The 57,671-nt window shown below is 57.4% G+C and carries 49 protein-coding genes, 2 tRNA genes and 1 pseudogene (2 of these 52 running past the window's edge); 18 read left to right on the forward strand and 34 right to left on the reverse strand.

The window, feature by feature from the left end; all coding sequences use genetic code 11:
• The 3 genes from RLW55_RS04060 to RLW55_RS04070 form a co-directional block, all read left to right on the forward strand.
• Window positions 1–253, forward strand: the final stretch of a protein-coding gene (locus RLW55_RS04060; protein WP_423415658.1) for a dihydrolipoyl dehydrogenase family protein. 1,208 nt of this gene lie to the left of the window's left edge; only the last 253 of its 1,461 coding nucleotides appear in the window; the start codon falls outside the window, past its left edge; its stop codon occupies window positions 251–253.
• 29 nt (window positions 254–282) lie between these two features.
• The gene (locus tag RLW55_RS04065) at window positions 283–1,797 is read left to right on the forward strand and encodes a sensor histidine kinase (protein WP_409561756.1); all 1,515 of its coding nucleotides are present in this window, start codon (window positions 283–285) and stop codon (window positions 1,795–1,797) included.
• A 160-nt stretch (window positions 1,798–1,957) separates the two neighbouring features.
• Window positions 1,958–2,034 (forward strand) — tRNA-Arg (locus tag RLW55_RS04070).
• A gap of 985 nt (window positions 2,035–3,019) precedes the next feature.
• On the opposite strand, the gene RLW55_RS04075 is transcribed toward RLW55_RS04070, so the two are convergent.
• Window positions 3,020–4,534 carry a hypothetical protein gene (locus RLW55_RS04075; RefSeq protein ID WP_423415659.1) on the reverse strand — a complete coding sequence of 505 codons (1,515 nt, stop codon included), beginning with the start codon at window positions 4,532–4,534 and terminating at the stop codon, window positions 3,020–3,022.
• Between the two features lie 91 nt (window positions 4,535–4,625).
• Between RLW55_RS04075 and RLW55_RS04080 the strand changes: the two genes are divergently transcribed.
• The 3 genes from RLW55_RS04080 (at window position 4,626) to RLW55_RS04090 (ending at window position 10,241) form a co-directional block, all read left to right on the forward strand.
• Window positions 4,626–5,945, forward strand: coding sequence for a hypothetical protein (locus RLW55_RS04080; protein ID WP_423415660.1), 1,320 nt, complete (start codon window positions 4,626–4,628; stop codon window positions 5,943–5,945).
• 468 nt (window positions 5,946–6,413) lie between these two features.
• Window positions 6,414–7,073 (forward strand): GcrA family cell cycle regulator, encoded by a 660-nt coding sequence (locus tag RLW55_RS04085; RefSeq protein ID WP_423415661.1) that lies wholly within the window; start codon window positions 6,414–6,416, stop codon window positions 7,071–7,073.
• A gap of 84 nt (window positions 7,074–7,157) precedes the next feature.
• The gene (locus RLW55_RS04090) at window positions 7,158–10,241 is read left to right on the forward strand and encodes a hypothetical protein (RefSeq protein ID WP_423415662.1); all 3,084 of its coding nucleotides are present in this window, start codon (window positions 7,158–7,160) and stop codon (window positions 10,239–10,241) included.
• Between the two features lie 65 nt (window positions 10,242–10,306).
• On the opposite strand, the gene RLW55_RS04095 is transcribed toward RLW55_RS04090, so the two are convergent.
• The 7 genes and pseudogenes from RLW55_RS04095 to RLW55_RS04125 form a co-directional block, all read right to left on the reverse strand.
• Window positions 10,307–10,576 (reverse strand): hypothetical protein, encoded by a 270-nt coding sequence (locus RLW55_RS04095; RefSeq protein WP_423415663.1) that lies wholly within the window; start codon window positions 10,574–10,576, stop codon window positions 10,307–10,309.
• Window positions 10,577–10,747: 171 nt separating this feature from the next.
• Complete coding sequence (locus tag RLW55_RS04100; RefSeq protein WP_423415664.1) at window positions 10,748–11,914, reverse strand: hypothetical protein; 1,167 nt, start codon at window positions 11,912–11,914, stop codon at window positions 10,748–10,750.
• A 573-nt stretch (window positions 11,915–12,487) separates the two neighbouring features.
• On the reverse strand, window positions 12,488–13,507 hold the full coding sequence (locus tag RLW55_RS04105; RefSeq protein ID WP_423416376.1) for a DUF3631 domain-containing protein: 1,020 nt from the start codon (window positions 13,505–13,507) through the stop codon (window positions 12,488–12,490).
• Window positions 13,508–14,107: 600 nt separating this feature from the next.
• Window positions 14,108–14,674 (reverse strand): annotated as a pseudogene (locus RLW55_RS04110) (DNA-primase RepB domain-containing protein); the annotation flags it as partial.
• A gap of 669 nt (window positions 14,675–15,343) precedes the next feature.
• Window positions 15,344–15,607, reverse strand: coding sequence for a helix-turn-helix transcriptional regulator (locus RLW55_RS04115; protein ID WP_423415665.1), 264 nt, complete (start codon window positions 15,605–15,607; stop codon window positions 15,344–15,346).
• A 248-nt stretch (window positions 15,608–15,855) separates the two neighbouring features.
• Complete coding sequence (locus RLW55_RS04120; protein ID WP_423415666.1) at window positions 15,856–16,596, reverse strand: hypothetical protein; 741 nt, start codon at window positions 16,594–16,596, stop codon at window positions 15,856–15,858.
• A gap of 3 nt (window positions 16,597–16,599) precedes the next feature.
• Entirely contained in the window at window positions 16,600–18,108 is a 1,509-nt protein-coding gene (locus RLW55_RS04125) for a site-specific integrase (RefSeq protein WP_423415667.1), read from the reverse strand.
• A gap of 118 nt (window positions 18,109–18,226) precedes the next feature.
• Here RLW55_RS04125 and RLW55_RS04130 point away from each other — a divergent pair.
• Window positions 18,227–18,303, forward strand: a tRNA-OTHER gene (locus RLW55_RS04130).
• 66 nt (window positions 18,304–18,369) lie between these two features.
• Here RLW55_RS04130 and RLW55_RS04135 read toward each other — a convergent pair.
• The 16 genes from RLW55_RS04135 to RLW55_RS04210 all read right to left on the reverse strand — a co-directional run bounded on the left by RLW55_RS04135 (window position 18,370) and on the right by RLW55_RS04210 (window position 33,923).
• Window positions 18,370–19,236, reverse strand: coding sequence for an urease accessory protein UreD (locus RLW55_RS04135; RefSeq protein WP_423415668.1), 867 nt, complete (start codon window positions 19,234–19,236; stop codon window positions 18,370–18,372).
• Complete coding sequence (gene ureG / locus RLW55_RS04140; RefSeq protein ID WP_423415669.1) at window positions 19,233–19,880, reverse strand: urease accessory protein UreG; 648 nt, start codon at window positions 19,878–19,880, stop codon at window positions 19,233–19,235. The genes RLW55_RS04135 and ureG overlap by 4 nt, the downstream gene beginning before the upstream one ends.
• 4 nt (window positions 19,881–19,884) lie before the next feature.
• The gene (ureC, locus tag RLW55_RS04145; protein WP_423415670.1) at window positions 19,885–21,597 is read right to left on the reverse strand and encodes an urease subunit alpha; all 1,713 of its coding nucleotides are present in this window, start codon (window positions 21,595–21,597) and stop codon (window positions 19,885–19,887) included.
• Window positions 21,598–21,614: 17 nt separating this feature from the next.
• Window positions 21,615–22,313 (reverse strand): urease subunit gamma, encoded by a 699-nt coding sequence (locus RLW55_RS04150; protein WP_423415671.1) that lies wholly within the window; start codon window positions 22,311–22,313, stop codon window positions 21,615–21,617.
• 21 nt (window positions 22,314–22,334) lie between these two features.
• Window positions 22,335–23,012 carry an urease accessory protein UreF gene (locus RLW55_RS04155; protein ID WP_423415672.1) on the reverse strand — a complete coding sequence of 226 codons (678 nt, stop codon included), beginning with the start codon at window positions 23,010–23,012 and terminating at the stop codon, window positions 22,335–22,337.
• Entirely contained in the window at window positions 23,009–23,461 is a 453-nt protein-coding gene (gene ureE, locus RLW55_RS04160) for an urease accessory protein UreE (protein WP_423415673.1), read from the reverse strand. Before ureE ends, RLW55_RS04155 begins: the two co-directional genes overlap by 4 nt.
• Before the next feature lie 292 nt (window positions 23,462–23,753).
• Entirely contained in the window at window positions 23,754–24,065 is a 312-nt protein-coding gene (locus RLW55_RS04165; RefSeq protein ID WP_423415674.1) for a hypothetical protein, read from the reverse strand.
• 5 nt (window positions 24,066–24,070) lie between these two features.
• Window positions 24,071–24,769, reverse strand: coding sequence for a tetratricopeptide repeat protein (locus RLW55_RS04170; RefSeq protein ID WP_423415675.1), 699 nt, complete (start codon window positions 24,767–24,769; stop codon window positions 24,071–24,073).
• Between the two features lie 5 nt (window positions 24,770–24,774).
• The gene (locus tag RLW55_RS04175) at window positions 24,775–25,869 is read right to left on the reverse strand and encodes a ring-hydroxylating oxygenase subunit alpha (RefSeq protein WP_423415676.1); all 1,095 of its coding nucleotides are present in this window, start codon (window positions 25,867–25,869) and stop codon (window positions 24,775–24,777) included.
• 81 nt (window positions 25,870–25,950) lie between these two features.
• On the reverse strand, window positions 25,951–28,350 hold the full coding sequence (locus RLW55_RS04180; RefSeq protein WP_423415677.1) for a N,N-dimethylformamidase beta subunit family domain-containing protein: 2,400 nt from the start codon (window positions 28,348–28,350) through the stop codon (window positions 25,951–25,953).
• Between the two features lie 130 nt (window positions 28,351–28,480).
• Window positions 28,481–28,921, reverse strand: coding sequence for a N,N-dimethylformamidase, small subunit (locus RLW55_RS04185; RefSeq protein ID WP_423415678.1), 441 nt, complete (start codon window positions 28,919–28,921; stop codon window positions 28,481–28,483).
• Between the two features lie 96 nt (window positions 28,922–29,017).
• Complete coding sequence (gene urtE, locus RLW55_RS04190) at window positions 29,018–29,722, reverse strand: urea ABC transporter ATP-binding subunit UrtE (RefSeq protein WP_423415679.1); 705 nt, start codon at window positions 29,720–29,722, stop codon at window positions 29,018–29,020.
• On the reverse strand, window positions 29,719–30,465 hold the full coding sequence (gene urtD / locus RLW55_RS04195; protein WP_423415680.1) for an urea ABC transporter ATP-binding protein UrtD: 747 nt from the start codon (window positions 30,463–30,465) through the stop codon (window positions 29,719–29,721). Before urtD ends, urtE begins: the two co-directional genes overlap by 4 nt.
• Entirely contained in the window at window positions 30,462–31,571 is a 1,110-nt protein-coding gene (gene urtC, locus RLW55_RS04200) for an urea ABC transporter permease subunit UrtC (protein WP_423415681.1), read from the reverse strand. The genes urtD and urtC overlap by 4 nt, the downstream gene beginning before the upstream one ends.
• 43 nt (window positions 31,572–31,614) lie before the next feature.
• The gene (urtB, locus tag RLW55_RS04205) at window positions 31,615–32,490 is read right to left on the reverse strand and encodes an urea ABC transporter permease subunit UrtB (protein WP_423416377.1); all 876 of its coding nucleotides are present in this window, start codon (window positions 32,488–32,490) and stop codon (window positions 31,615–31,617) included.
• Between the two features lie 125 nt (window positions 32,491–32,615).
• On the reverse strand, window positions 32,616–33,923 hold the full coding sequence (locus RLW55_RS04210) for a transporter substrate-binding domain-containing protein (RefSeq protein ID WP_423415682.1): 1,308 nt from the start codon (window positions 33,921–33,923) through the stop codon (window positions 32,616–32,618).
• Between the two features lie 495 nt (window positions 33,924–34,418).
• Between RLW55_RS04210 and RLW55_RS04215 the strand changes: the two genes are divergently transcribed.
• From RLW55_RS04215 to RLW55_RS04225, 3 genes are all read left to right on the forward strand, one after another.
• Window positions 34,419–35,078 carry a LuxR C-terminal-related transcriptional regulator gene (locus tag RLW55_RS04215; protein WP_423415683.1) on the forward strand — a complete coding sequence of 220 codons (660 nt, stop codon included), beginning with the start codon at window positions 34,419–34,421 and terminating at the stop codon, window positions 35,076–35,078.
• Window positions 35,071–36,627, forward strand: coding sequence for a hybrid sensor histidine kinase/response regulator (locus RLW55_RS04220; RefSeq protein WP_423415684.1), 1,557 nt, complete (start codon window positions 35,071–35,073; stop codon window positions 36,625–36,627). The genes RLW55_RS04215 and RLW55_RS04220 overlap by 8 nt, the downstream gene beginning before the upstream one ends.
• A gap of 65 nt (window positions 36,628–36,692) precedes the next feature.
• Window positions 36,693–37,955 carry an ABC transporter substrate-binding protein gene (locus tag RLW55_RS04225; RefSeq protein WP_423415685.1) on the forward strand — a complete coding sequence of 421 codons (1,263 nt, stop codon included), beginning with the start codon at window positions 36,693–36,695 and terminating at the stop codon, window positions 37,953–37,955.
• Between the two features lie 249 nt (window positions 37,956–38,204).
• Here the strand turns inward: RLW55_RS04225 and RLW55_RS04230 are convergent, their stop codons facing one another.
• Together RLW55_RS04230 and RLW55_RS04235 are read right to left on the reverse strand one after the other, a co-directional pair.
• A complete protein-coding gene (locus tag RLW55_RS04230; RefSeq protein WP_423415686.1) occupies window positions 38,205–39,323 on the reverse strand; it encodes a porin in 1,119 nt (372 codons plus the stop codon).
• A gap of 1,107 nt (window positions 39,324–40,430) precedes the next feature.
• Window positions 40,431–40,649 (reverse strand): hypothetical protein, encoded by a 219-nt coding sequence (locus tag RLW55_RS04235; protein ID WP_423415687.1) that lies wholly within the window; start codon window positions 40,647–40,649, stop codon window positions 40,431–40,433.
• A 114-nt stretch (window positions 40,650–40,763) separates the two neighbouring features.
• On the opposite strand from RLW55_RS04235, the gene RLW55_RS04240 reads away from it, so the two are divergent.
• Window positions 40,764–40,964 carry a hypothetical protein gene (locus RLW55_RS04240; RefSeq protein ID WP_414464523.1) on the forward strand — a complete coding sequence of 67 codons (201 nt, stop codon included), beginning with the start codon at window positions 40,764–40,766 and terminating at the stop codon, window positions 40,962–40,964.
• 213 nt (window positions 40,965–41,177) lie between these two features.
• Here RLW55_RS04240 and RLW55_RS04245 read toward each other — a convergent pair whose 3' ends face one another.
• On the reverse strand, window positions 41,178–41,381 hold the full coding sequence (locus RLW55_RS04245; RefSeq protein WP_423416378.1) for a CGNR zinc finger domain-containing protein: 204 nt from the start codon (window positions 41,379–41,381) through the stop codon (window positions 41,178–41,180).
• Window positions 41,382–42,155: 774 nt separating this feature from the next.
• Between RLW55_RS04245 and RLW55_RS04250 the strand changes: the two genes are divergently transcribed.
• Window positions 42,156–43,493, forward strand: a complete 1,338-nt coding sequence (locus RLW55_RS04250) for a PepSY-associated TM helix domain-containing protein (RefSeq protein WP_423415688.1) — start codon at window positions 42,156–42,158, stop codon at window positions 43,491–43,493.
• On the opposite strand, the gene RLW55_RS04255 is transcribed toward RLW55_RS04250, so the two are convergent.
• The 4 genes from RLW55_RS04255 to RLW55_RS04270 form a co-directional block, all read right to left on the reverse strand.
• Window positions 43,481–44,668 (reverse strand): alpha/beta fold hydrolase, encoded by a 1,188-nt coding sequence (locus tag RLW55_RS04255; protein WP_423415689.1) that lies wholly within the window; start codon window positions 44,666–44,668, stop codon window positions 43,481–43,483. The genes RLW55_RS04250 and RLW55_RS04255 overlap by 13 nt on opposite strands.
• 154 nt (window positions 44,669–44,822) lie before the next feature.
• Window positions 44,823–46,949: a PQQ-dependent dehydrogenase, methanol/ethanol family gene (locus tag RLW55_RS04260; protein ID WP_423415690.1), complete on the reverse strand. Its 2,127-nt coding sequence runs from the start codon at window positions 46,947–46,949 to the stop codon at window positions 44,823–44,825.
• A gap of 104 nt (window positions 46,950–47,053) precedes the next feature.
• Window positions 47,054–47,770 carry a c-type cytochrome gene (locus tag RLW55_RS04265; protein WP_423415691.1) on the reverse strand — a complete coding sequence of 239 codons (717 nt, stop codon included), beginning with the start codon at window positions 47,768–47,770 and terminating at the stop codon, window positions 47,054–47,056.
• A gap of 817 nt (window positions 47,771–48,587) precedes the next feature.
• Window positions 48,588–49,109, reverse strand: coding sequence for a nucleoside deaminase (locus RLW55_RS04270; protein ID WP_423415692.1), 522 nt, complete (start codon window positions 49,107–49,109; stop codon window positions 48,588–48,590).
• A gap of 240 nt (window positions 49,110–49,349) precedes the next feature.
• On the opposite strand from RLW55_RS04270, the gene RLW55_RS04275 reads away from it, so the two are divergent.
• Window positions 49,350–50,591: a Zn-dependent hydrolase gene (locus tag RLW55_RS04275; RefSeq protein WP_423415693.1), complete on the forward strand. Its 1,242-nt coding sequence runs from the start codon at window positions 49,350–49,352 to the stop codon at window positions 50,589–50,591.
• Window positions 50,592–50,598: 7 nt separating this feature from the next.
• On the opposite strand, the gene RLW55_RS04280 is transcribed toward RLW55_RS04275, so the two are convergent.
• Window positions 50,599–50,931 (reverse strand): c-type cytochrome, encoded by a 333-nt coding sequence (locus tag RLW55_RS04280; RefSeq protein ID WP_423415694.1) that lies wholly within the window; start codon window positions 50,929–50,931, stop codon window positions 50,599–50,601.
• A 10-nt stretch (window positions 50,932–50,941) separates the two neighbouring features.
• Window positions 50,942–52,180: a molybdopterin-dependent oxidoreductase gene (locus RLW55_RS04285; protein WP_423415695.1), complete on the reverse strand. Its 1,239-nt coding sequence runs from the start codon at window positions 52,178–52,180 to the stop codon at window positions 50,942–50,944.
• Window positions 52,181–52,490: 310 nt separating this feature from the next.
• Here RLW55_RS04285 and ahpC point away from each other — a divergent pair, with 310 nt between their 5' ends.
• From ahpC to RLW55_RS04305, 4 genes are all read left to right on the forward strand, one after another.
• A complete protein-coding gene (gene ahpC / locus RLW55_RS04290) occupies window positions 52,491–53,054 on the forward strand; it encodes an alkyl hydroperoxide reductase subunit C (RefSeq protein ID WP_409561728.1) in 564 nt (187 codons plus the stop codon).
• 99 nt (window positions 53,055–53,153) lie between these two features.
• Window positions 53,154–54,734 (forward strand): alkyl hydroperoxide reductase subunit F, encoded by a 1,581-nt coding sequence (gene ahpF / locus RLW55_RS04295; protein ID WP_423415696.1) that lies wholly within the window; start codon window positions 53,154–53,156, stop codon window positions 54,732–54,734.
• A gap of 24 nt (window positions 54,735–54,758) precedes the next feature.
• On the forward strand, window positions 54,759–55,721 hold the full coding sequence (locus RLW55_RS04300; RefSeq protein WP_423415697.1) for a LysR substrate-binding domain-containing protein: 963 nt from the start codon (window positions 54,759–54,761) through the stop codon (window positions 55,719–55,721).
• Window positions 55,722–55,854: 133 nt separating this feature from the next.
• Window positions 55,855–56,067 (forward strand): hypothetical protein, encoded by a 213-nt coding sequence (locus RLW55_RS04305; protein WP_013950449.1) that lies wholly within the window; start codon window positions 55,855–55,857, stop codon window positions 56,065–56,067.
• A gap of 61 nt (window positions 56,068–56,128) precedes the next feature.
• Here RLW55_RS04305 and RLW55_RS04310 read toward each other — a convergent pair whose 3' ends face one another.
• Window positions 56,129–56,623 (reverse strand): tat pathway signal sequence, encoded by a 495-nt coding sequence (locus tag RLW55_RS04310; protein WP_409561725.1) that lies wholly within the window; start codon window positions 56,621–56,623, stop codon window positions 56,129–56,131.
• A gap of 501 nt (window positions 56,624–57,124) precedes the next feature.
• On the opposite strand from RLW55_RS04310, the gene RLW55_RS04315 reads away from it, so the two are divergent.
• Window positions 57,125–57,671 carry the 5' end (the start) of an ATP-binding protein gene (locus tag RLW55_RS04315; RefSeq protein ID WP_423415698.1) on the forward strand. 1,814 nt of this gene lie beyond the right edge of the window, so the window shows 547 of its 2,361 coding nt (coding positions 1–547); it begins with the start codon at window positions 57,125–57,127; the stop codon falls past the right edge of the window.

Genomic DNA, 57,671 nt, shown 5'->3' on the forward strand with positions numbered 1-57,671 from the left:
CATTAAAGTTATCACGACGAAGCGCGGCCAAATTCTCGGCGCGGCCGTCGTCGGCGCCGAAGCCGGAGAAATCATTCAGATGTGGTCGCTCGCCATTTCCCAGCGCCTCAACATCAAAGCGATGACGCAATGGATCTCGCCCTATCCGACGTTTTCCGAGATCAGCAAAAAAGCGGCGATCCGTTACTTTGCAACAGTGCCGAGTAACCCCTTTTTGCGTAAAGTCATCGCGTTGCTCGCGAAGCTCGGTTAATGATCTCCGCGTAGGAGATGCTCGGTCCAGTGCAGCGCGCAATTTTCAACGGCGACGATAAAAACAACAAGGACGCCAAGGGAGCGGCTTCCGTCTTCATGGCGCCGTGGCGTGCCGTGGCGCGCTTCTGGGAAAGCCGTGGCCTCCCGACCAAACTCATTCTGCTGACGGCCATCTTCGTTTTGGTCGCCGAAGCCCTGATCTTCTTGCCATCGATATCGAGCTATCGCGTGACCTGGCTGCAGGAACGCCTGACGGCCGCCCAGCTTGCAGCACTGGCATCGGATGCGTTCCCAGGAGGTCAAATCCCTTCGGCTCTGCGCGCCGACCTTCTCCGAACTGCACAAGTGAAGGCGATCGCCTCGCGCACCGTCAACGAACGCCGTCTTGTCTATCCGCCCGACGGCGACCTTTCGATCGACTACGTTTATTACCTGCCGCCCGAATCCAATTCCTTCTGGCAAAGCCTGTCGACGCACATCGAGCAGGCGCGCGACGCCGTGACGACCCTGCTATCGAACGATCGCACCATCCGCGTCATCGGCCACAGCGGCCCCGACAACAATAGCCTGATCGAGATCGTCATTCCCGAAGCGCCGCTGAAAGCCGCGATGATCCGCTACGGCATGAACATCCTGTGGCTCTCGATTATCCTTTCGCTGCTGACGGCCGTCGTCGTCTATTTCGCGCTGAGCCGCCTGTTCGTGAAGCCGCTGACGCAGATCACGACCAACATGCTGCACTTTTCGGAGAACCCCGAAGACCAAAGCCGCATCATGCCCGACACCGGCCGCCGCGATGAAATCGGGGTTGCCGAGCGCGAACTCGCAAGCATGCAGCGCCAGCTTTCGAGCTTGCTCGTACAAAAGAACCGCCTCGCGCAACTCGGCATGGCCGTCTCGAAGATCAACCACGATCTCCGCAATATGCTGGCAAACGCGCAGCTGATCTCCGATCGCCTCGTCGCCATTCCCGATCCGACCGTGCAGCGCTTCGTGCCGAAGCTGATCGCCTCGCTCGACCGCGCCATTCAGTTCTGCAATTCGTCGCTCAAGTTCGGCGGCGTATCGGAGGCCGCGCCCCGGCGCGAACTGATGCCGCTGAAACCGCTCATCGACGAGGTAGCCGACAGCCAGGGTCTGCCGCGGGAAGGCACCGTCGCTTTCACGACCGACATCGACCCTGCACTCCTGATTGATGCGGACCACGAGCACCTGTTCCGCGTCCTCTCGAACCTCATCCGCAACGCTGTGCAGGCCATCGAGAGTATCGATGGCAAAACGGATGGCGAGGTGCGCGTCATCGCCCACCGCGAGAGCCGCAAGGTCATTATCGATGTGATGGATAACGGCGCAGGCGTGCCGCAGAAGGCACGCGAGAACCTTTTCAAGGCCTTTCAGGCTTCGACGAAGAAGGGCGGCACCGGCCTCGGGCTCGCCATCGCGGCGGAGCTTGTACAGGCCCACGGCGGCAGCCTGACGCTCGTCGACAGCGAAATCGGCGCCCGCTTTCGCATCGAGTTGCCGGACCGACCTGTCGACTGAGCAAGCCGGAGATCAGCCCTTCACGCGCAAGCGCGGCGAGACGTCACGATGCTTGTGAAAGAGGGGTCTTGCGCTCGCCGCCGTGAGCCACTAGAGAGGGTTCCTTCGTCGCCCGGCCTTACGGCCGGATGGGCATCCGGCCCCAATCGCAACGAAAAAAGCGCCCGTAGCTCAGCTGGATAGAGCACCAGACTACGAATCTGGGGGTCAGAGGTTCGAATCCTTTCGGGCGCGCCAGCAAAATCAATGACTTAGTTGATTTTCTGATTTGGTCGATTTTCGACTAGCAACCAATTAGCAACAGCGCGATGGAAAATTTCGGGCTCGGCGCCGAGTGGCTGCCGATGCGATTTGCTCGTGCGCTTGGCTTGTCCGTCTATCGGTATTTACGCCGCCATCGGATGGCGCCGGATCGCCGACGTTGCGTGTAGGCTCTGCGGTGTTGAGGCGTTTCGGGGCCGGTGCACTGTTTGATCGCCACACGCATTGGCATCGGCCTTCGCCCGTTGAAAAATCAGCCGTCGAGTTTTCCGAGGCCACTCTTTTGCGCTCCGTTCCGCCCTCTCGCTGCGCATCCCGTTGCGATCAATGCATTCCATTCGGCGGCGATAGCACGCGCAAGACCGTGAGCCTGCCCAAGCCCTGGCGGGATTTTTCCAGTTTCATCCACAACCGGCCTTTTCGTGCATGACGGGGGTGGGGGCCCGAATGCGACCGCGCGTCTTTTGCGCATGATGGCGGACAAAAATTTTGAAAAATTTCTTAGACGATTATTTTTCGTGGTCCGCGCATTTGAAATGACGTCGGCATGCAGCCCTACGACTCAGCTACACATGGCTCCGTCCGCGGACGAAGGGACTTGGCCATGACCGAACAAAAGAAGGGGTGGGATATCCCCGCAGATTTTGCCGAGCAGTACAATCGCAATTCTTTTCTCACGATGTTTCCGCCCGCGGGCGGATTGCGGGGCGTACAGGGCGCTATGCTTCAAGGATCAAAGTACAGGTCCGACGAACTAGTTTCGCTGCAAACCACTGACCTCGACGGCAAGTTGACAATGCTGTGGATGGACGCCCCGAACGCCATGTACCTATTGAGCCTCCTGCTTAACATTCAGCGGGAGGCAAAGTTGAAGATACCGAGCGAACAGCCCCCACCGACGAAGCCACACTCACCTTAGATTTTGCGCGTCTACTGCCGAAATTTGCACCGGCATCCGCCGCTAAGCCGCGGACAGGAAAGGTTGCAAAATTTCGTCGTATGTTTCTGCAAATAAATTTACGGCGACCCGGCGCTCATCACCGAAGGCATCGGAGATAAAACTGTCGAGCAGCCAGCCGCGATATCTCTCGTCCTGACGACGCTCGAAAAACGTTCTGATCCCAACCTGCGCAATGATCTGCGCTACTTCTTCTACCTCGTCGCACGATGCGAGTACGTACGGCATTTCTACGAGGACGTCACGCGGGATGTTGGCCTCGTCGAGTTTGATTTTAAGCTGCCGCTCAATTTCGTCAGCGACGAGCTGCCCGTGCGGAAACCAATTCTCCAAGGTAACGACGACGGGATATATTTTACGGTTCTCATCAAAACGCAATGTCGGGTATCGATCCGCTTTGTATTCGGCGATCGTTTTGTACGTCTGACAAATGGCGTCCGCTAAAATCCCTAAATCTCGCTCCAAGGCTTCCCTTGAAACCAAGTTTGTCTTTGCGTCGATTGAAAGCCGCTTAGACTTACACTCTACAAACACAGCCGCGTCTGCGCCCAGAACAGTCCAGTCCACGGTATCCTTCGGCTTCTTTTTTGTCCCGTACTTTTCTTCCGCCCTCGCTTCCAGTGATGTGCCAGCCAACGCGCGTGCAAAAACGTCGCCGACGTATCTTTGAAAGGACGCACCGAAAGCGTTGAAAAAAGCATCATTGCAAGTGAGATCGTAGTAAAGCCCCGAGGTAAATCGCCAGAATAAAAGTGTTGGCAGAGGGCACGCCAAAATTTCCTCGCCGCATTTGCGAAAACTGATCAGCGGCCAAGCTCTGACAAAACGATTATCGTAAGGGAATGTATCATCCAATTTGTGGGATGCCCGGATGATCTGCCGCAACTCGTAGACTTCGATCCCGCAAAGCTCGATAAATGCGACGATATCCTCGTTAGTGATGACACTGTTGCGACTGCTCCAAGGAAGCTTCAGAAACGCTTTTGACGAATAGTGTCCCCAAAGCGCGGACCCGATCGCGTATATCTTATGGACGGAAAGCCTCGTCGTTTTTTCGCACAGCGCATCGATCTCTGGGTCTTTAAAAATTCTATAATAACGCGCCGTCATTGCCCGGTTTGGAAGCTGCTGCCAGAGAAACTGCTGGTGGCCAACGCGAAGCATTTCGAGTAGCACGTTATCGGCACCTAAAATAGGCTCATGGATTGCATCCTCAAGGGCACGAAGCGCATTAACGGCGTTTGCTAAATCGGTCCATTTCTTCAGGCTTTTTCCTTTAACCGAAACGTCGGCCCCTCGAAGAACCACCTCCCTCAAAACCGTTTCCAATTGCCATGGATAGGGCTGCCTTGGCCCATCCTCCATAAAGCTAGGATGCCGTTCAACGTCGGTAGGAAAGCTGAAATTTCGCAACTGCTTCGCTTGCGAAAAAGCCCAAGTCGCTGCGAAACTATCCTCGAAGCTCAGCTCGGAAATTACTTTCCGAAATTTCTTGTACGATGCAGGTGCTTCTGTCATGTGCCGAAGAATATTGGAGATCGCGCGAAATATCCTCCGACCTTGCAGGTTTTCCCCGTCGATCTATCGCCAAAAAGAGAAGGTTCCGAGTATGGCAGCCGCAGCGCAAAAAATTTTAGGAAACCAAGAAGCTCGCGAGTCGGCAAAAAACTTTTTTGCCGATGCGGACGCGTCCCGTGCGGGCACTACGGACGAAATACCTTCTGCGCTGAAGGCTGGTAAGAGCGTATCCATCGTCGGGGGCAATGCATTTGCCTACGATTACAAAGTGACAGCCCAGCTCATCGCGCTGACAAAACAATGTATTAAGCTCTTGGGCGCCTCCATCGCGCACGAAAAAGACATTCAGGATGCGGCCTGGGAGGTTATGAAAGAACCGGGGATAGATGCCGACGACAGGTTCAAGTCCTTCGCCGGGCTGCTAGAAGAAGCTCTCAAAAGCACGACATTCATAACAAATAACTACGCTGTAAGGCTCGTCGAGCCGATTACATCCGCTACCATCGGTCCCGTCAGAATCAGAATGTCTAATGACATCGCCGCCGAGTTCGCCGCGTCCGACGTTCCTCTTCGGATAGTCACGGACGGCGGACAAGGCAGCTTGAAAGATGGAAAAATAACAGCTTCTCTCACGCCAATATGCTGGGAGGTAGATTTGCGGGCGACTGCGCGCCGAGGTGAGTACTTGGCGAAGCGAATGGTCAACATCTCGTTGTCTTTGATCCGTCTCGTTAGCCTTAAGGCACCCATCACGCCTGGGTTGCCCCCTTACGGTTCGACCGAGCCTGATCCTTTCGTGGCACCTCAAATGGAACGCGCGCACATCAGAAAGAGAGAAAATGGAATTTCGTGGGGCGGGCTAGAATTGTCTCGTCGCTACGAGATCGACAAGAATATCGCCGATCGACTTTCGGAAAAAGAATTTCAAGCTTCGGTAGCCCTAATATTCGAACCAAAAAATAAGAGCATCGGGGAACGCGTCGCGCGTGGTCTCCACTGGATGGCTCGGGCCCGGCAATCCGTGGACCCCGCCGAACGCTTTCTATTAGCGTTCACTGCGATTGAAGCTTTACTGTCCGCGGACAGTGTAACGGCACCCGTTGTTGATACGGTAGCGCGCCGAACGGGAACAATTTTGGCGCTATCCCCGAAGGACCGCCAAGATATATTCCAAGATATTAAATCACTCTACACTACGCGATCTGACCTTGTTCACCGAGGTATCGCCGAAGTTTCAGATTCCGATGCACGCAGATTGGAGTACTTCACAGATAGTATTTATTCGAAGGTCATCGGCGGCACAAATCTCGAAACGGCTTGCACAGAGTTCCACAAAAGCCTGGATCAGTCTGGCTTCGGCTCGGAGTGGCCCCCGGCTAATAAACAAAGCCCGACTGCATCGACGGCCTAGCTTAGTTTGATTTTGAGTAGCGCAAAGCCTCGTCGCCTTTACGGCCGATGCTGCAAGCCGACAGGGCGTAAAGAATTACGGCGCGACGGCTTTGCGGCGCGTAATTATTTTTCAGCAGATTTTGTAATTTCATGTGATGGCGAGTGAGCCGCGAAGCCGGCCCGCACGCGGGAACTATCTTTCTATACAGCCCCAAATTATTTTCCGTGATGCCGCGAGAGGTATTGATGCCAAATCCATGCCCACCAAAAACGTTGACGCCACGTCCACACGCGCCGCTTTCTGATTTTTGAAAATCTGGACGTCATCCGCTCAAATCAGATATAAACCGGAGGTGACGAGGCCAAAGCCCCGCTAGCCGGTTAGCCCCTCCTGCCCTCGTCGATTTCCCAAAATCGCCGGGCTAACCTTTGCGCCACTCCGCGCCAGCACACGTTCGCCCGGCCTATTCGCCTTGGAGCGGACAGCATGTGGAACACCGAAACGGTGCAGATACTTCGCGATAAATGGGACGGCGACGGGCTACCGGCCGACGCCATCGCAGACCATCTGGCAAAAATTCTCGGAAAGCCCGTCACAAAAAGCATGGTGGTCAGCAAAGCCCACCGGCTTAAATTAATTCGTCGACGCCGTGGCGTTCGAAGCGTTTGTGGCTCCTCGGAGCCGCGCCGGAAAAGGCACGCGCCCCCGAGCCCTCACCGTGCATTCGTCAAGACCGACGGCACCTATTCGCCGGTTGCACCCACGCCAGAGGCCACTTACGCCGACGACGTCGTGCGCGTATCGTTTCTCGATCGCGAGCCCGGTCAATGTGGGTGGCCGATCGGCGATCCGCGTGATGCAGGGTTTGGCTGTTGCGGCGACGAGACTGAAAACGGCAGCCTTTATTGCCCCCGCCATAAGCGCCGAGCTTTCGAGCCGCGCGAAATTTCCACTCATCCTGCTGATGATCGGACATCCGCAAAGCCCCAAAGCGTTGACACCTCGTCAACAGCTTGGCCTGTCGGCGCTTCGCCAAGCCCGACCCATGTGGACGCCACATCAACGGCGATCCGCAACATGGATTTGCGGTCCATGAGTCCACGTCGCAACACCGCGGACACATCCGGCGACGAAGCCACTTGCTAACGGCCGCGGCTTTTTCAAACCTTTGATCTCCCAATTCTTAGGCGCGTTGCGTCGTGCGAGCTCCCCCAACAAAGGATTTTCAACATGCCCCGCATTCGGGAATATCAAGTCAGCCAATCCGCACAATCCTCGCTTCCCGGCCCGTTGAATGTCCGCGCCAGCGCCGAGGACTTCGGCGGCCAAGTAGGCGCCGCCCTGCAAGGCCTCGGCGGTTCAATCCAAAAAACTTCGACGCTCGCCGCCGATCAGGCTGCACGCTCTGACGCGATCCAAGCCGACTTGCTCAGTGCAAAATTGGAGCAGGCCGCGACGAAACAGTTCTTTGACGAAAAGCAGAACGCTGCGCCGGGCGGAAAAGGCTTTGCCGACGATATCAAAGGCAAGTTCGACGATTTGGCCGCGAAGACTTTTGACGGCGCAAGCGATGGAACGCGACAAGCCGCAAGAGCAAAAGTCGAAAATCTAAAGACGAGCATGTATGCAAGAGCATTGGGCTTCGAGGCCGAAGCTTCCTCGCAGTTCGTGAGGAACAGCGCGCAAGATACGCTTTCTACGTTACAGAACACGGTGGCATTAGACCCGACGAGATACGAAAGCGCTATTCAGAACGGCGTCGATCTTATCGACAAGCTGGCACCGATGGGCGCGGCGCCGGGCCTGCCATCTGATATCCGCGATGAGTTCAAACGCGATTTTATTCAGAAGACCACCAACGATTATTTCAACGGCCGTTTGCGTTCCTCGAAATCCGCGGCCGACGTCGATGGCGTTTTGACCGAGCTGGCCGACCCGAAATTCGGAACAAGGCTAGACCCGAAAGACACAACCGAATTGCTCGATAGAGCACGCACATTCAAGAGCGCGATAGGCGAGCAAGCCAACGCCGCAGCACGTTCTAGCCTCGATAGCCTTAAATCCCGTATGGAAGCGGGGGACCGCATCGACCCTGCCGAGCTTTCAAGTGCTGATAAAGTCGTGGAAGGCGCAGCGAACCCGACCATCATAAATGATTGGCATATGCTACGCGCTCGACAGCGAGCATTGAGCAACGCTCGTACCTTGCCGAAAGGCGCCGTCGACGACGCGCTTGCGCAAGAGGCCGGGCTACCCGGCCGTAGCGGTTCGCCGAATTACCCCGGCCTGCCCGCGGAGTTGAACCAATCCGTCAACCTCGTGACGCAGGCGACAGGCGGCGCAATCTCGCCCGACTATGCTGCGCGCACAATGATCCGCGAAAGCGGCGGCGAAATCGCAAAGCTGCGCCGAGGCAAGCCGGAGTTTACACCCGAGCTGCCCGACAGCCGCCCCGCGATACGGGACGCGGCGGCCGTGGCGGGCGAGATATTCGGCGCGAAGCTCGCGGCCAAGTCGGCGGCCGGCAACGCGCTCGATATCGACGTTTCGAGTATGAAGCCCGAGGACAAAGGCCGTCTCGCTGACGCGCTCGTGCAGGCGGGCTTTACTGGCTTCGCAGAGTATGACGACCATCTGCACGTTGATTTTCGCAAGGCGGTTCCGGGGTCATTTAACTCTACGGATCAATTCGGTGGGTGGTCGCGCCTAAGCCCTGAAGTCATGAACACGCTTTTGAAGCGCGGTTTCAAGGCGGGGCAGGCATCGGAACGCATCGACCGGAACGGCGCCGACGGAAAGCCCGCGAAGACTGGCGGCTTGAATTTCGATTTCGCCAACCCGACGTCGACGGCACGCGGGCCGTACCAATTCACCGAGCAAACGTGGTTGGATACGCTAGCGGGCACGGCGAAAAAGTACGGCATCGACATAGCAGGACAGAACCGCCAAGCGCTGCTCGCCATGCGCTCCGACCCGAAAGTTGCAGCGCTCGTGTTCGCCGATTTCACGATGGCGAACAAAAAGTCTTTGACCGCAGCGCTCGGCCGCGATCCTAACGACGCCGAGCTTTACATGGCGCACTTTCTCGGCTCGGGCGGCGCTATCGGTTTCATTCGAGCCTTTCAGCAGCAGCCGAACGCAGCCGCCGCGGATGTGGTCACGCCGCAAGCGCTGGCGTCCAATAAGTCCGTTTTCTTCAACAAAGACGGCTCGCCAAAAACCGTGTCCGACGTCTATTACGACATAACCGGCAGCTTCAATAACGGCGTCGATCAGCTCGCCCGCGAGCGTGTAAAGGCATACCAGACTGTATCCGATGAAATGGCCGGGCTCGCGAAAGACCACGGCGACCCTATGACATACGCCGCTAAGAACGGAGCGCTAGCCCCCGCAGCATTGACGGATGCTCAGAGCTACGCGGCGCGCGGTCGACAAGCGATCCACCTTGAAGATTATTACAAGCTGCCGTACCCGAAGCCGCTCACGAATGACGAAGTGGCGAGCTACAAAAAGCGCATTGAGGAAGGCTCGGTAGACGACGCTGTCGCTGCGCTCAAAGAACTCGGGCAGTTTGGCGGCCGAGCAACGGAGGGTGCAGCGCGCCAGATTGGCGAGCAGAGCGAAATATCGGCGCACCTCGCCGGGCTGTTCGCGCAGGGCGGTGCTGAGGCGCAAGTTGCCGAGGACATTATCCGCGGGCAGCGCCGGATTACGCAGGACAGGGGCGCAAAGGATTGGCTCGGCAGCAATGAGAACGGCGGCACGCAGCGCGTATTCGATAACGCGGTGGGCTCGGCGCTCGACGGCGCAGACCCAAAGACCCGCGCCGCGATGAAGGCCGCCGCTGACGCGTATTACGTGCAAAAGTTTTCGACGCGCGACGGCACTCGCGACGACGCGAAATATGCCGAGGCCGTTAACGCCACGCTCGGCGGGCGCCTCGGTGTGGTAAATCGTACCGCAACTGTTTTGCCCAAGGGCGTGACGTCCGAGCAAATGGACGACGCGATAGACAATCTAACCCAAACTGATCTAGTTGGATTGTCGGTATCAGGCGACGCACCGGTCGACGCCTACGGCCGCCAAGTGTCGCCGTTTATGATTGCCGTCGAAGGCAAGTTCGTGCACGTCGGAGGCAACCAATACGAGGTGATGCTTTCCGACAATAAATTTCTCGGCATCGAACATGTCAACAAAGACGGCTTACCTCTGCGCTACCGCATGAAGTTCGATACAAAATCAATCGCAGGGCTTGCGGCACGCGGAGCCGCGGTGACTGTCAGGCAAGGATTGATGGACAGGCTCCAGTATTGATTTCTCATCCGCACATCGCGCCGCTGCGGATACTACTCCAACGGAAGCGCGGCGTTAAAGCCGCACTATCGAGAAGCTGACTGCGTTCGAGCTACGCAATCAAAAATGGCTCGAACGCTTTCCATCCTGTTGAATTTCGCCACTTTGTTATATTTTGCGCAATGCTGATCGGCTAACGGCAACGCGTCCATTTCATTCCAGACATTAAAAATCGTAACATAGGCCTCGTTTCCAACTACCCGCTGACCGATTAGCCCGCCCGTATAGATTTGGGTTTCTCCTCCTGCCGCGCACGAAGCCAAGCCAATAGTCGCTAAAATAAAAATGTTCCGCATGCCCCCACCTCCCTGCGAAACGATAACCTTGTTTCAGATAGCGCGGATGGACCGTCGCAAGTTGTCCCCGCTCATTTCTGATATTGAACATGCGTCCATGACAACGCCGATTGTGGATGCAGCATCGACAAAAGCGGGGATGCCACGTCCACACCTGCGCAAGCATTGACGTCACATCAACCTAATCAGGGTTCCGCGACGGCCGGCAGTGAGCCTCACCGCACCGCTCTTTTCGAGACTACGGAGCTGCCGTTGCGCCGTGGTTTTCGAGACGCCAAGTACATTCGCCAGCGCTGAATGAGTTGCAGACACCTTGCCATTACGGGCGATTGCTTTCAGCTTTTCGAGCGACGTTACAGTTTCGCGAGCAGGCCTGCCGCGTTTGCGTTTCTGCGCGCTCACCGTCGACTGGGTTTCAACTTCGTGCGCTTCAACTCGATCGTCTAAATTCTCTTGATCTTGCTCGGGCTCCGTATCGGCAGGCGGCTCCTGCGCGCCATCTTCATTTCGCGGAACATTGTTGACAGCCGACGGAACGTCATCGGGTTTTGTGGACGCCACGTCCACACCTGAAGCGAGAAGTAAACCGAATATGCTTCCCACTTCGACTAGGAGCACGCCGGAAAGGCTTAGCCACAGCGACACCGTTTCCGAGGTGGGCGGTTCACCGATCAAGCGCCATACACTGACCACCGCATCCGTTGCCGGGTCCGCCACTTTCGGTGGGGGCAGTGCGTCAAGCTTAGCCTGTGCGGATCGCAGCTCGGTTTGAAGCTTTGCCTTTTCTTCGGCGATCGCACGCTCGGCGCGAAGCTCCGCAACTTTCGGGCACACGCGCTGTGTCACCGGCCCATTAATCTCACGGCAAGCGTCAACGAGTGGATCGACAAAAAGCGCCGCGATCTTTGCGTCAAGCTCGGCAACAGAACGTGAAGGGGCTAACTTGCGCAAAGCCGCTTCGGCGCTGTCGTATTGGCGTGCTGCCCGCTCATATGCTCCGCTTTGCGCTGCTCTGTTGCTGCTAGCGTCCGCCACGCTGCCGTGGCTATAGGAAAGCGCCGACGTGAGCGAGTAGCCCGCCGTCACCGAAAGAACAAACGCGCCGGCTATGGCTGGTCCAACATCGCGGCGAGCGATTGCCCAGACGATCAGAAGCGGCGATACGGCTTTGAGGACGTCAGAGGCGACGCTTGCCGCCGCCCATGTGATCTGTCCCGAAAGAAATTCCGACTTAGCAAGTCCGGCCTGCACATTCATCGCGATCGAAACACCGACCAGGGATAACGCAGCGGCGTAGGCTAGAAGGCGGGCGAGCGCCCGCGTATGATCTTCAGTCATGGTTGGCACCTTGTCCACAGGGTGTTGGCCTAGGCCTTCGGTGCTGTTCCTAGCAGCGCCGGGGGCCGTTTCATTTACGCCCACTCAATTCGAATATAGCACGCAATTCGATTTCAGTAATTGAGCCGAGAATTAGACGAATTGATTCCGCAACCACTGCTCAGAAATAATTATGGGAATATTCAAACAAATCGCATATATAATTTCTCGACGCTACCAACCGGGCCCCGCAGAGCTACCAAGGGCCTGGACCATTAGAGCGGTAGTTGAATAGTCGGAAATGCACCAATTTCCGCCTGTCCTTTTACCCAAAGCGCCCTGGCACCACACAGGGCGTTTTTTATTTTCCGAATTTCCCGGTCGAGTTTTTATATTTTCTAGTCCTAAAAATCTTTCCCCTTAGCGGCTTTCCGGGTTTAGAAGCGTCACCAGCGTCACTTTGCAGTAATATCAGAGACTTAGTGTCGTTCAGAAGCGTCACCAAAGCCCAACCGGTGACGCTTCCAAAATGGTGCTAACCTGTTGATTATAAAAGAAAGTGACGCTGGTGACGCTTCCAAACCCCCTAGCAGGCTAGAGAGGAAGATATCGGCGCCACGCATCTTCGAAATCCACCCTCGAATAATAGCGCTGCGAATTATTTCTCCGGGATTTAATTCCGAAGGGCTTTAATAATTTTGCGACCCATTTATCGGTGATGGATTTTCCGAACCGCCAATCCGCCCAGACACCGTCCGGTAATTCGCAGAGTGAAAAAAGAAGTGATACCGGTGTAAGGCGGTCCTGCCCCCCGTCGCTAAAAATGGTCCGAATATCCGTCAACAGTTGAACGCCGTCGGTCGGGTCGCGTTCGGCCTCCCTTTCGAAGCCTGATAGTGCTACGGCGGTTTCTCGGGCCCGAGCTGACCATTCGCCGCCTACCTCGTCGGCCACCGCCAGCAAGGCCCGCCAGTTATCGCACGCCCTGTCGTTCAAGCCCGCCGGGTCGACGGGATCGCGGGCGGCGAGACTTTCGAGGTGGTCGGAGGCCCACCGTGCGGCTTTGGAGCGAAGCACCTCAAATTCGCCGACGCGATCCTGTCTGAACTTTCCTACCGTTTCGTCGGGAGATTTTCTGCGAAGACGGACAGCAACGGCCCGGTCCTGCAATGTGTCCGGCAGCTCGCCGATTAGGGCAATAGCCTTAGGCGCCCAAGTGGAGAACGGCTTCGGGTCGTTGGTATCGTCGACACAACGAAGCGTGCGAGCTTGCTTGCGATTATGCCCGGAGTTCAGCACGCCTCTGAGGTCATCGTTATCCGGTAGAAACGTGTCAGCTTCGTCTATGAGCAACGTCGGTTGATATTTATCGATCGCACGAAACAACGCGGCCGATGTAATATTCGACGTCGCCAATGCCTTCGGCACCAGCTCCGCGACAATGCTCATGGCCGTGGTTTTGCCGCACCTTTTTTCCGGACTTTCAAACGCGAGCAGCGGTGAGATCATTGCGGCGTCGTGAGCGTGCGCGTGCATAATCCAAAGCGCAATCGCTTCCGGCGCTAGCTCCGGCAGAACGATGTGCCTCTGAATAATGGATAGCAACTCGGCCATAAGCGCTTGCCCTTCGACGGGTACAGGCCAAAGTTCTGTAGGCGGCAGAAAGTCAACGGTGGCCGATTGCGCTTCAAGTTCTTTTCGCTTTGCATTAACCGCCGTGTCGAGCGCCGCGACACCGACACCAAGTGTCTTCGCTGCTGCTTTGCGTTCTTTGGCGTATGCCAAGGCCGATAAATTCGCCAGCCGGTGTACCTCGGGCTCCAATTCTTCCGCACTCGCACCTGGCATATGTTCAAGCCGCGGCGTCCTCATCCCATGCTCAAGGCCCGACCGCATGGTTCGCCAAACGGCGTCTTCGCCCTCGGCAACAAGCCCATTATCCACGCACGCCGCAAACAATTCTGCCTCGACTTCCGATCGCGCAAGCCGATGCGGAATAAAGCCGCCTAGCTTGACCGCCGATTTGTTGAGCGCGTCGTTACGGCCACCGCGGCCAATACCTGCAAGGGTTTCGCATTCGAGTTTTAAGGCCTTGACGGCGTAGGCATCGTTCAACGGATCGCTAGTGGCGATATCGATAAGCACCGGGTTAGCTGATTGGGCTTGGGGCTTTGCGGATACCGGCGTTATTGGAGGGAACGCCGCGAGAATTTCGGCTCGGGCGTAACGTCTACCTGTTGCCTCTACGATGCGCGTGACAAATGGATCGCCTTTAGAGTGCAGAAATCCGGGCAAACGAAGCACGCGCGAAACATCTTTGGCGTTTGGATCAGAGCCATATACGACGTCCATAAGTTCTTCGACGCCGCGATGCTCGTCAGCGCCCAGACCGTCGACAAACCAATAGCGGTGCCGCTTACCGGGCGAGCTTTCAACAATGAGAGACGGGCGGCAATGGAACGCTAACGGGGCGCCGATATCGTCCTCATGCCACACAGCGCGAACGGCAGTGATGTTGCTTGCTTTCCGGCCTTTGCCGTCGGTCTTGTTGACCGTGACGAAGACACCGGCGCCTTGACGATTGAGTTGCGCTAAGGCTTCGAAATGTTGCGCCAGCGTGCCATGAAAAACGCGAGCTAGCGCCCCAGTGTTAGCGGACTTCCGATCGGCAAAGGTCTGAAAAGTGAAAGTCTCTGTGCTCGGGTCTAGCAGCGCAAGAAATCTATGCGTCTCTTTCAAATCCGGAGCGAGCACCGCTGTTGTACGGCTGGGGTGTGTCATAGCTTCCCCCCGGCATAGTTGCCAGCAACCACTTGAACGCCGCACGCTCCCCGATATCGCGCGGGCGCTCGCAAAGCACACCACAGCCAATATAAGTCATCGTCGCACAGCGAATTGATGATCGGAATATCTTCTGCACGAACAGTGAAAATCCGAGCGCTAAGACGATCGCAACGATGTGACAGCAAACCCGCGACCCAACCGGATGGCATGTTTTTTAGCCCAGCTGCGCACGCCACCCCGCTCGACGAGCCCCTTATCCGAAATAGCTTTGTGGGATTGGCTTCGAACCACTCTTTGTCCGAGATGGCCGCGGACCGATACGCCCCTAAGTCATCATCCCGAAACAGCGGCGGCCTAGGCGGCAACCGGTTCATATCTTGAGCCGCGCCGATAGACCCCAAAAAGCCACTAGCGATTGAAAGACAAAACTCCGTAAACCAATCGGAATAATGCCCTTCAGCCTCATCGGCCGAAAAGATCGTAGTGGTGTTTATAAATGTCGACATAAGCTGCACCTCTTTTATCCGGGAGGCGCAAAGGGATTTAATTTATACTCGCGCGAATTACCGCGCTGTGATACAAAACTTTATCGAATGTCCCGATGCACCATTTTAGAAACCCGTCTGTTTCGACCAGCCGGGTTTTTCTTTTGCGCAGGTCATAGAGCTAGGCCCGCCGCGAAATATCTTCCTCGCTGGTGCTTCCAAACTTCCTCGACTCAACCCAAGCGTTGATATCGGCTCGCGTGTAACGAACGCGTCGCCCAACGCGAGAGTAGCGAGGGCCGGTCCCACTGAGACGAAACCTCGCCATGGTGCGCGGACTAAGCCCGATGAGGGCGGCCGCCTGATCCGGAGTAAGGAAATGCTCTGCGGCAGGCAACGCGAATGCACCGGAATTAGGGCGTTGATTTAGCTTCGAAATAGGCATGATTTGGCTCCCAATTGCGCGAAAAATGTATGTATTGACATAATCGCGCCCTATCAGCGGGCCGCCATTCGGGTCAATAGTAGGCAAAAATAAATTATCGCGCTGAACCTATCGCCAATCCGCATTGCAATAGTGCCGCCACCAATCGATTTCGTGGATATGACGTCCACATATATGAGAACAAATCGAACCTAATGGCGCATTTCGTTGACGCCATATCAACGCCGACAACTCGCGTTGATTTCTCGTCACCGCTGCGGCGGGCGATAAGCGCGATATGCGGCATTTCGACTCTCATCTAGTTCGGTAGGCGGGGAGTTCGGCCAGGGCAGCCCCCAATTTGCGAGAAGCTTCGCAAGTCGAAGATCGCCGCACACGAGCTTGCCGGAAAGAGCCCAACAATATGCTTCCGTAAAACGGGCGAGCTTTTCACGCCTCCGCCGTCCGCGGATTTTGGCTAGATCAAAGCAATAGTGGAACGCATCGATAAGGCCGGCGACGAGGTTTTCTAGCCCCGGCCGAAATCGCCCCGCGCGATCTTTTGTTCGGGCCTCAACAAGATCGGCGATCATGATGAATTGCTGAAGCCCACGCAGCGCATTGCGAAAGGGAAGCTGGTCGCACTCGGAGTTTGCAGCAGACGCGTCGAGAAATATTCGAGAGTATCGATGGCAAGAGCGAGCGAATGCGTTTTCGGATTTATCTTCGGCAAGATCGAACAGCGCTAACAGGCGCTCAGCGGATGCACGAACGTCCCTTGCCCATTCGCCCTCTAAGCCTTCCGTAATCTGCGGTCGTTCGGCACTTTCAACCACAAAATCGCGAGCTAATTGCGTAAGCAGATCGGCAGCGCGCTCGCCGTGCTCCGCTGAAACAAACCGCATTCCCAGCTCGTCAGCAAGGGCACGCACATCCGCGATGTTAAAATAGTCGTCACGAATACGGCAATCAAATACTGGCGCGACGTCAACTTTGGGCTGCCGGCCCATGCGTTACGATTGCCGTCGGAGCTGAAATACTTCGGCGGTCGCGGAGCCGTTCAACGCGGCCTCGACACGGCCTGATACCTCATCAGCGGTCTTACGCAGTGGGTCGACGACCTTGCTGACGTATCGGCCCGTCATCGCCATAGTGCGGTGGCCTAGAATATCGCGCACCTTGAATGCATTGGCGCCTGTCTCCGCGGTAAATGTGCCGACTGTGTGCCGGAAATCGTGCGGACGGCCATCGAGCGCATCCAACCGCTCTTGATGCAGCTTGCGGAAATTATCGTAGGCCCTGCGGTCGACGGGTGCGGAGCCTTCCCCGAAGCAGACGTACTCGCCTGTCCGCTCTACGCAGGCCAAATAGGCAAAAGCCGCGTCGCTGAGTTCGATCACTTCGGCGGGCCCATTCCTGCTTACGACTTCGACGGTGGCCGCCTGCAAATTTATCGACGACCAACGCAGCGCTAAAACGGCATCTTGCTCTAACTCAGTGAGCCCGAGCAGCCGGAAAGCTCGGACGGCGCCGGGCAGGACGGCGCCTTTGTTTTCGAGCGATACGAGCGCCCAGCGCTGTTTAAGTTCGGACCAAAAGCGCCGGAAAGTTTTGAGGCTTAGAGGTTTTTCGGCGTCAACGCCGGGGCAAACAAAATCGCCATTGCGCTCTAACGATGAAAGGTAGACGAGCGCCGGCCCACCCAATGGAACGACGCGAGCACCAGCCTTAGCGTCCGGCAATCGAATGCAGCCCGCCTGAAAATCGATCCACGCCCAACGGACCCCGAGCACTTCCGAAAGGCGCATTCCTGTGAGCGCCAAAAGCCGAATAGCCGTGATGGCGCCGGGTTGATGTAGCCCCTCGCTTTCGATCTGCGACAACGCTTTGCCGATTTCGCTAAGTTCCTCGTCGGAATAGAAGCGCTCGCGCTGATGCTCCCGAAACATTTTGACGCCGAGCGCCGGATTGTCGTTGCGAAGTTCCCAATCCTTCCATGCCAGCGACAGCGCTTTGCGCAGGTACGCAAGGGCTCTGTTGCCTTCGTAGGGCCGTGCTTCGGCAAATGTGCCGTGCCAGTTCTTTATTTCCGCGCGCGTAAGCAAACTGATGCGAATATCGCCAAGCGCCGGTTTGATATTTTTTTCAACCTGTCGCTTCGCTTCCGCAGCCGTCGACGGTTTGTTATGGGCGGCAACGTGCTCGCTCAAATAGCGATCGAGCACAGCGGCGACGGTGGGCTCACGCTTTAGCCGGTCACGCTTCACGGCGGGATCATCGCCCGCGTGGATCGCTCCGAGGAGCCTGCGTGCCTCTTTTCTGGCGGTGTCCGGCGTCCATGGCGCGCCGTGCTTTCCGATCGTAATGAACCGCTGCTTGCGGTCGGCTCGATACTTAAGGACGTAAATGACGTCGCGAAGCTGGCGCCGGGCGCCGAACCCCCGCACCTCTTTATCCCAAACGACAGAGCCCTTTTCGAGCTTGTCGACCACCGCTTTGGTGATGAGTTTTCCCGCCGACATGGTTTGCGTCCCCGCCCTAGTAGCTACCTGATAGCAACCACTAGCAACCATACCAGCGAGTCATTGTGTCGTCTACTGACAGTTAAAAATGCATGTGATACCAGCGTCTTGTCATCTCGTGTCCGTTCAAGTCTTTTGGCGCTAAACAGACTACGAATCTGGGGGTCAGAGGTTCGAATCCTTTCGGGCGCGCCACTCCTGAACAAAGTCCGCCTACTACTTGCGGCGTTGATCTACTATCCCTTCTCGAACTGGCGTACGTCACTTTCGCCGCGCAGCGGGATCACTCCCGAGAGCGGAGCGAACACCAATCGAAAATAGTTGATCGGCGATTTTTCGAGCGGCAACCGCATCGTGAGCGAGACAGCGGATGCCCCATCCGACATTGTTGGGCAACTCGCTTACTCCGACTGCCGCATGTTCTATGGCTGCCGCCCAGCGCTGAAGAGCGTCCTTCGAGGGCAAGCGCTCCGGATGTCCCAAGAACATGAAGTTTGATGCAAAACGCCACTGGCCCATCGGAGAATGGGGCGACGCCAATTCCTCACCACGAATGCGTTGAGCATCGCGAACCAGCAATCTTCTGTTGCCGTCCCAGATACTCAAATTTGACACATAGGCATCGAACGGATCCAAAGTGGCCTTCGGATCGTGCTGCGTGAACGCATCCGTCAGCATAACAACTGCCTGCGGTGACAAAATCACATTCAATATGTTGATGCAGGACGCTCCCGGAAAAAGGATAAACGGGTCGGGGGTGAGAGCCAGAAAGCCGTTGTCTTCCACGACAACGTCAACCCTCTGTTTGGCGGGCTGTCCTTGACAGTCATGGATGATCGTTGCCGCCTGTGTCGTGATATGCGCTGCGGCGCCGCGCCTGACCATAATACGACTTTCAAGCTCTTCGGCGCGATAAAGACCGCCGGAAGACGACTGCTGATAGACGGTCATCAGCTGTGGAATGAGCGGATCGAGTGCAAATGGCCGTGCGAGATGAAACGGATACGAAACGAATTGGCGGCTTATCGATGTGCGACCACCGTGGCGGATAAACTCAAGATCGAACCTTCCAGATAGCGGCAGACCATCTGTCGCCCCGCGGCGCAGCGTTGGCCATCCGATATTCATCGCAACAGTACTTCTGAGAAAATGCGGTCGACGATCGGTTCAATTCCATCCTCTTTCCTACAATTGGTGAGAATCGGCGCACGGCCCCAGCGAGCCGCAGTCGCTTCGTGTTCCATGCGCGCGAGATCGACACCGACGTATGGCGCGAGATCGATCTTGTTGATGATCAACAAATCGGACTTCAGCACGCCCGGCCCGTTTTTGCGTGGGATGTCGTCACCTCCGGCGACGTCGATGACAAAGATCCACCAATCGACGAGATCGAGGGAGAATGTCGATGCAAGATTATCGCCGCCACTTTCGATCAGAATGAGTTCGACATCGGGAAACTTGGCTTCTAGTTCGTCAGCCGCGGCGATGTTGAGTGTCGGATCTTCGCGGATCACCGTATGTGGACATGCTCCCGCTTCCACCGCCGCGACGCGTGCGGGATCGATAAGGCCAGAACGACGAATCCGGTTGGCGTCCTCAGCCGTGACGAGATCGTTGGTCACGATGGCGAGAGAAATGCCACGTTTGGCGAATGCCGGAATAAGCCGCTCGATGAGAGCAGTCTTTCCCGATCCGACCGGACCGCCGATGCCAACACGCGCGGCACCCGCGCGAGACATCTGAACAGCGGTAAATGAGTGGCTAGCATCCATGACATCACCTCAACATATAGCGCTGCGCTAGAGGCAATTCATGCGCCGGCTCACACGTCGCCAACTTGCCGTCGACAAAAACTTCAAACGTCTGCGGATCAACACGGATATCGGGGCACGCATCGTTGCGCACCATATCCTTCTTTGAGAGGTCTCGCGTTCCACGGGACGCAAGCAATGGCTTCTGCAAATCGAGCCTCTCGGCGATGCCGTCGTCGATCGCCAATGGGTTGACGAAGCATGCCGACAAAGCCTTGCTTGCGCGCCCGAATGCGCCCCATTGCGGCCGCAGCATGCGCGGCTCGCAGGTCATCAGAGAGGCCGCGCTGTCGCCCATGGTGCCCCACGCGATGAATCCGCCTTTGATGATGAGCTCAGGCTTAATACCGAAAAATGCCGGATGCCAGACGACGATGTCGGCCATCTTGCGATCTTCCAGCGAGCCTATGTGCTCCGCGATTCCAAACGTGCGGGCCGCGTTGATCGTATATTTGGCGATGTACCGCTTGATGCGCTCGTTGTCTCCGAAACGTGTCTGTTCTTCGGGCAAGCGGCCACGCTGCCGCTTCATTTTGTCGGCGAGCTGCCACGTCCGGCAAATGACCTCGTTGATACGCCCCATGCCCTGACTGTCAGAGCCGAGCATCGAAATGGCGCCAATGTCGTGCAGAATATCTTCGGCAGCTATCGTCTGCGCACGAATCCGGCTTTCGGCGAAAGCCACATCCTCCGGAATTGCCGGATTGAGGTGATGGCACACCATCGTCATATCGAGATGTTCGTCGAACGTATTCACCGTGTACGGGTTCGTCGGATTGGTCGACGAGGGCAGACACCAGGGAACGCCCGCAACCTGAATGATGTCCGGAGCATGGCCTCCTCCTGCGCCTTCGGTATGGTACATATGGATCGTGCGTCCGCCGATGGCCGCCAACGTGTTTTCGAGATAGCCGGACTCGTTGAGCGTGTCGGTGTGTATCTGGACCGGGAAATCCAACTCATCGGCAACGCGCAAGCACGTGTCGATAGCGGCAGGCATGCTGCCCCAGTCTTCGTGCAACTTCAGGCCGAGGCATCCCGTCTCGATCTGCTCGACGAGAGACGCGGGTTTGTGCGAATTACCACGTCCAAGAAAGCCGAAATTGATCGGCCAGTGCTCGGCTGCCTGCAGCATTTTTCCGACGTTAAATGGACCGCCGCAGTCGATACCAACGGTGATCGGCCCCAACGAACCGCCGAGCATCGTGGTGATACCGGACGCAATTGCATGCTCACACAGCTGTGCGCTATCGAAGTGAACATGGACGTCGATAGCGCCTGCGGTCGCGATCAGTCCTTCACAATCGCGGACGGTCGTTGCGGCCGACACGACAAGCCGCGGATCGACACCGTCCATGATGTCGGGATTTCCCGCCTTCCCGATTCCGACGATCCTACCGTCTTTGATGCCGAGATCGCCTTTCACGATACCGAGCACGGCATCGATCACGGTGACGTTGCATAAGAGGAAGTCGAGAGCGCCTTCGCGACTCGTCACGCCGGCCGCGAGACCAATGCCGTCTCGCAGGGTTTTTCCGCCGCCGTGCAGACATTCGTCGCCGTAGACGGCGTGGTCTTTTTCGATGACCGCGATTAACGAGGTATCACCGAGCCTCACTCCATCACCAAGTGTGGGACCGTACATGGCGGCATAGTCGCGGCGCGATAAAGTTGCCAACGGATGTCTCCTTATTCTCAGCTGCCGCGGAACTTCAGATCGCGCGCACGCGCTATCGCCTCCGCTTTCGCTGCGGGATCGTTGGCGAGGCCGTCAGAAAGTCCATTAAGTCCGGAAAGCTTCTGGTTGCCGCCGAACTCCGTGAGCGAGACGATCTTGTCCTGTCCCGGTTCGAAGCGCACTGCAGTTCCGGCGGCGATATCGAGGTGCATTCCGAATGACGCGGCCCGATCGAACTCCAGAGCGCTGTTGGACTCAAAAAAATGATAGTGAGAGCCGATCTGAATGGGCCGATCGCCTGTATTCACCACCTGCAACGTGATCTTGCGACGTCCGGCATTGAGTTCGACATCGCCTTCTTCAGCAATAATAGCCCCAGGCTCGTGATCGTCCTGCGTGGCAGTGTCGGCGGTGGGACGGAGCGGCTCATGAATGGTGACGAGCTTGGTGCCGTCACGAAACGTTGCCTCAACCTGCAGCATCGGCAACATTGCCGGAACACCCGCCATGACTTGGCTTTGCGTCAGCACCCGTGAACCGAGCGACATCATTTCCGCAACGCTCCGCCCCTCGCGCGCGCCTTCAAGAATTTCGTCAGATATGAGTGCCACGGCTTCCGGATAGTTGAGCAACAGCCCCTTTGCGAGACGCTTTCGCGCAAGCTCTGCCGCCGTAAAGATGGTGAGCCGTTCAAGTTCGGTCGGCGTCAGGTACATCTGCGTGCAGGTTCCTCGAATTCAGTTGGAGAACAGTCTCTGACCGCTGGTGCCGTGCATCGCGACCGCAATTTCCGAAAGTGGAATGAAGGATTGCAGCGGCTGCCCGGTCGCAACCGGATCGTCAGCCAACGCAGCAACCCGGTCCAGCGAACGTTCCAGCACAACCTGAGCTTCAATTGCTCCAACGAGCCCAAGTCGGATTGCGGCAGTCGTCAGTGACGTAGCGGCCTGATAACCGCTCATAAGAATGACTGTCGATTCATCTATGCCCAAAGAGCGCCATAACAGACTCTGGACGACCGGGAGATGTCCGTAGGCCAGAGACGACCTGACCATCTCCCGGTAACGCGAGGCCTCCGACCTGCCGATACGTGCGTGCGACGTCAGCAGACCGATGCCATTGCGGCGCGATCCTGCCCGCAACAAATCATTGCATGTCGACGCTTCGACTTCTGAGTCGACTTCGGCAAGTGCGCTCAAATCACCTCCGCACCGATAGGCTCGCACGAGCGCGACGCGATCGGCTCCTGCCCAGCGGTGGTTGATCTGAACAGTGACTGAGGTTTCCAGATCGAATGGCCCCAGCAAATCCTGCAGCTGCGACGCGGCTTCCAACCCTTGCGAAAATGCAAAACCGCCGGAAGGAAATTGACTGTCGACGTGCTGAAACGCGCGAAGCAGCAAGCCTGTCGTCATTCGGTGACCTCAGAGACCGAAGCTCCTCCCGCTTTGACTATATGCTCGATGCGCGCGAGATAAGATGCGATCGGCCCATCCAACGCCACCATGATATCGCTGGCCCCGAAGCGAACGCGCCAGTGGAGATTTCCGGCGTGATAACCCAGTTCTACGGCATCGCGAAGCGAGCGTGGCGACAGCCGCATCCAGCGTTGCTCTCCGGCGCGAACGACAATAGCTCTCTTGTCGTCGACGTGAAGAACCGCGCCATCGAATAATTTCTCGTCACGCGGTAGCGCAATTGCGATCTCCTCGCCACCTTCCGTCCGCGCGCGCAACCGATGCCGGTCGAGATCGAGCGTCGACAGCTCGACGATATCGATTGATCCTCGATGTGAGAGATCGTGCAATTTCTCACGCAAATACGGATCGGAACGATCACCAACCACACGATCTATGCGAAGCATCTGCGTAGCCCCTTCATTTCTGGTCGCGATCGAGCCGCTCTAAAAGGGCGGCTGCAGCCTTCGTGGACTTTTCATTTCTGTTTCTGAAGAAGCGATTGGCGAATACATTCTTCGAGCGGGCCAATCGCCCTTTCGATATCTGATGACGATATTCCTTGGCGTCGCGCATCTTTTAGACACCTGTCTGCCAGCGCCGGAACGTCATCCAGTCCGCCGATACGGTTGACTACGTTCCATCGCAGCCAATCGGTCAGAAACTTTGTTATTCTCACCGACATGGGCTTTCCAAACTCTAGATTGCTTTCGCGCGCTCTCCGGCGTCGGCCAGCTTCTTAAAAAGGAATATGTTCGCCCCCTGCGTTTCACCTTCACAGATGCGAACGTTAAGCTGCTCTGTCAGATAGCGAAAAACGATCCTCGCCGCGGCGGGCGAAAGCGCGGGCTTCCAGAGCCAGATGTCTCTCTCGCGGTCGACACGCTCACGCTCGAACATCGCGAGCTGCGCGTCGGCTGCGCATCCGACCTGCCATTCGTCGGGACGGCCCCCAAATTCCTTAATGTAGCTCAGAAATTCAAATTTGATTTGTTGCGGGCTGAAGACCATGGCGCTCATCCCAATCGAGGTTGCAAGCGGGCGTGGCGCGAGATCTCGCTCGTGCGCGACCGCCACGCCTCGACCAACGCAAGACCCTGGCGCTTTTCCTCTGTCGACATTTGGCCGACGAGCGCTTCAAGCGAGTTCAACGCCGTTCCAACGCCATGTTGTGCTGCCAGCGAGAGCCATACATAGGCTTCGACGCGATCTTTCGTTACGCCAACGCCGTTCGCATAAAAAAATCCGAGGCGAGCCTGAGAGGGATAGTGGCCCGCCTCGGCCGCCGCCCGATACCATTTGGCGGCGAGCGCATGATCGGCAGGTATGCTCTCGCCCTTCGAATACAGCGTAGCCAAGTTGTACTGTGCGAAAATATCGCCTTTTTCGGCGGCCTTGGTCAGCCAGCGCACACCCTCCGCCTCGTCACGCGCCGTTCCCTGTCCCATCGCAAGCATCGCACCGAGATTTGTCTGAGCAAGAACGTTACCCGCCTCGGCGCTTTCGCGATAATATTCGACGGCTGTCGGAAGAGATGCCGTAACGCCTTCACCGTTTACGTACATCGCCGCGATCCACGCCTTCGCGTCGGGGTTTCCTTGCTCGGCGAGATCCATGAACAACGCGAACGCTTCCTGATAATCTTCCTTCTCATAGGCAGCTACGGCACTTGCGAGCGGAGAGCCATCGTCGATCTCAAACTTCATCGAGAGCATGTCGGTCAACCTCGTGCGTATTGGAATATTGGTTGCGGGATTGCCTGCATGGGTGCACGCGTGGCTCGCCAAGCAAGCATCCTCTGCATCCAAAGCCCCTGCAGGTTTTGCTGCACCGGGAGGGTCGCGCCGATCGTTTCAGGACGATAATTCGTCCCCCAACGCACGATATTCTTATGATCTTCACACGCCTTTACGGCGCGCCGTTCGATCTCCGCAGTCCAGAAGGCTGAATTGCCCTCTTCGACAGCGCCGTACATGAAATACCGGCAAATCGTTTGCCCAAGCGCCGACGGCTGCAAAACGACGGCGCATGTCCCATTCCCGGCGCGCATCAGCACGAGATTTGGAAAGAGCCAAGCCACGAGAGCAGCTTTCCCACCGGCGGTGGCTCGTACAAGCAGCCATTCGCCGTCCAGGTTCTCCGACAACACCTCGCCCGCCGCGAGGTGCTGCCCCAGAATCTTCCAGTTCGCCGGAAATTCAAGTGTGCCAGAGGCCACGCATTGCGTGTCACCACGAAAGAAGCCACCGGCTTCCGCAATTTCCGCAAACACCAAATTTGCGGCGGCAGGACTGACGTCGAGATTGACGAAGATAAGCGGCCCGAGACGCGCAGTGTGGGCCGTCAACAAGCGCTCCGGTTGCGAGCCGAGATACTGCTCCATTTCCGGCGCGCCTTCACCGAGATCGCCCGCCGGAATGGCCCCGCGATCGCGACTATAGCCGCAGGATGTGAATGAGCATTTTGTTTTCTTGCCGGTTTGACACTGGAGCGGAATAGCGCGGCATCCCCCATGCTGCGCCTTGTTGAATCGCGCTTTCAACTCCTGTCCTACGCGTTGGACATGAATTCCGTGTATCCCAACGGTAAAAGGCAAAAGATCGCCTTCGCGGGGAATCTCATCTTCCGTCCCGATGCAAATCCAATCGCGCGTCCAAATCATCTCGTCTTCCAACAGACTGTAGCGAAATGAGCGGAAGACGACGGGCGGCAGTACGCGGGCTTCACCGAAACGCCCGAGCGCATCAGCATAAAATGATTCACTCGAAAGTTCCTGGCCTTCATCGCGGAAGCCGAGGTCGGGACGATAAAGCATCCGAGCTGACCCTCATTTCGTCGCAGAGAGAGAGAAACCGGTGCCCACGGACGAGCCGTGGGCACCGTCGTCGCCTTGTCTTCAGCTTTGAGAGACAAGGGCCGGGGTCTCGTAATCCGCGCGACCGCGATGCTTGATCGCGTTGGCCGGCGGAGGCGGCAGCGGTCCATCCTGCATGAAGCGGTTCAGAACATTCCCGACGAGCGTCGAGACATTGTTCTTGCCGTTGTTCCAGGGCAGCGAGCCGCAGAACGCGATCGATGAGAACGCAAAACATGCGCCGCCATTTGGCGTCTCATGGAAGGCGATGTCGCCGCGAACACGCGGATGCGTCGTGCCATCAAGACCCTGTTGGTTAAAGCCGAAGTCTTCCATGACGAGCAGGTAGGCCTCTGTATGGCGTCCCGCCGATGTCGCGACTGCAAGCGTGTGCGGAGGCGAGCCGAGCGTAACGTCAACGATATCAAGTTCGAGACCGGCGCAGCCGCCGCCGACGAGACCGAAATTACCGATCGGCTCTTCGTATGAGATGCCTTCGAATGCCCACGCAACGCGCGGATCGAGACTGTCTGGTGTACGGCTGTAGTAGGTCGAAACGTCGAAGCCTTCGTTCGTCATGCCGACGCCGGCGACCGAATAGAGCGAACGGCCGCGGAAGCGCCACATGCCGCCAAGCTCGCCCGTACCCTGGTGATAGTACTCGCCGGGTTCGGCACGCCAGGTACGGATGCCGGATTCGCAGCGCCGCATTTCGGTGATGACACCGCGGCCAACCGAGTTGTAGGCCGGGTGGTATGAGTGCACCCAGTACCACGCGTCGGCGCCCATATACATGAGACGACCGCCACGCTGCGTATAGTTATGCAGCGCATCGAGCTGGGTGCCCGAGTTGTGCTCCGGATGGGAGCCTGTGATGATGACATTGTAGTTCTCAAGGCGAGCGAGCCCGTCGTACGTCACATCTTCGTCAGTGATAACGTCGTATTCATAGCCCATCGTCTCCAGCCAATAGATGAGATGAAGATCGGCGGGATACTGCCACGGCGCTTGCGCGAGGAAGTGATCGTATTTCGGCCGGATCGACAGAATCGGGCGCAGACGGGACGACAGACAGATGCCCGAACCATCGGTGTGCGTATCGTAGATCGACCCGCCGTACTCGCGATGCTCGGCCAGGAACATGTTCTGATGCTGCATGATCGGAACGCGGTAGACGAACAGTTCCGCGCCGCCGGCGTTACAGGCGACGTGCTCGTTCGCATACGCCATGTAGCTGATCGTCGGTACCATGACGGCGATCTTCGACTGCTCCTTGCCGATCTTTGGAACCACCCAGAAGGGAATGTAATCTTCGTCGCCTTCGGTCGTCGTAACCTTCAGGGCGTAGAAGCGGCTCTTGATACCGTCCGCCGGAACGTCCCATTCGACATCTGCTTCCCAGCGCGCGTTATCGACATCGTCATCGTGGAAGTGAATCGCACCGTATTCTTTCTTTGCATACTTCCAATCGAAGTTCTGGCCGCACCAGTTGTAGCCCGTTAGAGCGCGCGTCGGACAGTTCACAAGCTGCGCATCGAAGCGATAGGGGCCATTGTCCTTGGCGACGATCGTGTCGATGCCATCCCAGAAGTCCCAGGCCGCCACGATCACTTCCGACAGCGCTCCGGTCGGGCCGGAGTTACGCCGTTCGGTGAGGCCCGGCTGCGCGCCGCCCTTCATCTGCTCGATCTCGAAGCGGCTGAGTGCCTTGTTGCAGATGCGCGGGCTGTCGATCTTGCCGTTGTATTTGCCGTTAAACCAGACGCCGATGGGCCGCGACGATTTCGCTAACGGGTCGTCATTAATCTTCTCGACGTAGGCAGCCAGCGCAACAGGCGCAGACGTGTGTGCGATGGTTGTGTCAACCGTCGTCTTGACCGGCTCAATCACCGGATCGAGTGCGTAAACAATCTGCGGCTCGTGATAGAGCACGACTTCGCCGGTCTTAGCGTCAAAGCTTGCGGCGACGAAGTGCCAGGCATGATCGCGGATCGGCACGCCCGTCGTGATCTTGTGCTCGTTGATGCGAAGCTCGACGCAGCCCTCCTCATTGATGAAGAGGCCATAGCCCTTGCCGTCCATCCACTTCGTGACGAGACCCTGCGCGCCGTGTTTCCAGTAGCGCGGATGTGTTTTCGGCGTCGTCGGCCAGATCCAGCATTGCAGTGTGAAGCTCTCGACGTGAAACTGCGGAGCGTCCTCGACGTAGCCGTAGGAACCGCCGTGAATAATCTGCTTGCGGCCCTTGTATACGCCGGCGGCCGCCGACTCGATGGGCTTCTCCATAAAGCCCGGCCCGCGCGGGTTCGTATCGCCATGAATCATCTGGACGACCTCGGCTTTGAATTCCGACGGGCCGTCGCAATTGACGTAGAACTTAATCTTATCACCAGGATGCACGCCGAACTTGTCAGCATATCCCGTCAGCCTCATGGCACACATAATCATTCTCCAGTTTTGACGCTCCCTGCCCAAGGCTCCGCCATTCACGTCCTCGACCGAAGACGCGGCAGGGATAAATTTTATTTGCGCAGAAAGGGCCCAGCGCCTCTCTGCCTTCAACGCTGTCGGATCAGGTCACCGGCCAGTTGTCGTCGCGGTGCTTCCATCCTTCCTCAAAGTTCTCCGGATTGCCGGCTGTTTCCGGCAGTTCGTCCAGGCGCATGAGGAAGATGTCGTGCTGGATTTCCTGCTCGTCGCCGTAGACCTTGTCGTTGACGAACACGGGCGGCACGCCGCGAATGCCCGAGAGACGCCCGATGCGCCATTCCTTATCGACCTTGGTGCAGATGACGATAAGCTTGCCTTTCGGCGACTCACCGCGCATGCGCAGCAGAACGCGGCGAAGCACAGGATGCTCATGAACGCCGCCAGTGACGACTGTCGTGTCGCCGGGCGTTTCGCACTTCAGAACAGAAAATCCTGCGACGCCTTTCATGGACTCGACGCATTCCTTGTGCAGGCGGATCAATTCCTCCCGCTCGGGCGTGCCCTTCTTTGGAATTGAGATCATGCGGTCTCCGTAAGTTGGTGTTTCGCTTGTCTTCGATCGTAGGCGCCGTTCCGGTCTGTGCGGAAGGGTGCCAAATCCCGGGCTTCCTTTATTTCGCTAAATCGTCATGTGCCGCTCGACGAGTTCATCCGTCATTTCGGCGATCGGACCGCGCGCGACGACGCGTCCATTGTCGACCATGACGAACGCGTCTCCGAGTTTCCGCGCGACTTTGATGTGCTGCTCGGTCAGGATTAGACTGATCCCCAGCTCGCGATTGAGCATCTTTAGGATCTCGCCAATTTCATGAACGATGTTGGGCTGAATGCCCTCGGTCGGCTCATCGAGAAGCAGGATCTGCGGATCGACAGCGAGAGCGCGCGCAATGGCTAGCTGCTGTTTCTGACCGCCTGACAAAAGCCCAGCACGACGATCAAGATTTTCTCGAAGATAAGGAAAGATTTTCAGACACAACTCCGGAACGTCGGCGACGTTGTCTTTGCGTGCGAACGTGCCGAGAAGAATGTTCTCGCGTACAGTGAAGTCGGAGAGAATGCCGCGTCCTTGCGGAACGTAGCCAAGGCCAAAGGTTGCGCGCACGTACGTCGGCTTTGATCCGATGTCTTCGCCATTGATTTTTATTGCGCCGGTTGACTTATCGGTCAGCCCCATGATCGTGCGCATAAAGGTGGTCTTGCCGACGCCGTTGCGTCCGAGGACGCATACGCACTGCCCCTTCTCCAGTTCGAACGAGAAATCCCGGAGGATCGGGGTCGCGCCGTAGTACGATGTAACGTTGTTGAGTTCCAAGAGCCTGGTCATGCCGCCTCCTGCTCACCGAGATAGACGTCACGCACGCGTTGATTGGCTTCGATTTCGCTGATGCTGCCCTGTGCCAGAAGCGATCCCATGTGCATGACGGTTACGACATCGGCGATCTCGCGAACGAAACCCATGTCGTGCTCGACGACGATGAGCGTGGAAGTTTTTCGCAGCTCCTTGAAGATGTGCGCCGTTTTCTCGATCTCGCCTTCAGTCATGCCAGCGATCGGTTCGTCCATCAGCATGAGCCGGGGCTCCTGCATCAGAACCATGCCGATCTCCAGCCATTGCGTCTCGCCATGCGAAAGGTTTCCCGCAAGCACATCGAGACGGCGCGCAAGCCCTGCGATCGCTGCGACCTCGTCGAACTTTTTCTTGAGACCAGCCCGACGGAACCTGAAAAGATTCCTGAACGGATTTGTCTCCCGGCTGTACGCGACTTCCAGATTTTGCCGCACCGTCATATCCCGAAGCACGGCCGGGACTTGGAATTTCCGGCCAATTCCAGCACGCGCGATCACATGCTCATCCTCGCCCGTGATATCGTCGCCCACGAAAATGATCTTGCCGGACGTCGGCTTCACGCGGCCCGTAATCAGATCGATCGTCGTTGTCTTGCCTGCGCCGTTGGGGCCAACGAGGCAGCAGATGGTCCCTTCGTCGACCGTCATGCTGAAGTCATTGATGACTTTGGTCGTGTCGAAGCTCTTCGACAGGTTCTTGATTTCCAAAAGTCCGCTCATCGATAGGCCCCCTCTTCGACGCCCATAGCTTCACCCGCGTTATTTGACGAAGGGGTGGGCCGCGAGCTTAAAAGCCCGAGACCGGCTTCAACGAGACTCGCGAGACCGTTGGGAAGAAACCGCACGACGACAATGAAGAAGCCGCCGAGGACGAGAAGCCACGTCGAAAGAAGCGCGTCGCCCAAATAGCTCTGCGCGCCCTGGATTACGAACGCTCCGATCATCGCGCCAATGAGCGAGTTGCGCCCACCGATTGCGGCCCAGATCACCATCGACAGGCTGAAGCCGACGTCGAGTTGCTGGGGAGAAACGTACTGGACAAGCATCACCCAACAACAGCCAGCGATCGAGGCGATCAGTCCTGAGATCGTATAGATCACAGTCTCGTATCCGGCGACGCTGTAACCGAGGAAACGGACGCGCTCGGCATCGTCGCGAATGGCTTGTGTCACGAGACCAAACGAGCTTTGCGTTAGAAGCTTGGCAACCACGGCCGCACCGCACAGCGACACGAACACGATCCAATAGGCCATGGGGCTATAGGGGTCGATTTCGTAGCCGCCGATTTGCAGCGGTGAGGGAGGCGATAATCCGTTGGCGCCTCCGGTGTAGGCCTGCTGGTCGAGAATGATCGTGTAGAACGCCGACAGCATCGCAAGCGTCATTATGGTGAAGAATACGCCCGACACGCGGGCTCGAAACATAATGGTTCCGAAAAGCGCACAGAAGAACGTCGGCACCGCAATCGCCAGAAAGATGCCGGCCACAGTGCTTTGGAACGGCGCCCAAAACCAAGGAAGATGATCGAGGCTGTTGTTGAGCATGAACGGCGGAATAGGATTCGATTCCGTCTGTGTCTGCATCTGCATGGTCATTGCCATGCCATAGGCGCCGAGGCCGAAGGCGATACCCTGGCCGAGATTAAGAATGCCGCCAAATCCCCAGCAGAGGCTGATCGAGAGTGCAAGCATGCCGTAGACGCCGTAGGTCGCAAGCTGGTTGAGAACGAAACTATCGCTCACAAACAGCGGCACCGCTCCGACGGCCGCGAAGAACACGGCATAGGCGATCCACTGCGCCGTCTTGTTATGATAAAGATTGCCCATGATTTCCGATCCCGTCCTCAGAATGAACCGCCGGTGATCTGCTTCATCGCCTCACGCCGCCCTGAGCAAAAAGACCTTGAGGCCTGAATCTAAGAAACACGACGATCAGCACGAAGATGATGAAGCGAGCGAACGTATCGTTCGTGAGTGCCGCAAAGACCGACTGCATCTCACCGGCCATGCCGCTAGCGGCAACACTGCCCGCGAGCGAGCCGCCGCCGACGATCACCATCAGGAACGCCTGCACGACGTAACTGGCGCCCATTGTCGGCAATACTATTGCGAGTACACCGAAGAGCGAACCAGCAACACCTGCGAGCCCCGCGCCGAGTGCAAACGTCATCATGTAGATCCTGCCGGAGTTGATGCCGAACGAGGATGCCATCTCCTTGTTTTGCACAACCGCACGGACCTGAATGCCGAAACGCGTCCTGTAGAACAGAAACCAGAGCGCCAGCACGAGCAGCGCGGTGATGGCCAGGACAATGACGCGGAACGTCGAGATCGAAGCCGATCCAAGAGCAATGTTGGTCGAGAAGATCTCGGGCACGGATATGTATTTTGGGTCGCTGCCGAAGATCAGCCGCACGCCCTGCATCAGCACAAGCGACACGCCATAGGTGGCGAGAAGCGTATCCAGCGGTCGTTTATAGAGATAACGGATCAGCCCACGCTCCAAGGCGAGGCCTACGAGCGCCACGATCACGAATGACGCGGGAATACAAAGAAAATACGGAATTTTTAGATACGACTGCAGCATGTAAGAGCTGTAGGCACCGAGCATAATGAACTCGCCATGCGCCATGTTGATCACGCCCGCCGTGCCGTAGATGATCGTCAGCCCGAGTGCCGCGATGAGCCAAATGCTCGCAATACTGACACCCAGGATGAGCGCATTCACAAGCGAACCGAGATCCATGGCGAGTGTGTTCCTTACCAAGAGGGCGCAGACGCTACGTCCTCCGCACTCGAATGAGCGCGTCTGCATTTCAACGTTGGTCATGAGGCGGGCCCGCGCTGCGAGGAAGCGCAGGCCCGCTTTCGTCAGATGACGTTGGTGCGGATTTTCCCGTCAGGCGCCTTCAGACCGTCCTTCGTGCAGGTGCCGAGGTTCGGGTAAATCGAGTAAGGATCGGGGGCCACGTTCTTTTCCGCGGACTTCAACACCTGAAAGGTGCCGTCGGCCTGGCACTGGCCGATCTTCGGCTTCAGCCACGTGTTGAAGTTATTCTCGTCGATCCAAACCAATCCTTCGGGCGATACGGCATCCTCAACCTTCAGGCCGCCCGAGTGATCGCGAATGGCGCGCGGCGTGACGTTTTCGATGCCGACCGCGGCGGTGGTCTTCTCCAAGCCGTATTTGAAGACGTACGCGGAAAGGTATGTTTCTTCCATGTTATAGTGCGTCACGCCGTTCTTGCCGTACTTGCTCTTGAGGAAGCCCTCGACGAACTTGTGGTTGGTCGGGTTGTCGAGCGTCTGGAAGTACGGAGCTGAAAGGAAATGACCTGCGCCGAATTCGGCGCCCATCGCGCGGGTTTCGATTTCGCCGGTAGTAAGCGATGCAATCGGCATCGAATCCACTTTGAAGCCTTCCTGCTTAAACTGCTTGTGGAAGGCGATGTCCGATGCGCCGACGACCGTAGAAAAAATGAAGTTCGGCTTGGTGTCCCGGATCTTGTTGAGGACCGGACCGAATTCGGAGCTGCCGAGCGGGATGTATTCCTCGCCCAACAGCTCTCCCCCTGCTTGTTCCAGCCAGATCTTCGCGTTCTTGTTCGATTCCTTCGGCCATACGTAGTTCGAGCCGACGAAGAAGACCTTCTTGCCGAACTTCTCGACCATGAAAGGGATGAGGTCTTTTGAGTGCTGGTTGGCGAGCGGACCGGTGCAGATCGTGTTCTGCGTGCACTCCGCACCTTCGTAGCAAGTCGGATAGTAGAGCAGATGGTTGCGCTGCATCACTGTCGGTAGAATGGCCTTGCGGCTCGCGGACGTGTAGCAGCCGAACAGCGCGATGACCTTTTCGCGAAGGATGAGTTCTTTTGCTTTCTCGGTGTAAACGTTGAAGTCGGATTTGGCATCCACGATGACGGGCTCAACCGGCACACCATTAACGCCACCGTTCTTGTTGATCTCTTCGAATGCGTATTGGAGCACCAGCGTCGAATCCTCCTCCGGCACGGCGAGTGCACCGGTGAGAGAGAACAGCAGGCCGACTTTGATCGGCTCGCCTTTTTTGAGCGTCGCCCCCCAGGCCTCGCCCGACTTCGGCAACCAAACGTGAGGCATCGCTACGGCTGCAGAAGCAGCGAGCGTCGTCTTAAGAACTTTGCGGCGAGTGAAATCCATTTATCCGGTCCCCTGCATGTCGGAGTGGCGGCGCCCCCTGCGGCACCAAACGCTAGACGTTTGAGCTACGATCTAGCCGCTAACATCTAGATAATTCACGAGGAGATCAGGAGCGTCAATTATTTTTCTTGCGCGCCGAGAAAATAATTCTCTATCTAGATATTCTTGATGAAATATCGTGCGTATCGCGCATTTTTGGCGTGCAGGCGGCTGAATTATCGGGCAAAAATTGGCGATCTAGAGAATTCAAATGAGTTCGGATTTTTACGTCGTCCCGCAACCGATTTCGGCAATAACAGCCATTGACGCGAGCATTGTATGTGTGTTTTTGCCTTCAAAAATTGTCGCTCGCCCTTTCGCTTTCCAGGAATCATAGGTGGAATACGAGCACAGGTCGGATGATGGTTACTTACGAATTGAAAAGGTGGCGCTAGACGTGTCGTCCCTTCTAGACACACGCAGGGCGACTATATTGGGGAGCTAGCGTTTTCGGGCATGAAAGTCATAATTGCAGACGACCACTGGGTGGTCAGACAGTCCCTCAAGCAAGTGATGCGCAGATTGGAGCGCACCCTTGAGACATATGAGGCCGAGACCTTTGGCGAATTGGTCGCCCTGCTCAGCGAGCATCCGGATACGAGCTTGATCCTGCTGGACCTCGTCATGCCGGGCTTCGATGAATTGGGCGGATTGCACGCCCTGCGTTCCAAGTTCCCGGAAGTGCCTATCGTCGTCGTGTCCGTGCACGAAGATATTGAGCACGTCATCCGCTCTCTCGAACAGGGCGTAATCGGATATATTCCGAAGTCCGCACCCGGCCCTGAGATCGAACGCGCTCTTGAGCGAGTGCTGGCGGGAGAGGTCTCTTTTCCGCGCCGGATTATTGAGCGCTCATCGGCGCCACCGGAACGTCCGCAAGAAAGTCCTTCCGAACGCGACCACGGCGTCCTCACGGAACGCGAGCGCGACGTTCTTGTGCTGCTTGGCGGCGGTTCGTCGGTCAAGACCATTGCTGAGGAGCTTGGCTTGAGCAGCCAGACCGTGCGCATCCATCTCGGAAACGCAATGAAGAAATTGAACCTTCGTGATCGAACAAGCGCCGTGCATTACGCTGTTACGCACTTCGGTCGCCCCGCAAGCGCAGCCAATGGATGACAAGCCTCCGGTGCCCACCACAAAAGACGCTGGCCTGGAGACAATCTGGGCCGGCCTCGACGTCATTGACAACGGAATACTTATTTGGTCTCCCGACCGTGAACTCGTCTATATCAACGAAGGCTTCTACCGTAGCTGCAATCTGCCTGTAGCCCTGGGCATGCGGTATGAGGAGTATGCCGCCGCCGCCGCACGCTCGCCCGAGTGGGTGCTGTCCTGCGCACCAGAGCAATGGAAATCTGAAATCGTCAGAGACTTCGGGTCCATTCGGGACGACAATTATCAATTCGCAGCCGGCAACATCATCCACATCGCACAGCGCCCGACTTCGATGGGAGGTATGACAGTCACCTTCACGGATGTCACCGCCATCAAGCACAACGAACAGGAACTACGCGAAGCCAAAGAAAAAGCTGAAGCCACGGACGAAGCGAAGTCGCGATTCCTTCGCGCCGCAAACCATGACCTTCGCCAGCCACTCGCTTCACTAAAGATACTAATTTATAATTGTCTGCATGCTGAGGACGAAGAACAGAGGGTTGAAATTCTTCACGCGATGGGCGTTGCGACGTCCATTATGGAAGATCTCCTCGGAGCCCTGCTGCAGATCGGACAGTTGGACGCTGGCCGCATTCAGCCGCGCATCACATCCTTTCAACTTTCGGATCTTTTCGAGCGCCTCGATATTCAGTTCCGTCACCAGGCCCAGGAGAAGGGCCTTAGCCTCAAGTTCGTTCCTTCCTCCAGGACCGTCTCGACAGACCGCGCGCTGCTTGAGCGGATCCTTAGCAATTTCGTCGCCAACGCCATACGCTTTACGGAAGTGGGCGGCATCGTGGTGGGCTGCCGGAGAGAAGGCCGTGGACTGCGCATTGAGGTCGTCGATACGGGACGCGGCATAAAGCCCGAAGACACCCAACGCGTTTTCGACGAATTTTACCGCGTTGCGGACGACAAGCGTTCCCAGAAGAGAGGGCTCGGGCTTGGCCTCAATATCGTGAAACGATTGGCCGAATTGCTCGAACACCCGATCCAGCTGCGGTCTCAACCCGGCAAAGGCTCAGCATTCTCAGTTTGGATTCCGCTGGGAAATATCTGGCACAGTGATGTCGCTGCTACGACAGATATCAGTGAAGCCGTTGCTGGAGAATTCGCAGGCATCCCAGTGTTACTCGTCGAGGACGACGAAATTCTGAGAGAGTCTATGGCGCAGCTCCTTCGGCGTTGGGGCATCGACGTACATGCGGCGGCGGATGAGGCCGGTGCGAGTCGGCTTGTTTCCGAAGGCGCAATCTCGCCGGAACTCATCATTGCGGATTATAATCTCCAGACCCGAACCGGTCTTGATGTTATCAACGCAATACGCAGCCTCACCGGTGACGATACGCCTGCCATCGTAGTCACGGCTGATGCCGAACCGAAAGTCATAAGTGGCATCTGCGACGCTGGTGTTCCCGTGCTCATAAAGCCTGTCAGTCCCCCGCGACTGAGGGTGTTGATGCACAATCTGCTATTCGAGCCCGAGTTACTCAACCAAACGGGCGCTTGATCACTTTCGACCGAAGGACAGTCTCTGAAGTGGAACACCGCTCTACGCCCGTACCGATCGGCAGCATGATCCCCCTTACGGGTCCGTCCGCCGCGGACGGGGCCGAGTTTCGTAATGGAATGATCCTAGCGTGCGAAGAATTAAATGCCCGTGGAGGATTACTTGGCCGGCCATTCCAACCAATTTTCGCCGATACGTGCAGGCAAACGGCGAAGGAAGTCGTCACCGCCGCACGATGGCTGATCGAAAAGCATGGCGTCCATGCCATCGTCAACGGGTACAACATAGGTGCGCAGAATTCGGAATACGAACCGATCGCCGATGCTGGCATCATTTATGTTCACGCCAACACGCTGCTTCAGCACCACGACACGGTGATGAGTGATCCGGAGCGATACTTCGGTTGCTTCATGGCCGATCCAGCAGACTACTGGTATGGGCCGGGATTCATAAAGTTCATTTCTTGGCTCCGCGACAGCGGACAATGGACTCCGAATTCCGATCGCCTCGCCATTATTTCGGGTTCGACCCCCTACAGCATCGTCATCTCCAATGCGATGGCCAGCTCCGCTGCAAGTTTCGGGTGGCGCGTTTGCTTTGGACCCAAGATCGTCCAAACGCCGACGAGCCAGTGGCGCGATGTCATCGAAGAAGTTCGCGCAACAAACCCGGCGGTCCTGGCTAACACGCATTTTTACGCCGGCGATCTCGCGCACTTCCAACGCCAGTTCGTCGAAAAGCCGATGGATTGCCTAGTTTATCTTCAATATGGCGCAGTCCACCGAACATTCACCGACATCGCCCAGGAAGCGAGCAATGGCGTCATCGTCTCCTCTATTATCGGCCTGCTACGCGATGAAATGGGGAAACGTTTCGAAGCACGTTATAAAGCGCGCTTTGGCGACGGATCGACGCCAACAATCGGCTGCCAGTCCTATGGCAATATGCATCACTATGCAGTTGGCGCCGCAATGGCGGGAGGGTCTGGGGCACCCGGTGACTTCGAGCAAAACAAGAAAGTCGCATTCGCTTTAAAAGGTATGATCTACCGCACAGTCCACGGCACTATTCGCTACCATCCAGATTGGCAGGCCGTCGTCCCCTACCCTGTCATGACGCGCGATCCCTCGCTCGGCATGCCGCATATTTTCTATCAGATCCACGACCACAGGGAGCCACTGTCGATGATCGCTCCTGAGCCTTATAACACCGATCGTTTCGTCTATCCGCCCTGGATGAGCAAACGACCGCTCAAAGTGATGCCGGTCTCAGGGCAATCCGCCGTCGTCGACGGGGCTTTCGCCGGCCCAGAGCGACCCGGGCGTTGATCCGATTGCAGATTAGAGAAAGACGCTCACACCAACTTGATGACTTCGTCCAGAGCGCACTGAAGCCGTGAGTTGCTTGGTTCAGATTGCCCCCCAAAATGACCCAGCGCTTTAATCGACAAGCGACGGGAGCCGGCCGGACGCCGACGCAGAAATCGCAATCCTCCCCCCCCAAAAAAGAGAGACATGCGAGATTCCCGATGGCGGGGGAGCCTGCGCGTGCCTCTCTTCGACAGAGACGAAATCGCCTTAAAAGTTGACTTGGATCGTCCCGATGAAGCGGTTGATGTCCTTGTTACCAGCCGTGTCTTGGTTTGCCTTCGAATAGAGGGCCGTCATCATCAGGTCGTGGCCCTTAATCACGTAGTTCGTACCCACTGAGTACTCACTGATATCAGGAGAGAATTCATGATCGAATTCCTGATAGCGAAACACCGGCTGGAACTTGCCAGGGCCGACTTTCTGATTGATCAGATAGCTCGTGGTAAACATGTAGGAATTGCCGTCCGGCACGCCGTTTCCTGTCGCCAACGCCGTATCGATGCCGCTCGTATCGTAGATGTAATAAGCTCCTTCGAGCGTGAAGACGTCGCCACCGAAGACCTTCTTCTGCATCAACACATCCGCACTGAAGCCCTTATAGTCTCCCGACCTGAAACCATCCGTGGCGGCATTGCTCTGGAACTGCCCTACGAGGCCAACCGATAGCAGCTCTTTCTCTCCGTAATAGTCGCTCGAAGTATAGTAGCCGGCTTCTTTGTCCCAAAAGTCGTATTGAACACGGCCCGACACGAGAGGACCATTGGCATCCGGATTGGCACACGAGTTGTCGCCCGCCGTGCAGCCCTGGAAACCGCCGATCATATATTTGAACTTGCCGATATCGCCCCAGACCGCACCACCGTTATCGCGGCCACCAAAGAGCTGCGGGAAGACACTGATGAACGGATATTCGCCGCCGTTCGACTGATAATAGGGGCCGTCGAGGTTCACGCGATCGGTCGGAGGCAGCATACGGCCGGCCCAGACATTGAAGGACGGATTGAATTCCGCCCGCAGAATAGCGTCTAGCGTTCGCACGCGAGAGATGTCCGAGGTGTCATCCGGAGCGTGATCAATTTCCGTATTGTAGGTAAATCCCCAGACCTTATTGAACTGCCCGTTCACGTTAATACGAGCACTAGTCAGAGCAAAGTCGTCAGTATTGCTAACTTCTGGATTGTAGATGTATTGCGCTTTAACGCTGGCCCCGAAGGTTATCCAAGACTGATCGTCCCAAAGCTCGAACCGTTCTCCCGCGTGAGCACCCGTGTTGCTCGCGAGACTTAACCCGATGGCCAACAACGCCATTCTTCGCTTATCACGCATTAGTCCCCCTGGATCTAAAAAAGTGTGAGCTAGCAGCAGACGGCAATGCCAAAACCCCGGGTGACACTACGTCCGCAGCCAACCGACATTAATTCCAGAGGCTATAAATTTCTAAGTAATTACAATATGTTAAGCGCACAAAAATCAGTCAACGCTTGCACAAAGAGCCGCCCTGACTTTGACGGGGCGGCTACGAATAAAATGAATATTAAATCAGTGGGTTAAACTGGAATTCCAGCCCAGGAGCCACACGGCAGCATCGATGCGGCATGCCTACCAATTAGACATTTCTATTATCTTATCTAGTAAAAAAATACCTAAATAAACTAATTTTTCAGTGCTTTTCGGCAACTTATCTAATATATTTGTCTAGATATTATGATTGTGCGCTTAGCTGAGCCAGCGGCACAGTACGTTTCTCAGCCGCCGTCAGGCGGCTATGGCGATACGCCGATCATCTTTGGCTGCAGCTTCAAACACACCTTCCGTGAGAAATTCGAATGCACGCCAACAGGGTCAGCTAATGGGATCTCGCTCGGACGACGGAGCTTGCCCGCGGCTGTTTCGCTGGCACTTCGATCGGAGCCGACACGCTTTCGCGCACGCCCAATATGATGAGCCTTGGCCTGATCACGATCACAGACGCGACGGCCGCATCATTTCACTGCTGCTTGTTTCGTTCCGAAGTTATTTTCGCCGAACGACATGTAGCGGAAAACTCAAATTGCAGCTTAAGGACACTCGTCACGGCATCTTGACGATGACGCAGAAGTTCTCATCTTCATCATCTCCGGCGCGCCATTTCAAAAACAAAAAGATCCGTGCCTTCCATCGTGCCCGGCTGCGGCCAACAATGAAGCGGCTAGCCCCTATAGCGAGCGCGCATTCGTGAACGACACGACAGCCATGAACAATCGATCTTACCTGACGAATTTAAAACCGATATAGCTGTTCCCGTCCCCCTGGTGACGAGGGAGCAAATTTATAGCGCACCGTCGCGCCAGCCGGGATGATCTTCCCCTTGAAGTTAACCGCGAGCGGACGAAATTCGTGCAACAACCTCCTGATCATAAAGACGCAGCCTCCCAAGATCATTTGAGCGTCGTTTTAGGCTTTACGGGAATGCTCTCTGGCGGAGGCAGCGCCGACGAAGTGGCACGCTTTGCGACCGATCATGGCTGGCTCGACGCGAACGGTCAGCTCACCGGCGCCGGAGAACAGCTTGCCCACGCGCTCCTGCAACAGAGCGGAACGCGAACGGTATTTCGTATTTAGTGAGCGGATCTCAGGATCCAGGTTCGCGTTGAAGATAGCCGGATCGCTCACTCAGCCCCGAGCCGCCCCTAGGCGTTTCAGCGGAGCGGACCACCACTGACATCCGAAATCTCTGCTTAAAATTCCATTGCGCGCGCCAGCCAAGACCCCGCACGCACTTTGGCCATGCTTAGCAGCTTTATCGATGCCGGACTCAAAAATCCGAACGCAGAAGCGCGCGCTACGAGCGACGATCTTGCGCGCGCAACAGATGAACGTCTTGCGTCAACGGGAGTGCCGGAAAGCGTGATCGTCACACGCGCGCGGATCGTCGTGGCCGCCAGCGAGAGCCAAGCTGCCTGCGATCGCGGAAAAGACGACCGCTAGGAAAAGGCATCTGAGAAAAGTCGACTTACGGAACCTCCCTGACTGAAATACTGTCTCATGAGCGGCTGCAGGTTTTGCAAACACTCAGAGCCAAACTTCGGAAGGTTCACGCGGGATGTTTCACGCCCGACATAAAATTTCGAGATGACACCAAGCCCTCCCCCACGAGGCAAGCATATCGAAGCCAATCACTCCGCCGGCTTCGGCAGTGTCCTACGGTTTTTGCTTCGCTCGGTTGCCGCAAGCACTCATGCTGCACCACCGTCTCTTGCCGCCATGTTTCCGATCGAGAAAAAGCAGCGTGCATTCTTTTGCCTCGCACACCTTAACTTTTGCCAAGTCATCTTTACACAGCATGTTGTCGCGCCCACTGCTGATCAGCGTTTCGGCCAGGAGTGACGAGTTCCGCGCGATCATTCGGATCACAATGCGCCAGCTCGCCTCTTGCACGCATCCTATGCGATGGGAAATTCGGCCTGCTTCCAATTAGGCTTAGGCACATAACTGTGCCCGGCCGGTAACTCGTCGGCGGCTATCGCCTCGACAAGGAGTTGAGCCAAACACGCCTGCCAGTTAGGCTAGACGGCGCTGCGAACCAAAGCGGCGATTACTCCTCGCTCAGCAAGGCTGCAAATGAACATCCGAGGGGATGTTAGACGATCGGACACGATGCGCCAATGGCTTAGCCACTTGGTGCTTTTTGTGTTTGTTCTTCGCTCGCTCATCCCCGTCGGCTTCATGCCGGACTTCAGCGGCACTTCGATCGGCGCCTTCCGCATTGTTATTTGCACAGGCTTCGGACAACAAACCGTCGACCTTGACGCCAATGGCCATAAGCTTCCCGCCAAGCCAGGCAGCTCAAAGCATCAGCCTTGTGCATTTTCCATTTCTGCAGTCCCGGACCTGCCGCTGACGGCGATCGCAATTATTCAAAGCGCCCTCGCGACTATCATTTCGCGGGGTCAAATATTCGAGGCCTTGCCGCCCGCGCGGGCAGGACCTGCCCTGGGCTCGCGCGCACCGCCTCAAAGCTCCTGAACCTGTTTGCGACAGCACGCCGTTGATGCCGTGCGCGTCGTAGTCAGCAGGATCAGTCATGTCCATCGCGCCGGCATTCGATGTCGCCGTGCCTCTGAGACGCCGCAAAACGTCTCCTCCAACCAAATTCAATGTAACGAAAGTTCATTCCCCATGACTTCGCGCTGGTATAATGCTGTTTGGCGCTGGCACTTTTATGCCGGTCTCTTTTGCATGCCGTTCGTCATCTGGCTCTCCTGCACCGGCGCGCTTTACTTGTGGCGTCCACAGATCGAAGCCTGGCTCGACCGGCCCTACGACAACCTCTTAGTCAACGGCTCACCTGCATCGCCCGACGCTCAAGTCTCCGCCGCACTTAAAGCCGTCCCTGGATCACAACTCAGAAAATACTATCTCTCGCAATCGCCAACTGACGCGACGCGAATTCTCGTCGGCAAACACGGCACAATGTCTCGCGTCTATGTCGATCCCAATACGCTCCACGTACTCCACGTCGCCGACGAGGAGAGCCGCCCATTCAGAGTGATCTTCCACCTTCACGGCGAACTGCTTGCCGGCGCATTGGGAAGCTATCTGGTCGAGATCGCGGCCTGCTGGACAATCGTGATGCTGATAACCGGCATGTACCTCTGGTGGCCGCGCGGACGCGGGCTGGCGGGCGTTGTCTATCCGCGCCTGTCGCGCGGCGGCCGCGGCTTATGGCGCGACATTCACGCGACTGCGGGCTTCTGGATTTCGTTCTTCGCTCTCTTCCTGATCGTAACGGGGTTGCCCTGGGCGAAAGGCTGGGGAACCTACCTGACCGAGATTCGCGAACTCACCGGCACCGCGCGTGGCCCGGTCGATTGGACCATCGGCGGCAAGCCCCCAAAAGCCACCGCAATGACACCTGAGCACCATGCGCACATGTCGGCTGAAGACATGGCATCCGTCACGCGCCCCGGTGAACTCGAACGGGTCATTGCCACAGTCGGGCCATTAAACCTCGCGCAACCCGTATCAATCAAACCGCCTGCGGCAGCGGGAGGACCGTGGCTCGTGGCATCCGAAGCCGCCAATCGGCCGCTGCGAAGCAATTTGACAATCGACGGCACAACGGGCCGCGTTATCGAGCGAACCGATTTCGCCGAGCGGCACTGGATCGATCAGACGATCGGCTATGGCGTTGCCGCGCACGAAGGCCAATTGTTCGGTATCGCAAACCAGATCCTTGGAACGCTAACCGCGCTTTTTCTCGTCGGCCTGTCCGTATCAGGTATCGTGATGTGGTGGAAACGGCGACCGGCTGGAACTTTGGGCGCGCCGATGGCACTTGCACGACCTAAGATCGGCGCTGCACTCGTCGTGTCGATCCTGCTGCTCGCAATCTATATGCCGATGTTTGGCCTGACGCTTGCGCTCGTGCTTCTCATCGAAGCTCTCGCGTTGAGGCAATTGGAAACCGTCCGAAAATGGCTTGGTTTACGAGGTGAGGCGCATCAGTCGGCGTGATTGCAATCGCTCGGCGCACCCCTCCCCGCGAAGCGATCTGCCATCCAATCGACTGACGGCTTTGCAGCATCGCGGCTGATCATTCCATGGCCGACGCCGGGATAGGACAACATCGCGACGCGGCTTCCCGCGGCGCAGAGCAACTTCGCATAAGCAGCCGTCACCGGTGGATCGACAACGACATCGGCAGCCCCTTGCGCGATCAGAACAGGGAGGCTCGGCGGCAGCGTGCCGATCGTATTTTCAGCCAGCAGACGCTTCCAAGGTTCCATGGCGGTCGGATCTTTGACCTTCAAAAACTGTTGCGTCAGCTCCTTGCCGACTATCTGTCGCGGCCGAATATCGATGATGGATTCGAGACAGATGTTCGCCAATCTGTCGACGTCCGGGACCGCTTCCGCAACGACGATCTCGCTCATTGGCGCGCCAAAGACTCTGTCCCACGACCATAATGTCATCGCGAGTAGGTTCTTGCCCCCCGCCGTCGCGATGTCGTCGCGCATCAGTGCGCTGAGTTCCGTTGCCGGTGCCGCCGCGACCACACCGAGAACCGTCAGATCGGGAGAATAGAGAGCCGCCAATTTTGCCGCGAAAAGCACGGCTTGCCCACCTTGCGAATGCCCCCACAGAACAGATCGCGTGCTGATACTCGCGCCCGGCAGCTCATGCGCCGCCCGGATCGAATCCAGAACCGCGCGCCCCTCGCTGTCTCCAACCAGATAAGGATGCGGACCCGGCGTTCCCAACCCTGGATAATCCGTCGCTGCGATGGCAAAGCCATGCTCCAGCATCATGCGGAGACCTGGAATCTGCTGAAAGAAAAAGATCGCGAGCGTCGGTGCGCAACGCGGAACGATCCCCGTCGTCGGATGTGCCCAACCGACCACAGGCCAACCGCCCGGCGGCGGCGTTCCTCCAGGAACGATCACCGCGCCCGATACGGCGATCGGCTCGCCTTTGAGACCTGTCGAACGATAAAGCACGCGCAGGGTTCGCGCGCCGAACCAGCTGTCGCCCATCGGCTCCGTTCGGATGATCGAACCGGGCGGACCGGCGATCTCAGCCGGCGACGCTTGATAGAAAGCAGACTGAGCCGCCGCCGGATGAGCGCCGCCGGCCGTGATGAGCATCGCACCCGCGGCAACCAAAACCAAAATTGGGCTTCTGGAACGCATGCTGAAAATTCCGGTTGATCACATTATCACACGCCTGTGCACAATCGGGCTTAGTCTAAAATTGCGCTAGAATAAAAATGCCCAGCACTCCTCCGGGCATAAAAAAGTCCGGGCACAGCATGCTGTGTCCGGACCAGTCTTGGGGGTAGGGGAATTACGGTGCCGCGTTACCGGTGTCCTTATCGACGTTTGCGCGGTGAATGACGTAGGCTCGAATCGCAGCCGCATCGTCATGATTGAGGACCTTGGCGAATGACGCCATACCCGCATTCTGCAGACCACCCTTGAGCAGGATGTCGAACCAGGCATCATCCTTCAGGAAGCGCGAGGCGCGCAGATCGGGATTGACGCGACCGCTGACAACGCCGCCGCCATGGCAGACCGCACAGAACTGATCGAACAGTGCCTCACCTTTGGCAACCGTCTCCGGGCTTGCCGTTTCCGGCGGCGGGTTAAGGACGAACTTCGATTCCGGTGGAAGCGGAGGCAGTTTCGCCGTGCCACCGACCTTGAACACCATCAGCCGACTGATGTTGCGGAGATTGCCGGACGCATTGGAGTTCACGCCTTCCATCAGCGGATAGGCGCCGCCCCAGCCAACGAGAACCGCAACGTACTGCACGCCATCAACCGCATAAGTCATCGGCGGCGCGATTACGGCCGACTGCGTATCGAACAGCCAGAGCTGCTGCCCGTTGTCGGCGCGATAGGCGTTGATGTCACCCGCCGCGGTGCCTTGGAACACGAGGTTACCCGCGGTCGCCAGAGTGCCGCCATTCCACGGCCCCCTATGCGGAACGCGCCAGGCTTCCTTCTGCTTCACCGGATCCCACGCTTGGAGATAACCCTTCACCGGCTGGTCGGGAGAAGCGCCGGAGGCCGTCGCCAAGTTCCAGCCCTGGACCTGTGTCTTGTAGTTCTTATCCGGACCGTAGAACCAAGGAATTTCCTGCGTCGGGATGTAAACGAAGCCCGTCTTCGGACTGTACGACATCGCCTGCCAGCTATGGCCGCCGAGCGGTCCCGGCAGGATCGTCACCTGCTTGCCGGTTTGATCGTAGCGAACTTCCGGGTTCTCGATCGGACGGCCGGTCCGCATGTCGATCCCCTTCGCCCAAGTCTGGGGAATGAAGTTGTTTGCGGAAATCAGCTTACCGGTCTTGCGGTCCAGAACGTAGAAGAAGCCGTTCTTGTTAGCCTGCATCAGAACCTTGCGAGTCCGGCCATGAATCTTGAGGTCGGCTTGCATCAGCTGCTGGACGGCGTCGTAATCCCATTCCTCGCCGGGCGTCACCTGATAATGCCAAACGTATTCACCCGTGTCGGCTTTCAGAGCGATGATCGAAGACACGAACAGATTGTCGCCTTCGCCGCGACTACGAACGGCATGGTTCCATTCGAGACCATTGCCGGTGCCGAAATAAACATAATTGAGTTCCGGATCGTAAGAGATCGCGTCCCAAACCGAGCCGCCGCCGCCGACTTTCCACCACTCGCCGTCCCAGGTCTTCGCCGCCATTTCCATGGCTTTGTTTTCGAACGGCTTCGAGGGATCGCCGGGGATCGTGTAGAAGCGCCAATCGAGCTTGCCCGTCTCGGCGTCATAAGCCGAGATGTAACCACGGATGTGATATTCCGCGCCGCTCACGCCGAGGAACACGCGACCATTGGCGACGCGCGGAGCCTGTGTCAGCGTCATGGGCGCTTTGGGATCGACCGTCAGCACGCTCCAGACCGGCTTGCCGGTTTTTTCGTCGAGCGCAATCAGACGGCCATCGAAGGTCGCGATATAGATCTTTCCGTTCCAGGCAGCGACACCACGGTTAACGAAATCGCAGCACCCATCGACACCCTTCGCTCGCGGCACTAGTGGATCGTATGACCAGAGCAGTGCACCTGTCTTGCCGTCATAGGCTTTGACGATGCTCCACGCCGTCGAAACGAAAAGCTTGCCGTCGATTGCGAGCGGCGTCCCTTCCTGACCACGATTGGTCTCAAGGTTTGCGTACCAGGCAAGACCGAGGTCTTTGGCGTTTTTGTCGTTGATGCCCTTGAGCGGGCTGAAGCGCTGCTCGCTGTAGGTACGACCATAAGTCAGCCAGTCGCCTGGCGTTTTGTCGGCGTGGACGATGCGCGCCGTATTGACTTCAGCAGCCTGGACGTGTGCCATCCATGGCAAAACCAGCGCTGACGCGCCGCATGCCGCCAAGACGGCGAGTGAGTGAAGGGTCTTGCGTGGCATCTGAAACGCAACAGAAGCCGAGGATTGTTTCTCTGGCATTTAAGATCTCTCCTGCGCAGGCATGAATACCGGCGCGGTAAGTCCCGAATTCTGGGACGATGTGAAATTTCGACTGGGTGTGAAGGATCGGCGTTTACGCGCGATCAAGGCTGGTTCGTGCCCAGATACGCTGCGATGGCGCGAAAATCCTCCGGCGTCATGGAGCCGACGATGCCGCGCATCTGCCCATCGAGATCGTTGTGCCTCATACCGGAGGCGAACTCGACGAGCTGCTGCTGGATGTAGGGGGCCTGCTGGCCTGCGAGCTGCGGAGCGCCCGTCGATTGTCCATCCGGACCGTGACACGACGCGCACGCCGGGATCCCTTTGTCCGCATTGCCCTGATTGTAGAGCTTGGCGCCTGGACTGTTCGCGTCGCCTGATGGCGGCGTACCCAAACCCGGCTGCGCCGACCAATAGGAGGCAAGGTCCGCCATGTCCTGCGTGGAAAGCAGACGCGATATCTGGATCATGTCCCGCCAAGGCCGATCGTCGTTCTTGAAATCCTGAAGCTGCTTGTAGATGGTCAGCGGATTCATGCCGGCAAGCGTCGGCATCAATCCAGCGTTGCTCAGTCCGGCGTGGCCGTGACACGCCTTGCATTGAACCGCGAGAACCGCACCGCGCGTTGCATCCCCGCTCTTGATAATGGCCAGCGTCTTGCCATCGAATGTAACAGTCGATGCCGGTTTATCGGCGGCATACGCCACACTGAAAACGACCGGCGTCGACACCGTAATGACGATCGCCGCCAACGCGGCCAGCCGCCTGAACTTGTGCCGGCCGGCATTGCCGTTCACAGGTTCCTGTTCGCACGTCATGATTGCTCCTACCTGCTCAATATTCCCGGCGCAGATGGATTTCGCTCTTCGAACGCTCCGATTTCGATGCAGCAAACTTTGGGATGACGGCGGCACGAGCAAGCGACCTCAAACGCCAAAATCCCTTCATGGTCAGCTGAACAGAAAACTCGGCACAACTCGCCGCACGAAAGCCCGAAATGCTTCCCTGAGATCCACCAGCGGGCCGAACGGTGCGAAGGTTCTGCCGAAGAACTTTAGAAGGCGGTCTCACAGCCTGGGAGCTTCCGGAATGTCCGCTCCGTGGCCACGAGCTTAAGGTTCACTAGAGCACTGGACACGGATCAATCCGACTAAAGTCCATGACCCACATCCGGTATCGCGAGGGCGTGAACTTGCGGTGCTTAATATCGCCTACACTGCGCGACCCAACATTCCCTGCAAAAAAAAGCCTCGCAGGTTTGCGCTGCCTGATTTTCGGCTTCCCGGCCTGTCGTTTCATCAGAACAAGTCGCACAGAAGCACGAGATAGACGACAAAGCTCATCGCTCCGACACGGGGCGAACGATTGCGACGCGCGATTGGATTGCGTTTATCCCAGCGCGATCCGTCTCACAGATAAACTGCGATAGAATATCGATGCAGCACTTCGATCCGGAACTCGAAGACGCCTCCGGACCTTTGAAACCACGCCCGACAACGACGCGACTTCCAAGCCGCGCGATTGGTTTCTGCTCATCGCTCTTGGTATTGTATTTCCCGCAGCACTGCGCATCTGGGGATGGCAGCGGTAACAGCGCCCGCAATTTCACTCTCCTGCCGAGACAGAAATGCGAGCTCACTTGAAGAGGCGCATGGCCTCATTCGCCAGCACACCGCCCGCAATATCGATCGGTGCGAACGGCGCTTTCGACGCCACGTATTCTGACGAAATGTCGATCTGTTCGAGCTTGCTCGCAATCTGTTCGACGGATGCCGCGTAGACGAGGCGCCCGATCCCGCACCAGATGATCGCCCCCATGCACATGCAGCACGGTTCGCCCGATGTATAAAGGGTACTGCCCTTCAATTCCTCCGGTCCATGCGTCGCAAGAAAGGTCCGAATGGTAACCATTTCCCCATGCGCCGTCGGATCATGATCGATGCCTGTTCGGTTGTGACCGCGGGCCAGGACCTCGCCATTTTTGACGATGACAGCGCCGAACGGGAAGGCAGCCTCGGCAGCTTCCTGCAGCGCAATCTTCATGAATGTCTCATCCTGCGGCAGGACGGGGGCCATGCGCGCGCCCGCCTCGCGCGAGAGCGCGATCGTCGAAGCGACAAGCGTTACACCGCCTTTGAGAACCGTTCGCCGATGCATCGGACCACCTTCGAGATTTGAAATAGGAATATCGTACCCATTCTGCCCATTGAAGCTTGCGCGTCGATGACCTTCGCAGCGTAGAGCAAACGGAACGTGAACTTCTTACGCCGGAAGAATTCAAGGCTATCTCGGACATCGGACATATCGAAGCGAACACCAAATTGGTTTTGGCTTCTCGTCTCGATCTCGCTATGCGTCGGCTCCAGACATGGACGAGCACATGGATCGCTAGCGACGATGCTGACCAATCTCAAAATCAACGCACGACGGTTGTGGGACAGCTTGATGGACACCGCCACGTTCGGCGGCACGGAAAAAGGCGGCCTCAAGCGGCTAACGCTCACCGACGAGGACAAGCTTGTCCGTGACTGGTTCAAAACCCAGTGCGAAGCGATAGGTTGTACGGTCCGCATCGACGAGGTCGGCAACATGTTTGCGACCCGCAGCGGACGCGACGACAGCCTTCCCCCGATCGCTATGGGATCGCACCTAGACACCCAACCGACCGGCGGCAAATTCGATGGCATTCTCGGCGTTCTCGCCGCACTCGAAGTCATGCGCACGCTGCACGAGCAGGATTACGAAACGAACGCCCCAATCGAGATCGTCAACTGGACGAACGAGGAAGGCTCGCGCTTTCCGCCAGCCATGCTCGCATCAGGTGTTTTTGCCGGCGTGTTCCCCACCGCGTACGCTTACGAACAAGTCGATCGCAATGGCGTGACGTTCCTGGAAGAGTTGGAGCGGATCGGCTACCGCGGCTCGATGAAAGCCGGCGACCACAAGCTGTCGGCTATGTTCGAGCTTCATATCGAACAGGGCCCGATCCTCGAAGCCGAAAGGAAAATGATCGGCATCGTCACCGGCGTGCAGGGCATGCGCTGGTACGAAGTCAACGTACACGGCCAGGATGCGCACACGGGCGCCACGCCGATGTATCTTCGAAAGAACGCACTGCTCGGGGCCGCCCGTATCGTCGAAGCCGTCGACGCCATCGGCCAGAAGCATCAGCCTGGCGTTGCGACCGTCGGATTGATCGAGAACAAGCCCAACAGTCGCAACGTCGTACCCGGCGAAGTCTTCCTGACAGTCGACATGCGCCACCCCGATGAAAATGCACTCGATGCGATGGAAGCGGATTTTAGAGCCGCACTTGAAACGGCCATTCCGGCGCTCGGACTAACCTACGAAGAAAAGAAGATCTGGTCGTCATCCGCCGTGAAGTTTGCACCTGAGCTGATCGACTGTGTCCGTAGCGCGGCTGCGAAATCGAACTTTGGTATGCGCGACATGGTCTCCGGCGCCGGCCACGACGCCGCCTACATCGCCCGCATCGCGCCAACCACGATGATTTTTGTGCCCTGCGAGGGCGGCATCAGTCACAATGAAGCTGAAGCAACAAGCCCGGAAGAATGCGCGGCAGGCGCCCAGGTTCTACTCGACGCCGTGCTCGCATACGACCAGACGCTCGCAAAATGATCGGACCCTATTTGCCGGCCGAGGAATGGTTGCTCAGATAATCGACGATGGGTGCAACGTCCGCATCAGGGACAGGCGCCTTATACACGTTGATCATCTTCTTCACGATTCCTTCCCACGTCGCCTTCGATAGACGCGGCTGGACCGTGACCATCCCGGCCGAATGACAGGTTAAACAGTTATTGTTGACGGGGTCCGCACCGGGACCTGTAAACATCCGCTCTCCCGTCGGCAAATCGAAGCTCTCTGACTTGAAGTCGAAGCTGTCTTTGGCCTGTGCTGTCGCGCCAAGCATCATGACCGCACAGAGAACGCCAAAAGTCTGCGCAAAGCGTTGCATGTCATTCTCCTCAAGCCGCAACGAGATCGACGGTCTCGATGACGTTGCGCATAAAGCCCGACGGATTCCAGTTGGGCTTGTCCGGCTGTACCTCTCCATCGGTGTTGGTGCAGCGAACCATGACGCTCAGCCGCTTACCGGCATCGATCGACGCGATATTGGCGTTCCACTTTCGGAAGCCGTACTTGCCTTCGTCCGCGCCAAGTTGAGCCGCTTGCCAGCTGTGGCCGCCATCGACGGACGTTTCGACTTTGGCAACACCACAATCTCCTCCAAAGGCGATGCCGCGAACAGCATTCGGCGCAGATGCTTTGACGTTGGCGACCGGCGCGACATTGGTGAAAAACGATCGCGGCACCATGCGATTGATCGGAATCATCTTCACGTCCTTCTCACCCGGCTTGATGTTCGCACCGGGCGTATCAGGGATGAGATAGGCTTTCTTCGTCCAAAAATTCTCGTCGGGCGTGTCGAGAATTTCGATGTCCGCCAGCATCTTCATCCAATAGGTCGCATACCATCCGGGCACGATGAGCCGCAGCGGAAAACCGTTGAGGAACGGCAGCGGTTCTCCATTCATGGCGTAGGCCACCATGACATCCCCATCACGCGCATGATCGACCGATAGCGACTTCTTGAAATGCGGGCCGCCATCGATAACCGGGGTCTCAAGTCCGGCAAAGCGCACCTGTACGCTCCCAGCCTTCACCCCCGCCGAGTCGAGGAGATCCTTGAGACGGAAACCCGTCCATTTCGCATTGCCCATCGCGCCATTCGCCCATTGGGCGCCCGGCACACGCGGATCGAAGAGGCCGCGGGAGTTTCCCGAACACTGATTGACGGCGGCAAGCTCGACGCGAGGCAGTTTGCGAACGAGTTCAGATAGCGAAAGCGATAACTCGCGCTCGACGTTGCCATGCACTTTAAGACGGAACGTATCGACATCGACGCTTCCGGGGATGCCCGCCCAATGCCAGCGCACATAGAACTGATCGTTGGGAGTGAAGACGCCCTTATCGAATGTTTCCCATGGCGTCTCCAAAAGTGGCGGCCGCGTCCGCTGCAAGATCATCTTTCCCTTCTGCGGAAACGCAGTCGTCATCTCGCGCTCGCCGCCGCCACCGTAAAGCGGCAGATCAATCGCACCGGCCCACGCAGGCGCCGCCATCAAAGCGGCACCTGCCGTGCCAGCGCCGCGCAAAAGCGCCCGCCGCGTCAGCGCGTGTTGATCAAAATCGAAGGACGACATGGACGATCTCCAACAAGAAAAACCGATTGCATTTCTCGTTGCTTGATGAAGACGAGATCGATCGTTTTCGTCCAACAGATCTCTTTGATCGTTTCAATCGCGGTGGCTTTTTGAAGCCGCAAAAGACGGCGCCGTTGCCCCCTCTTTGCACGGCACAAAAAGGCCAATTCTGCGCCACATCAGCTCTATTGCGGCCATAGGCTGAAGCTATTGAAGTTGCGACATTTATCCAAATTTTCTATCGCCGGAAGATGCTTATATTGCATCGCGAAAGTTTCGCTTTCGCTGCAACCCACGACCAGGACAACAGATGTCTCTTATCAACACTGCGATCAAACCGTTTAAAGCCCAAGCGTACAAACAGGGCAAATTCATCGAAGTCTCCGATGCCGACACCAAAGGCAAATGGGCTGTCTTCTTCTTCTATCCAGCCGACTTCACCTTCGTTTGCCCAACCGAACTCGGCGACCTCGCCGACCACTACGCCGAGTTGCAGAAGCTGGGCGTCGAAGTCTTCTCGGTTTCGACCGACACGCACTTCACGCATAAGGCTTGGCACGACAGCTCCGACACGATCGGCAAGATCAAGTACGCGATGATCGGCGACCCGACGGGTGCGATCACCCGCAACTTCGAAGTCATGCGCGAAGGCCAAGGCCTCGCCGACCGCGGCACCTTTATCGTCGATCCGAAGGGCATCATCCAGGCGATGGAAGTGACGGCCGAAGGTATCGGCCGCAACGCCGCCGACCTGCTCCGCAAGGTCAAGGCCGCTCAGTACGTCGCTGCGCATCCAGGCGAGGTTTGCCCCGCGAAGTGGGAAGAGGGCCAGAAGACGCTGGCGCCTTCGCTCGAACTCGTCGGCAAGATTTAAGACGACCACGCCTGATGGCCTTCCCACTCCGGGAAGGCCATCGCGGCAGCTCTATGCGCGCACGAACTCAGTTCCCCGGACGACGAACAGGATAACGCCATGCTCGACGACGCTCTCAAATCCCAGCTCAAAGGCTATTTGGAAAAGGTCGTTCGCCCGATCGAGATTCGCGCCGCAGTCGACGCCAGCGCCAAATCCGTCGAGATGGTCAGCCTGTTGACCGACATCACCAACCTCTCCGACAAGATCACGCTGGTCGAAGAGCAGAACAGTCCTGACAGAACTCCATCGTTCGCGCTAACGACTCCCGGCCAGGAGATCAGCCTTCGTTTCGCAGGCATTCCGCTCGGACACGAATTCACATCACTCGTATTGGCGCTGCTCCAGGTCGGCGGCCACCCGCCACGCGTCGAGCAGGCAGTCATCGACCAGATCCGTGCGCTCGACGGCGACTTCAGTTTCGAGACCTACTTCTCGCTCTCGTGCCAGAACTGTCCCGATGTCGTTCAGGCACTGAACCTGATGGCCGTCCTCAATCCTCGCATCAAGCATGTCGCAATCGACGGCGGCGTCTTTCCTGAAGAAGTCGAAGCCCGCCAGATCATGTCGGTCCCAACCGTCTATCTGAACGGCGAGGTATTCGGCCAGGGCCGCATGGACGCCGAACAGATCCTCGCCAAGCTCGACACTGGCGCAGCCGCGCGCAATGCCGAGAAGATCAAGGCACAGGAGCCGTTCGAGGTTCTGGTCGTCGGTGGCGGCCCGGCTGGCGCGGCCGCCGCCATTTACGCTGCCCGCAAAGGCATTCGCACCGGCATCGCCACCGAACGCTTCGGCGGTCAGGTGCTCGACACCGCTGCCATCGAGAACTTTATTTCCGTCCGTCACACCGAAGGCCCGCACCTCGCCGCCGCGCTCGAAGAGCACGTCAAGGAATACGACGTCGAGATCATGAACCTTCAGCGAGCTGAAAAGATTGTCCGCAAGGGCGCGTATCTTGAGGTCGAACTGGCGAACGGCGCAGCGCTGAAATCGAAATCCGTCATCCTCGCGACCGGCGCGCGCTGGCGGCAACTCGGCGTTCCGGGCGAAATGGAATACCGCAACAAGGGCGTCACCTACTGCCCGCACTGCGACGGTCCGCTGTTCAAAGGCAAGCGCGTCGCCGTGATCGGCGGCGGCAACTCGGGTGTCGAGGCGGCAATCGACCTCGCAGGCATCGTCGACCACGTCACGCTGCTCGAACTGGACTTTAAGCTTCGCGCCGACGAGGTCCTGCAGCGCAAGCTCCGCAGCCTGCCGAACGTCGACATCATCACCGGAGCCAAGACGGCAAAAGTCGAAGGAGATGGCCAGAAGGTCGTCGGCATCGCCTACGAAAGCCGTTCGACGTCCGACAAGCGCGTACTGCCGGTCGACGGCATCTTCATTCAGATCGGCCTGTTGCCGAACACGGAATGGCTGAAAGGCGCACTCGAACTGACGCCGCACGGCGAAATCGTCGTCGACTCGCACAATCGCACCTCGATGCCCGGCGTATTCGCCGCCGGCGACTGCACCACGACACCCTACAAGCAGATCGTCATCGCCCTCGGCGAAGGTGCCAAAGCCTCGCTTGCGGCCTTTGACCACCTTATCCGCATTTCGGCGCCGGACGAAAAAGAGGTCAAAGCCGCTTAAGCTGATCAAGGCCCTGAACAGAGTATGACACTTCGCGAGCTCGAATATCTGGTCGCACTCGCGAAGTATCGTCATTTCGGGCGTGCCGCCGAGGCGTGCCAGGTCAGCCAGCCGACGCTCTCAGCACAAATCAAAAAGCTCGAGGATGAACTGGGCGTCGCTCTCGTCGAGCGCGATTCCCGCGGCGTCATCCTGACGTCCTATGGCCATGAAACCGCAACGAGGGCGCGGCAGATTTTAGTTGAAATCCAGCAGCTTAAGGAAAGCGTTCGGCAGAATCAGAACCCCGAGGCTGGCACCGTCCGCCTCGGCATCTTTCCCACGCTCGGCCCCTACCTGCTCCCTTATCTGGTGCCGCCCACTCGCAAGCGCTTCCCCGATCTGGAACTGCTCCTGATCGAGGAAAAAAGCTCTAACCTGCTCTCGCGCCTGCGTGACGGTGAAATCGATGCCGCCATTCTCGCTTTGCCGATCAACGACAGCCAGCTGCGCACCGAGTTTCTGTTCGAGGAGCGTTTTCTGCTCGCGGTCTCAACCAGTCATCCGTTGGCGCGGCGAACCTCAATCGGTGTCGAGGAACTCGTCGATCACGACCTGATGCTGCTGGAGGACGGCCATTGCCTCCGCGATCACGCCCTTGAGGTTTGCCAATTTTCGGGCGCCAACGAGCGATCGTCGTTTCGAGCAACGAGCCTTGAGACACTCCGACAAATGGTGAGCGCCGACGTCGGCATCACGCTCCTGCCGGAACTGGCGACTCTGAACCAGAGTACACTCTCAAACAGTATCCATCTGTTGACGTTCAGTGATTCCGAGCCGAGCCGCCAGATCGCCATGTGCTGGCGCAAAAGCTCAGCACGCGAACCACTCTTCCTGAGCCTCGCCGAGCTGTTCAAGACCTGCGCCAATCAAGTATTGCAGCGACCGGCCGCCTCGCAGACACGCGGCCAATCGCGCCCCGCAGCCCGTCGGAAAATCGCATCCTGACTTCGGCAGCGCTGCCGTGCTTCGCTGCAACAGTCCCACACTTTTCACGGATCCAACCTATCCCGGCGATTCCGGCAGCGGCGAATTCGCACTAGTGTTGTCATCGACAACTCAGTCTGGGGGAGATCTGCTGATGATAGATTGGGCCAACAGAGAATTGTCCACCCTTGAAGGTCAGCTTGCGTTCTGGAAAGGCGGCGTGGCGCGCGTTTTCAACGGTCCGGCTTCCGATGACGAGATTACCGAAGCCGTTATCGCAACGCTCGAAAAACACGTCGCCGATTGGCGCGCCCTGATGAGCGAGCATAACATTCCCGTCCAGAAGCTGATCGATACGAACGCTTGACGCGGCGCCATCCCCTTCACGGGAAAACACCACCGCGTCTGCTTCATTTTGTGCTGGGCGCTTAGACTTGCCGCCAGGTCGGCTTGGTCGGGTCTGCAAGTTGGATCTTGACCGGCCCCGTGCCGAAAACCGCGACGACGACGGGCTCTTTGATGCCTGCAGGAACGCCGTCGTAATGCATGGTTCTGGCTGTCCGCTTGACGAAACCGCCAGCCGGAACCTGGACGCAGTCCTGTGGTGCAAAATCCGAACCGCTGTTCACCCACCATGTCCCTGATAGAACCATCTGAATGCGGTCCGTTGCGTAGCTATGCGGTGCGCTGAACCAGCCCGGGTTCCACTTCATCAGAACAAGATACGGCCCCGCTTCGTTGAAGTCGCCGTAGAGCTTGGCCATTTCACCGCTTCCCGGCGGCAGCCCGGTCCAAGGTTCGAATTTGATGTCGCCGTGCTGCAAGACGAACGTCTGCTTCGGATCGATCGGCGCGGCATTCGCAGCTCCCGACGCAAGAGCCAAAGCCGATGACAGAAGAAAAGTGCGGCGTTCCAAAATCATGTCTCCGAATTTCACGTGCATCCCAGCCGCGATGAAGACCGGCATATGTGAAATATAAATTGCGCACCGCGATATCCCAGTCCGGACGGCGATCGGGCCCCGCGCAAAAGGCTTATTTCACTGACGCCGCAAACGGATACGGGGCCCGGCTTGGGGGGTAAGCCGAGCCCCGACTATTGAAGCGGCGCTTGTGGGTGGGGTGAGGGACGGCGCACGCCTCTTGACAAAGCGGACCTGCCTAACGTGAGAGACCATGCCGATAGAGCCACCGATCCGCTTGGCAAATGTATGTGTGCGCCTCTTGAATTGGCGAGGCCACTCAGCCCGCCGAACTAAGTCAATGCAACGAAATAGGCCGAATAGCCTATTCTATTGCGTAAAACCTATGCCGTCCGCTGTGCGGTAACACGTCCCTGTCCAGACTTTAAGAAATCCGGCCTTGATATCCTTCTGGATTAAGTTTGAGGGTACTTTCCGCTGTCGCGGAACGAGCGAGATCCGATGCGCCGTGTATCGTTGAAAGTATTGATTGCAGCCGCGATTTCGGTCGTTTCGCTTTTGCTGACGATTGCCGTGTCCTATGTCATAGGCCACGACGCAGTGAGCCGCCTGGAGCAGGAAATCGGCCAATCTCTGGCGCTGCTCGCCGACGAAATGCAGGACAAGCTCGACCGTGCGATGTTCGAGCGTTTGCAATCTCTCGACAACATGGCGGCGCTCGGCCGTATCCTGCAAAAAACCGACTCACCGGATTCGCTGCGCACGTCTCTCGAAAGATTTCAAAGCGCCTATTCTGATTATTCCTGGATCGGCTTTGCCGATCCCAACGGTAAAATCCTGAGCGCGACGGGCGGCGAATACGAGGGTCATAACGTCAAGAACCAGCTTTGGTTCAGGCGCGGACTAAAAGATGCCTATGTCGGCGACGTCAAACTGCCCAACGCCGCCACCACACAGCGCATTCCCCACGAAGGACGCGGTGCATCCGATTTTATCGACCTTGCAGTTCCGGTTTCAGACGACAAGAAAATTATCGGCGTGCTCGGCG

The sequence above is a fragment of the Hyphomicrobium sp. B1 genome (genome assembly GCF_049532635.1).
Classification (GTDB): domain Bacteria; phylum Pseudomonadota; class Alphaproteobacteria; order Rhizobiales; family Hyphomicrobiaceae; genus Hyphomicrobium_B.

Coding starts and splice junctions, on each gene's coding strand:
- RLW55_RS04075 (WP_423415659.1), bottom strand. CDS start 4,534: ATGACAGAAGCACCTGCATCGTACAAGAAATTTCGGAAAGTAATTTCC.
- RLW55_RS04080 (WP_423415660.1), top strand. CDS start 4,626: ATGGCAGCCGCAGCGCAAAAAATTTTAGGAAACCAAGAAGCTCGCGAG.
- RLW55_RS04085 (WP_423415661.1), top strand. CDS start 6,414: ATGTGGAACACCGAAACGGTGCAGATACTTCGCGATAAATGGGACGGC.
- RLW55_RS04090 (WP_423415662.1), top strand. CDS start 7,158: ATGCCCCGCATTCGGGAATATCAAGTCAGCCAATCCGCACAATCCTCG.
- RLW55_RS04095 (WP_423415663.1), bottom strand. CDS start 10,576: ATGCGGAACATTTTTATTTTAGCGACTATTGGCTTGGCTTCGTGCGCG.
- RLW55_RS04100 (WP_423415664.1), bottom strand. CDS start 11,914: ATGACTGAAGATCATACGCGGGCGCTCGCCCGCCTTCTAGCCTACGCC.
- RLW55_RS04105 (WP_423416376.1), bottom strand. CDS start 13,507: ATGGCCGAGTTGCTATCCATTATTCAGAGGCACATCGTTCTGCCGGAG.
- RLW55_RS04115 (WP_423415665.1), bottom strand. CDS start 15,607: ATGCCTATTTCGAAGCTAAATCAACGCCCTAATTCCGGTGCATTCGCG.
- RLW55_RS04120 (WP_423415666.1), bottom strand. CDS start 16,596: ATGGGCCGGCAGCCCAAAGTTGACGTCGCGCCAGTATTTGATTGCCGT.
- RLW55_RS04125 (WP_423415667.1), bottom strand. CDS start 18,108: ATGTCGGCGGGAAAACTCATCACCAAAGCGGTGGTCGACAAGCTCGAA.
- RLW55_RS04135 (WP_423415668.1), bottom strand. CDS start 19,236: ATGAATATCGGATGGCCAACGCTGCGCCGCGGGGCGACAGATGGTCTG.
- ureG (WP_423415669.1), bottom strand. CDS start 19,880: ATGGATGCTAGCCACTCATTTACCGCTGTTCAGATGTCTCGCGCGGGT.
- RLW55_RS04150 (WP_423415671.1), bottom strand. CDS start 22,313: ATGTACCTGACGCCGACCGAACTTGAACGGCTCACCATCTTTACGGCG.
- RLW55_RS04155 (WP_423415672.1), bottom strand. CDS start 23,012: ATGACGACAGGCTTGCTGCTTCGCGCGTTTCAGCACGTCGACAGTCAA.
- ureE (WP_423415673.1), bottom strand. CDS start 23,461: ATGCTTCGCATAGATCGTGTGGTTGGTGATCGTTCCGATCCGTATTTG.
- RLW55_RS04165 (WP_423415674.1), bottom strand. CDS start 24,065: ATGGTCTTCAGCCCGCAACAAATCAAATTTGAATTTCTGAGCTACATT.
- RLW55_RS04170 (WP_423415675.1), bottom strand. CDS start 24,769: ATGCTCTCGATGAAGTTTGAGATCGACGATGGCTCTCCGCTCGCAAGT.
- RLW55_RS04175 (WP_423415676.1), bottom strand. CDS start 25,869: ATGCTTTATCGTCCCGACCTCGGCTTCCGCGATGAAGGCCAGGAACTT.
- RLW55_RS04180 (WP_423415677.1), bottom strand. CDS start 28,350: ATGTGTGCCATGAGGCTGACGGGATATGCTGACAAGTTCGGCGTGCAT.
- RLW55_RS04185 (WP_423415678.1), bottom strand. CDS start 28,921: ATGATCTCAATTCCAAAGAAGGGCACGCCCGAGCGGGAGGAATTGATC.
- urtE (WP_423415679.1), bottom strand. CDS start 29,722: ATGACCAGGCTCTTGGAACTCAACAACGTTACATCGTACTACGGCGCG.
- urtD (WP_423415680.1), bottom strand. CDS start 30,465: ATGAGCGGACTTTTGGAAATCAAGAACCTGTCGAAGAGCTTCGACACG.
- urtC (WP_423415681.1), bottom strand. CDS start 31,571: ATGGGCAATCTTTATCATAACAAGACGGCGCAGTGGATCGCCTATGCC.
- urtB (WP_423416377.1), bottom strand. CDS start 32,490: ATGGATCTCGGTTCGCTTGTGAATGCGCTCATCCTGGGTGTCAGTATT.
- RLW55_RS04210 (WP_423415682.1), bottom strand. CDS start 33,923: ATGGATTTCACTCGCCGCAAAGTTCTTAAGACGACGCTCGCTGCTTCT.
- RLW55_RS04215 (WP_423415683.1), top strand. CDS start 34,419: ATGAAAGTCATAATTGCAGACGACCACTGGGTGGTCAGACAGTCCCTC.
- RLW55_RS04220 (WP_423415684.1), top strand. CDS start 35,071: ATGGATGACAAGCCTCCGGTGCCCACCACAAAAGACGCTGGCCTGGAG.
- RLW55_RS04225 (WP_423415685.1), top strand. CDS start 36,693: ATGATCCCCCTTACGGGTCCGTCCGCCGCGGACGGGGCCGAGTTTCGT.
- RLW55_RS04230 (WP_423415686.1), bottom strand. CDS start 39,323: ATGCGTGATAAGCGAAGAATGGCGTTGTTGGCCATCGGGTTAAGTCTC.
- RLW55_RS04240 (WP_414464523.1), top strand. CDS start 40,764: ATGCTTAGCAGCTTTATCGATGCCGGACTCAAAAATCCGAACGCAGAA.
- RLW55_RS04245 (WP_423416378.1), bottom strand. CDS start 41,381: ATGATCGCGCGGAACTCGTCACTCCTGGCCGAAACGCTGATCAGCAGT.
- RLW55_RS04250 (WP_423415688.1), top strand. CDS start 42,156: ATGACTTCGCGCTGGTATAATGCTGTTTGGCGCTGGCACTTTTATGCC.
- RLW55_RS04255 (WP_423415689.1), bottom strand. CDS start 44,668: ATGCGTTCCAGAAGCCCAATTTTGGTTTTGGTTGCCGCGGGTGCGATG.
- RLW55_RS04260 (WP_423415690.1), bottom strand. CDS start 46,949: ATGCCAGAGAAACAATCCTCGGCTTCTGTTGCGTTTCAGATGCCACGC.
- RLW55_RS04265 (WP_423415691.1), bottom strand. CDS start 47,770: ATGACGTGCGAACAGGAACCTGTGAACGGCAATGCCGGCCGGCACAAG.
- RLW55_RS04270 (WP_423415692.1), bottom strand. CDS start 49,109: ATGCATCGGCGAACGGTTCTCAAAGGCGGTGTAACGCTTGTCGCTTCG.
- RLW55_RS04275 (WP_423415693.1), top strand. CDS start 49,350: ATGCTGACCAATCTCAAAATCAACGCACGACGGTTGTGGGACAGCTTG.
- RLW55_RS04280 (WP_423415694.1), bottom strand. CDS start 50,931: ATGCAACGCTTTGCGCAGACTTTTGGCGTTCTCTGTGCGGTCATGATG.
- RLW55_RS04285 (WP_423415695.1), bottom strand. CDS start 52,180: ATGTCGTCCTTCGATTTTGATCAACACGCGCTGACGCGGCGGGCGCTT.
- ahpC (WP_409561728.1), top strand. CDS start 52,491: ATGTCTCTTATCAACACTGCGATCAAACCGTTTAAAGCCCAAGCGTAC.
- ahpF (WP_423415696.1), top strand. CDS start 53,154: ATGCTCGACGACGCTCTCAAATCCCAGCTCAAAGGCTATTTGGAAAAG.
- RLW55_RS04300 (WP_423415697.1), top strand. CDS start 54,759: ATGACACTTCGCGAGCTCGAATATCTGGTCGCACTCGCGAAGTATCGT.
- RLW55_RS04305 (WP_013950449.1), top strand. CDS start 55,855: ATGATAGATTGGGCCAACAGAGAATTGTCCACCCTTGAAGGTCAGCTT.
- RLW55_RS04310 (WP_409561725.1), bottom strand. CDS start 56,623: ATGATTTTGGAACGCCGCACTTTTCTTCTGTCATCGGCTTTGGCTCTT.